The following is a 57,104-nucleotide window of genomic DNA, read 5'->3' on the forward strand; positions in this document are numbered from 1 at the left end:
GCGTCGTCGCATCCAGTTCAAGCTGCGCCAGTAACGCCGCGGGTTGTACCACTACGAAAAGGGCGGAGCATTTCGATGCTTCGCCCTTTTTCGTTGGCTGCCGCTGTCAGTCGCGACCGTGCATTCGCCCGGCGCCCGTGGAAAATTCGGCATCATGCGGAATTTTCCATCGGCACGTCCGGCGCATGCCCCGGGCCTTCGCGGAACATTCATCGGCTTTGCGTCCGGCCATCGGGTAGTCGCCGCTCCTGCGTAGCCTCATGCCGGTCATCCATGACTTTGCCACGGCCGGGCCGTGAGCTTGAAAATTCACGAACGCTCAGCGTCGGTGATGGCGAGCCCGGCTGCGATGGTGTCGGGTGGGGCGGGCTTTCTTCACGGGCAGCGGGTGTTCGACCCCGGCCCAGTCCTCATGCGGCAGGCCGAGCACGCTGTCGAACAACATCGGCACCACGGCGGCGGGCGTCAGTCCGGGCGAGTCGCGCAACATCACCACGCCGAAGCGGTATTTCGGGAAGAACGCGATCAGCGTGCGATAGCTTTCCACGGCGCCGGCATGGAAGATCATGGTCTGCCCGGCGTAGGTGAACACGCGCCAGCCCAGTGCGTAGTTGGCACTGGTGAGGCGGGCACGCCGCCACGGCGTGGAGTGCAGTTCCGAAGGTGTGGCGACGCCGGGCGCGTGCAGCACCTTGAGCAGGGCCGGCGACAGCACGTCCGGGCGTCCACCCATTTGCGCGACCAGCCATTTCTCCATGTCACGCAAGCTGGCGTTGACGCCGGCGGCAGGTGCCACGCGGTAGTAGGCCTCGCGGGGTTCGTAGGGCACCCAGCCATCGCGTCTCTTGCGATGCGGATGGGCCCAGTTCTTGTTGGCTTCCAGTGCGGCGCGCCCGTAGCTGGCCGAATGCATGCCAAGCGGGAAGAACAGGCGCTTGTCGACCTGGTGGTAGTAGAAGTCCCCGGTCTCGGCGTAGATCACGTCGCCGATCAGGCTGAAGGCCACGTTCTGGTAGCCATAGCACTGGCCGACGTCGCAGGTGAGGTCCACTTCGTCCAGCTTGCGCACCAGCTCCTCGTAGGGGACGTTGTCCTCGAGCAGGTTGTCGTAGGTATTGCGTGGCAGGCCGATGCGCTGGCCGAGGATGTCACCCACGGTGGCGGCGCTGGACGCCTGCGCATCCTTGAGCTTGAAGAACGGCAGCACGTCGATCAGCTTGGTGTTCCAGCTGAAGCGGCCATCATCGATCAGCAAGCCGGCCGTCGCGGTGGCGAAGGCCTTGGACAGCGAAGCCAGGCGGAACACGGTGGTCGGTGTCACCTTCGAGCCGGTGGCAGCGTCGGCGTAGCCGCTGGTGTGTTCGTAAATCACCTTGTCGCCGTAGACCACCGCGGTGGCCAGTCCGGCCACTTCGTGACGCTGCTGCAGCGTGTCCAGCCAGCGGGTGTAGTCGGCAAGGGCCGCTTTCACGCGTGCGGGGGACAGTGTGTCGTGCGTGGATTGCGACGTGGGACGCGTGGCGGGTTGCGTGGGTGCAGCAGCGTAGGCGCTGCAGGGCAGGCTGGCCAGGCCGAGCAGGCCGGCGATCAACAGGGACATGGAGCGAAACGGCATGGGGCGGCGGTCTGACTTGGCGTTGGAGCGTGGCCCGGAGGCGGCGAAGATGCGGATGCGTGGAATCATTGCGTGCGTTCGTGGTCCTTCCGATTGTCATGCAGCGTGTCGCCGTTCACAACGGCGCGGCGACGGGCGCGTGCACGTGGGGTTCAGGGCAGGCGGAGATGCTGGAGACGCTACAGTCTGCGACAAGTCTCAGGCCAGTTCGTTCGGATCCGGATGCAGGCATCATCCGGCAACGCCGCAAAACGGCTCGTCGAGGATCCATGCGCTGGCGCGCTCGGCGATCATGATCGTCGGTGCGTTGGTGTTGCCGCTGGGCAGCGTCGGCATCACCGAGGCATCCACTACGCGCAAGCCTTGCACGCCATGCACGCGCAATTCGCTGTCGACCACGGCGGCGTCGTCGCTGCCCATGCGGCAGGTACCCACCGGGTGATAGATGGTCTCGGCCTTGCGTCGGATGAACTCGGCGTATTCGGCGTCGCTCTGCAGCCGGCGTTCGGGGAATACCGGGCCTCCGCGATAGGCGTCGAACGCCGCTTGGTCGAGGATCTCGCGCGACACTCGTGCCGCCACGATCATCCGCTGCAAGTCGAATCCTTCCGCATCGCTCAGGTAATTCGCGTGGATCGCGGCCGGTTGCGCCGGATCGGCCGAATGCAGCCGCAACTGGCCGCGGCTGCGCGGATGCAGCACGCAGGCATGCAAGGTGTAGCCGTCGCCGGGCAAGCGGTGGCGGCCGTGGTCGTCGAGCAGGGCCGGCACGAAATGGAACTGCAGGTCGCAGCGTTCGTCCTCGGCCAGTGCGCTGCGCACGAAACCGCCGGCCTCGGCCACGTTGGAACTGCCGGGCCCATCGCGATGGCGCCACCAGCGCCAGCCGGTGGCGAGTTCGTTGAGGTGGTCGTAACTGACGTGCGGTCGGCAGCCGTCGAGCGTGCAGATATCCAGGTGATCCTGCAGGTTGCCGCCCACGCCCGGCAGGTTCGCGATCGGCGCAATGCCGTGCTCGCGCAAGTGGTCGACCGGGCCGAGGCCGGACAACATCAGCAGTTGCGGCGAGTTGACCGCACCGCCGGCAAGGATCACTTCGCCGGCCTCGATGCGTTCACTGCCATGGCGGCCACGCACTTGCACGCCGACGGCGCGACCCTGCTCGATCAGCACGCGCTCGACCAGCGCATGCGTGCGTACATGCAGGTTGCTGCGCTCGCGCACCGGCTTCAGGAAGGCCGTGGCCGTCGAACAACGTGCGCCGTCGCGCTGGGTGACCTGGTACAGCCCGAAGCCGGCGTGGCTGGCGCCATTGAAGTCGTCGTTGCGGGCGTGGCCGTCGCTGGCCGCCGCATCGACCAGGGCGGTGGAGAGTTCGTTGTGATAACGCAGGTCGGAGACGCCCAGCGGTCCGCCGGTGCCATGCCAGTCGCTGGCACCCCGGCTGTTGTCCTCGCTGCGCAGGAACCACGGCAGCACCTGTGCCCACGACCAGCGCGGATCGCCGGTAGTGGCTGCCCAGCCGTCGTAGTCGCCCGGCACACCGCGTATGTAGCACATGGCATTGATCGAGCTGGAGCCGCCCAGGGTGCGTCCGCGCGGCCACCACAGGCGTCGTCCGAGCAGAGCCGGCTCCGGCTCGGTGACGTAACCCCAGTTCAGCTGGCGATTGTTGGCCAGTCGGGCGATGCCTGCGGGCATGTGGAGCAATGGGTTCCAGTCGGACGGGCCGGCTTCCAGCAGCAAGACGCGGCGCCCCGGCAAAGCGCTGAGCCGGTTGGCCAGCACGCAACCGGCCGAGCCGGCACCCACGATCACATAGTCGTAGTTCATCGGTTCCCCCCGTAGTCTGAACGGAGTCGCGCGCATGCTAGGCTTGCCGCGACCCATGCTGGATACCATCGGTGAGCTCGTCCCCACAAGTCGCTGCGAGCGAACGCTCCACCGCCGTGCTGTCCGCACTCGCGTTTTTCTTCGTGCTGACGTCGTATTACATCATCAGACCGGTGATGAACCAGCTCGGTGGTGCGGTGGGCTCGCAGTCGTTGCCGCTTTTCTACGGCGCAGTATTTGTGGTGATGCTGCTGCTGACGCCAGTCTTCGGCATGCTGGTGGCGCGTTTCCCGCGTCGCCGGCTGCTGGGCTGGAGCTACAGCTTTTTCATCCTGTGCCTGCTGGCCTTCGTGCCGGCTTTTCTCGCGCAGGACCGCATCGGTGCGCGCACCCTGGGGGTGGTGTTTTTCGTGTGGGTCAGCGTGTTCAACCTGTTCGTGGTGTCGCTGTTCTGGAGCTTCATGGCCGACATCTTTTCCAGTGGCGAGGCGCGCAAGGCATTTTCGCTGATCGCGCTGGGCGGCATGGCCGGAGCCATCTTCGGCCCATTGGTGACCAAGTTCCTGGTGCAGCTGATCGGGGTGGCTCCGCTGCTTGTGGTGTCGGCGCTGGCCTTGAGCTTGTCGCTTGCGCTACTGCTGCGCCTTTCGGCGCAGGCGGACCTCCAGCCGCACAGCCGTGGCAACGATGTGATCGGTGGCTCGTTGTGGGCCGGCGTCCGCGCACTGTGGTCGCAGCCGTTCCTGAGGTACATGGCCCTGCTGATGCTGTTTGGCGACGGCATCGGTACGCTGGCTTACGCGCTGGTAGCCGACTATGCCAAAGCGCACTTCACCGGCGAGGTAGCCCGCACCCAGTTCTACAACAACCTCGATTTGGCCACGAATCTGCTTGGCGCGGTGTTGCAGCTAAGCGTGACGCGCTGGTTATTGGTCCGGCATGGTGCCGGCTGGGGGCTTGTGGTGCCATCGTTGGTGAATGTGGGGCTGCTGGCGGCGGTAGCAGTAGTCGGTGCAGGTAGCAGTCTGATCCTGTTCGGTGCGAGCGTGCCGCTGCTGGCCGTACTGATGGTGGTCACGCGCGGCTTTGCCTACGGCATGACCAAGCCGGCGGTGGATGCGCTGTATACCCGCGTGCCGCGCGAGACGCGATACAAGGGCAAGAATTTCGTCGAGACCGCGGTATGGCGCTTCGGCGACCTGGTCGTGACCAGCGGCGTCAGCGCACTGGGCAAGCTGGGCATGGGCGTGGCCGGCATGGCGCTGATCGGCGCAGGGATATCCGGGGTGGCGACCTGGGTGGCGCGGCGTGCCGGACAGTCGCCGGACCTGTTGCCGGAGGACCGCCCGGCGCCGCCGGCCCACGCCGCATCGCGTGCGGGTTGAGCGGCACGTCGCCTCGTTCCTTCTGGTGGGAGCGCACCCTGTGCGCGAAAGGTTTTCGCGATACCTCCCAGGAGCCTTTCGCGCACAGGGTGCGCTCCTACGCGTCCAGCCGGGAAACGCTTCTAGCTGCTGATATAGCGCTGCAACTGCTCGATCTGCTCGGCCTGCGCTTCGATCACTTCCTTGACCAGGTCGCCGATGGAGATCACGCCAACCACGTTCTCGCCCTCCACCACCGGCAGGTGGCGGATGCGGCGGTCGGTGCACAGGCGCATGCAGTCGAACACGTCGGTGGCGGGGCCGACGGTGAGCGGCGGGCTGCTCATGATTTCCGACACGGCGGTGTGGGCTGACGAGTGGCCTTGCAGGATCACCTTGCGGGCGTAGTCGCGCTCGGACACGATGCCGAGCAGCCGTTCGCCGCGCATGACCAGCAACGCGCCGACGCGCTGTTCGGCCATGTGCTTGATCGCGTCGAGCACGGGCGCCTCGGGCGCAATGGCGAAGATGTCGTTGCCTTTCCGTTCCAGCAGATGCCTGACCTGACGCATGTCGAACCTCCCGGCGGCCGCGGGCTGGCCGCGTGGGGTCAGTCTAGCGCGGGCGCGTGCGGCGGGCGTGAAGCCGGCGTGGGGGCGCCGGGCCGGCGTTGTTCCTCGATGAAATACAGCGGGCGTTGCTTGCTCTCGGCGTAGTTGCGGCCCAGGTATTCGCCGATCACGCCGAGTGCCAGCAACTGGATGCCGCCGAGGAACAGGATCACCACCATCAGCGACGGATAGCCGCGAACAGAGTTGCCGTAGAGCAGGGCGCTGGCGAGCACCCACAAACCGTAGACGAAGGCGAACAGCGCCGCTGCCAGGCCGGTCCAGGTGGCTAGTCGCAGCGGTGCGGTGGAGAACGAGGTGATGCCCTCGATGGCCAGCTGGGTCAGGCGCCAGTAATTCCATTTCGTCTGGCCGGCCTGGCGCGGGTCGCGCTGGTAGTAGACGGCGGTCTGGCGGTAGCCGATCCACGCGAACAGGCCTTTCATGAAACGCTGGCGCTCGCGCAACTGGCGCAGCGCGTCGAGCGCACGACGCGAAAGCAGGCGGAAGTCGCCGGTATCGCGCGGCACCGTGGTGTCGGACAGCTTCTCCATCGAGCGATAGAACGCTGCCGCGGTGAAGCGCTTGAAACCGCTCTCGCCGGCACGCGCGCTACGCGTGGCGTAGACCACGTCGTGTCCGGCCTGCCATTGCGCGACCAGTTCGGGAATCAGCTCGGGGGGATCCTGCAGGTCGGCATCGATGACCACGGCGGCATCGGCAACGACATGATCCAGCCCGGCAGTGAGCGCGGCCTCCTTGCCGAAGTTGCGCGACAGCTTCAGCCCGCCGCAGCGTGGATCGCGCGCCGCCAACGCCGTGATGATGGCCCAGGTATCGTCGTCGCTGCCGTCGTCGACATAGAGCACGTCGCAATGCAGCGGCAACGCGTCGAGCACCGCGCCAAGGCGCTGGTGGAACTGTTCCAGCACGGCGGATTCGTTGTAGGCGGGAACGACGACGGTGAGCTGCGACATGCACGGCACCTTGCGAGGAAACATTCGCATGCTAGCGAAGTGCTGCGGCTTTTACTCCATCTCTCCGGCGGAGAGATGAAGCGAACGGCACGGGCGGTTTCGAATCCGGGGAAAAGCTGACGCAGCCGGCATCAACGGGAGAGTTGCTTCAAATAGTCCGTGCCGCCCAACTGGCGCATCTGCTGGCCGATCCAGTCGGTACGGCGCTGCACGTAGGCGCTGGGGCGGTCGACGTGGAAACGTCGCGGGCTGGGCAGTACCGACGCCAGTCGCGCCGCCTGTGCCGGGCTGATGCGCGCGGGCGGTTCGTGGTAGTAGATGTCGCTGGCCGCACCCACACCGTAGATGCCGTTGCCCAGCTCGGCGATGTTCATGTACACCTCGAGGATGCGCTGCTTCGGCCAGGTGATTTCCAGCAGCACGGTGAAATACGCCTCCAGCCCCTTGCGCACGAAGCTGCGGCCATTCCACAGGAACAGGTTCTTCGCGGTCTGCTGGCTGATCGTGCTGGCGCCGCGCAGGCGCTTGCCCTCGTCGGCGGCATCGATCGCCTCGTGGATCGAGTCGAAATCGAAGCCGTGGTGGAACGGGAATTTCTGGTCCTCGCCGGCCATCATCGCCAGCGGCACGTAGGGCGACACTTGCGACCACGGCACCCAGTGGTGGTGCAGGTGGAAATCCTTCTCGCCGTGGACCCACGCGCCGAGCTGGCGCTCGATCATCACCGCCGAGGTCAGCGGCGGCACGAAGCGCATCACCAGCACCGCCAGCCAGGTGAGCGACACCCAGGCCAGCACGAGGATCGCGAGCCAGCGCAGCAGGCGACGCAACAAGGGACGACGGGACATGGCAACCAGGCAGAGTGAGCTCGGGTCAGTATAGGGAATCCGGGGAAATGGCCGTGTGAGCGGCTTCCAGACCTGGCGCCAACCCTGTCTGCGGGTGGGTTCCCGTCGCCCGGGTCGGGGACGTCGTGTATTGTCCCGTGCCATGCCGGCCCCATATCAGGCGGCTTGTATCGATGCGAGGTGAACCGTGGAAACCGTGCTTGTCGATGATGTGCTGCATCGCTTCCTGCTCGAAGGCGCCGGCGTGCGCGGCGTGCTGGTGCGGCTGGGCCCGGCGTGGCGCGAGGTTGCCGGCCGTTCCGACTATCCGGCCCCGCTGCGCGCGCTGCTCGGCGAGGCGCTGGCGGCCAGCGCACTGCTCACCGGCAACATCAAGTTCGAGGGAGCGCTGTCGATCGAGCTGAAAAGCGCCGGTGCACCGCATCTGCTGTTTGCCGAAAGCACCGACCAGGGCCGCTTGCGCGGCCTGGCGCGCTGGCATGGCGAGGTGGCCGATCCGCTGCGGCTGGATGCGCTGGCACAGGCGGTGATGGCGATCACCATCGGCCATGCCGAGCGTGGCCAGCGTTACCAGGGCCTGGTCGAACTGCAGCATGCCGATCTCGCCGGTGCGCTGGAAAACTATTTCCGCCAGTCCGAGCAGTTGCCGGCGAAAATCGTGCTGGCTGCCGACGGTGAGCATGCCGCAGGCCTGATCCTGCAGAAGCTGCCGGGCGAAGGCGGTCACGATGCGGTCGAGGATGACGCTGATGCATGGACGCGCATCGAGCATCTCACGGCCACGCTCGGAGCCGCCGAGCTGCTCGCCACGCCACCGGAACAGCTGTTGTACCGGCTGTATCACGAAGAGTCGGTGCGCCTGTTCGAGCCACGCCCGCTGGCGTTCGGTTGCAGCTGTTCGCGCGAGCGGGTGGAGACGATGCTGCGCTCGCTCGGTCGCGACGAGGTCGAAGCCGCGCTGGCTGCACGCGATGGCGAAATCGAGGTGATCTGCGAATTCTGCGCGCAGCGCTACACCTTCGATCGCATCGATGCCGAGCATTTGCTGGGTGGTGGCGGCACAGCGGCACCGACCGTGCAATAACGCGGGACACAAGCTCGTGCAGGAGCCCGCTCGCGGGCGATGCTTTCCTTCCACGACAGTCCGGCAAAAGCATTGCCCGCGAGCGGGCTCCTGGAAGCGGGCTGGCCGGCGAGTGCTCAGCCGGTCGTGGCCAGCGCGGCGTCGAGCCATTCCTCGGCGGCGCGCGCATGGGAGAACAGGAAACCCTGGCCGAAGCGGCTGCCGATCTGCAGCAGGGCCTGGCGCTGCTGTTCTTCCTCGATGCCTTCGGCGATCACCTGCATGCCCAGCGAGTCGGCCAACACCTGGATGGCGCGGACCACGGCCACGCCGCCGGCGTGTTCCATTTCCACGATGAAGGAACGATCGATCTTCAGGGTCTGGATCGGGTACTGGTGCAGGTAGCTCAGCGAGGAATAGCCGGTGCCGAAATCGTCCAGCGCGATGCCGGCGCCATGGGCGCGCAGGTTGGCGAGGATGCGTTTCACCTGCGCCGGGTTTTCCAGCAGGGTGTGCTCGGTGACTTCCACGCGCAAGCGGCTTGCCGGCACCTGGTAGGCCTGGAACAGGTCGAGCAGGCGCTGGTCGAGGTCGGGGGAACGGAAGTGCCGGGCGGAGACGTTGAAGCTGATGAAGCCGTGGTCGCCGATCAGTGAACGGGCTTGCGCGCAGACCTGTTCGAAAATCTGCCAGTCGATGTTTTCCGCGCTGCCGTTTTCCTCGGCCACGGCAAGGAAGTCGCCGGGCGAGAGCAGGCCGCGTTCCGGATGGCGCCAGCGCAGCAGCGCTTCGTAACCCACGGTGCGACCGTCCTCCAGCGACACGATGGGCTGGTAGAACGGCACAAACTCGCGCCGGTTCAGCGCCCGGCGCAGGTCGCCTTCCATCTCCAATAGCGACAGTGCTTCATAGCGCAGGCGATCATCGAACACCGCCGTGCAGTGACGGCCGGCGTCCTTGGCGCGATACATTGCCGAGTCGGCATCGCGCAGCAGTTCCTCGGGGCGCTGGTAGTGCGGGCCGGCGATGGTGACGCCGATGGAAGCGGAGGTGAACACCTCCTTGGCACCCAAGCGGAATGGCACCTGCAGCTCGCCGATGATGCGTTCGGCAATCTGCACCGCGGTGGCCTGGCTTTCCACGTTGCCCAGCAAGACCGCGAACTCGTCGCCGCCCAGTCGCGCCACGATGTCGCGCGTCTTCAGGCAGGCGCGGATGCGGCCACCCACCTGGAACAGCAGGTCATCGCCGATCAGGTGGCCGACCGAGTCGTTGATCACCTTGAAGCGATCCAGGTCGATGAACAGCACGGCGAACAGCGTGGCGGGATCGTGCTGGTATTTCTGCAGCGAGTGTTCCAGCCGTTGCAACAGGAAGGTGCGGTTGGGCAGGCCGGTGAGCGAGTCGTGCAGGGTCTCGTATTTCAGCCGTCGTTCCACGCGTTCGCGCTCGGCGATCTGTTCACGCAGGTCGCGGTTGGCCAGCGCCAGCGCGCGGGTGCGTTCGGTGACCCGGCGTTCCAGGTTGGCGTAGGCGTGCTTCAGCGATTCGTTGCCGTGCTTGCGTTGCAGCGCATTGGACACGTGGTAGCTGACGAAGGTCAGCAGTTCCTGGTCGCGCGCGTCGTACATGTGCTCGGGCGAATAGCTCTGCACCACCAGCGCGCCCTTCACCTGGTTGTCCCAGCGCAGCGGCACGCCAAGCCAGCACACCGAGCGCGCGCCGGTTTGGGTGCATTCGCCCTGTTCGGCGAGACGGTCGAAGGCGGCACGATCCGCCAGCAGCGGCTGGCCATGGCGCAGCACGTATTCGGTGGCGCCGCAGCCGGGCTCGCGAGCAAGGCGCACGCCGTCGATTTCGTCCACCGAATAGGGGAAGCTGATGCGCTGACCCTGCTCCTCGAGCAGGGCAATGTAGAAGTTGCGCGCATACAACAGGCCACCGATCACGCGATGCATGGCCGCGTAGAAATCATCGCTGCCTTCGGGGGCGCTGGCCAGTTCGGCGATGCGAAACAACGCCGTTTGCAGGCGTTCGCCACGCTGGCGTTCCAGCACCTGCTGGCGCAGTACGCGATTGGCGGCACGCAGCGCCGCGGTGCGGTCGGCCACGCGGTGTTCCAGTTCCGACTGCGCCTCGCGCCGTTCCAGTGCGGTCTGCACGTGCTGCGCCACGTAGCCGAGCAGTTCGCGGTCCTGCGTCGTGTAGTGCGTATCGGTGCGATAGCTCTGGATCACGATGCCGCCGACCACGCGGCCATCGCGCAGCAGCGGCACGGCCAGGAAGTGTTCGCAGGCTGGTCCGACCAGTTCGAAATGACCTTCGAACTGCCGCATCAGCTCCGGCATCGAGCCCATGATCGGCTGGCTGCTCTTGAGCAGGTTCCAGGTCAGGCTGTGGTGGATGTCCTGCAGTGGAATGTCCTGCTCGGGCAACGGCGGCTGCGGATCGGCCGTGTCCACGAAGTAGGGATAGCGCACGGTGCCGGTGCTGGCGTCGTACAGCACGATGAAGAAGTTCTCGGCGTACATCAGGCTGGCGACGATGGCGTGCAGCGAGCGCATCATCTCGGGCATGGAGTGCGTCGATCCGGCCTGCTCGGCGATGGCATACAGCGCGCGCTGCAGGCGTTCGGCCAGGGCCAGGCGTGAAATCGCTTCGTACAGGCGGCTGGTTTCGGCCTGCTGGCGCAAGCGGCTGGTCACCAGTCGGCCCAGCCAGGCCAGTTGATCGCGCAGGACCGGGTCGAGTGCGCCGGGGTCGTCCAGCACCAGCGTGCGCAATCCTTGCGCATCTCGCGCAAGATCCAGTGCCGTCGGGGCCGCGGGTTCACTGGTCGGGCGCCAGTGGACGTGGCCGCGGATGCCGAGCCGATGGATCGCCTCGGTACAGATGTTCAGCACGCTGGCGGCGTCGCTGGCGTCAGACAGCTGTTCCACGCTGTCGTACAGCACCGCCTCGGCCGCCCCTTTGGGCCGAAGGGACAGGGCGGGACTGCTGTCGGGCACTGAACTCATCGGAGGGTGTCGGGTCTATGCAGCTGGATGACGCCGTGACTATATATCCGGATGGCGTGGCTTTGTCGTGAGCAATTGCGGCGATTCCCCGACCCGGACGCCTCTCGTAGCACGTTTTGTGCCGGTTTTCGGGCGAAAAAAGGATCATTTCGTGCCGCAAACCGCAAAAACAGGGTGTTAGAAAGAAGTAAAACGACGTATACTCGGTGCCGTGGAACTTCCTGTCTCCACAGGCTTTATCTGTTAAACGGGGGCTTTAGCCAGATCATCATGCGCCGCTTGCTGCTTACATTGCCGCTGTTGCTGCTGCCGCTTGTCGCGGCAGGCCAGTCGCTGGGCGGCAGTTCATCGCAGACGATCGGAGACAGCCTGTTGCAGGCGCCTCCGGCACAGGCCGGTGTGCGCTCGACGGATGCCTCCGCCGTGCCGCTGTGGCGCGGCGCGAATGGCCATGTGCTGTCAGTGCAGTCGAGTGCCGTCGACGCAAGCGAAGCCGAGCAAGGCTCGCCGCTGTCGTTCCGCGGCGTGGATGCCGGCACGGTGGCTTCGAGCAGCCTGAACTATGGACTGGCGCCCCATCTGACCGCGCATGCCGGGGTCAGCGAGCACTCCTGGGCCAATCGTGCGCCACGCGTCGTGGGCAGCGAAGTGGGCGCCAGCTACAACGCGGGCCGCTACAGCGTGGGCCTGAGCGTGGGCACCAACGGTACGTCCAACAGCCCGACGCTGCCGCGGGTTCTGCCCGGTGCCACACCCAGCGTGAACGGGTTGAGCGACTTCGACAGCAGTACCCAGTTCAATGCCCGCGGTCGCATGTCCTTGGGCAGCGGCAGCGGTATCGACATTGGTGCCAGCGTGGGGCGCATCCGGTTGTTGCCGGGCAATGCGCTGGGCCTCAATACGCTGGACCAGAAGGCGCTGAGCTTCGGCGTCGACCACGGTTCGATCAGCGGCAACATCATCGGTCGCGTGATGCAACCGGAAGCCGGCGTGCCCGGTGCCCTGAGTGGCGACCACCGCTGGAGCAGCATCGATCTTGGCGTCACCTGGCACCTGCCGTGGCAGGGCTCGTTGAGCTTCGGCGCGCAGAACGTGTGGTCGTCCGGCAATGCGGCGAACACCCCGGTCGGCCCCGAGCCGGACCAGTCACGTACGCCATACGTGCAATACCACCAGGATCTCTGATCCCCGACGCGGTATCGGATCGGCGCGTTGCGGTCGCCGACGAATCCGTCTGACCCACTTGTCCCGATAACCTTCCGGCCATGCGGCTTCCCGTGTCGCGGGCCGTGCGCGTGGGCGGCGATCAGCCCTGCTTGCGGATGCGCAGGTCGCCGCTGAAGGTTTCCACCTTGATCGTGCCGCGGCCGTCGCCGACGGTGGTGTCCAGCGCGCTGCCGGGGCCGTGCGCGGATGATGTCGGCGTGCCGAAATCGCTGTGCAGGTCGCCGCTGAACGTGCTGGCGTGGATCGAGCCGGACAGGCCGGAGGGCAGGCGCAGATCGATGTCGCCACTCATGCTGTCAATGTTGATCTGCCCGTTGGTGGCGAGGTTGCCGCTGATCGTTGCATCGCCGGAAACGGTACCGAGCTTGAAGTGCTTCCACGGGCCGCCGCTGACCTGGATATGGCCGGAGACCGTTTGCAGCCTCGCGTCGTCGCCCAGCGATGGCGCGAGGATATCGCCGCTGACGGTCTGCAGGTCGGCGCGATCGGCGTGGCCGGAAAACGCGATGCCGCCGCTGACACTGTCCACGTCCAGACTGGGGGTCTGTGCGTTGACGCGGACCCGGCCGCTGATGGAGTTGAGTTTCAGCGTGCCGCCGCGGGTGCCGTCGATGGCCAGCGGTGCGCTGACCACGTTCACATGCAAGGTGGCGCCGCGCGGTACGCGCACGTCGAGCGTGGTGGCGCCCATGTGGTTGCTGTCGCCCCAGTCGAACCAGCCGCCACCGCCCTGCGGCTGCACCTTGATCGACAGATTGTCGTCGCTGCCGGTAATGGCCAGCGGCTTGGCGCCATCGCCGAGTTGGCCGCCGACCTGCACCTCGTTGCGATCCCATGCGGTGACATGCACTTCGCCGGCGACGTTGCTGATGCTGATGCGGGCAGTGGACGTGGCGACGTGTTGCAACTGGATCGGCGTGTCGGCCAGTGCGTGGCCGAACGGGAGGCAGAGCAGCAGCGGGAGGTAGCGTGCGGTTTTCATGGGAATCCTCGTGGCCTCAGCCGGCCTGGTGTTCGAGCTGGCGCAGGCTGGCCTGCTGTCGTTCGGTGTTCGCCAGCAATTGTTGCAGGGCGGTTGAATTGGGCGCCTGTTGCAATGCCTGGCGCAGTTCGATCTGGGCAGCGGTGAGCTCGATCGCGGCGCCGGCCAGGCGCGGGTCGGCCGGTTTCCATGGTTGCGACGCGGATGCGACGGCCGGGGTCGGTTGCAGTTGCTGCTGCAGGCGGCCGCCGAACCAACCGGCAAGGACCAGCGCCGCGGCGATGCCGATGGCGGGCAGCCAATGCCACGGCCGGCGCACCGGTTTTGCCGCCGTCGTGGCGCTGTCCAGCGCGGCATCGATGCGGTTCCACAGCTCGTGCGGGGGCGCAAGCGGCTGGCGCAATTCGCGCATTTGTCGACGCCATTCGAATTCGTTCATGAGTCTTCTCCGAGTGCCTTGCGCAACAGACCGCGGGCACGATGCAGTTGTGCCTTCGACGATCCCACCGCCATGCCCAGCTCCAGTCCGATGTCCTCGTGCCGCCAGCCTTCCACGTCGTGCAGCACCAGGACGGCGCGGGCGCGTGGCGGCAGGCGTCCGATCGCGTGTTCCAGCTCTTCGCGTTCGGCGGCGCAGAACGGCGTTTCGCAGTGATCGGGCAGGCTGTCCTCATCCATGAAGCCGACCGGATCGGCACCGCGCGCGCGGATGTCCATCAGCGCCACATTCACCGCCAGACGGTACAGCCAGGTGCCGAATGCGCTTTGTCCGCGAAAGCTGTCCAGTTTTTGCCAGGCACGCACGAAGGCTTCCTGGGTGAGATCTTCGGCGCGTGCGTGGTCGTAGCCAGCCAAACGGTAGACCGCGCCGTGGACGCGACCCACGTGTCGCTGGTAGATCCGCTGGAACGCCGCCCGATCACCGCGCACCGCCGCTTCCACGTCGACCGTGTCGGGGTGTCCCTCGGCAGGAGCAGGTGGCATGGAACTTCCGGTGGTGCAGGCGGCGATCATCTTGCCAGCTTGGATGCACGCCCGGGCACAAGCGTTTAAGCGGATTGCCGCAATGTCTTGCTGCAGCCTCTCTTTCCGCGCACAGGGGAAGGGCCGCACGAATCGCAGCGCGGTAGCGACTCCGTATCCTCACCCCAAACTCCTCTCCCGGAGGGGTATGGGCTCAAAAGCGCCGCGAGGCAACGCGTGTGTTCCCTTCTCCCATCGGGAGAAGGTGCCGGCAGGCGGATGAGGGTTCAGGCTAGCTAGTTCTACTGTGTCAATAAAAACACGGCATGATCACGGCATCTTCTAGCAACCTGCGAGGAGGTGGGTCATGGGCATCGGTCTGGAAGCACGGTTTGAACAGTATGGCGAGGCGATGGTTGCCGCCATGGGACACGCGGACCGGGCATTGCCTACGCGCTGGTACCTGCAGGGTTTGATGCTGCCTGGCGGGCGCAAGAGCGTGGAGCCGATGGCAGCACGGGTGCGACCGCAAGACGTGCGCTCGACCCATCAGTCGATGCATCACCTGGTGTCGACGTCGGCATGGAGCGACGACGCCTTGCTGGCCGCTGTGGCCGAGCAGGTGTTGCCTGTACTGACGCACGGCGGCACCGCACCGCGCTTCTGGATCATCGATGACACCGGCTTTCCGAAGAAGGGTAAGCACTCGGTGGGCGTAGCGCGCCAGTATTGCGGGGAGACCGGCAAGACCGACAACTGCCGGGTGGCGGTGAGCTTGTCGCTGGCGACGGACTCAAACAGTCTGCCGTTGGCGTATCAGCTGTACTTGCCGGCCGAATGGATCGACGACCCGCAGCGATGCGCCACTGTTGGGGTGCCCGCTTCAGTCGGCTTTCTGACCAAGAACCAGATCGCTGCGGCACAGATCCGCGCCGCCGTTGCGGCGGGCGTGCCGCGAGGCGTCGTGTTGGGTGATGCCGCCTACGGCGATGACAGCACGCTTCGCGATGAGCTGAGCACGCAAGATCTGATCTACGCGCTGGGCGTCAGGCCGCTCACGGCGGTGTGGTGGGGTAAGCATCAACCGGCCACGCCACCACCACCTGCGACGGGGAGCGGACGTCCCCGCGTGCGGGTATGCCGCGATGCGGCGCACCGACCGATCGGTGTGCGTGCGCTGGCGCAGGCGTTGCCGGCGCGAGCGTATCGCACCATCACCTGGCGGCAGGGTTCCGCCGAACCCTTGTCCGGCCGCTTCGCCCGCGTACGTGTGGTCGCCGCCCACGACGACCGTGATCGTGCGCCCGAATGGCTGGTCATCGAATGGCCTAGCGGCGACGCCGAACCGCTGCGCTACTGGCTTTCGACGTTGCCGGAAGCGACCCCCTTCAAGGCCCTTGTCGGCACCATCAAGGGCCGCTGGCGCATCGAGCGGGACTACCTGGAACTCAAGCAAGAACTCGGCTTGGGTCACTACGAAGGGCGCAACTGGCGCGGCTTTCATCACCACGCCAGCCTGTGTATCGCGGCCTACGGCTTCCTGACGCTGGAGCGCTTGCGCGGCAGTAAAAAAAACCGTGCTCGATTCAAAGCACCTGCCGTACCCGAAGGCTTCCGCCCGCGTGGGGCTGGGACCGATGCAGCGCCATCAACCGCTCTCGATCGCAACCGTGCACTTTCGTCTCGCCCGCCTGATCGCGCGACAGTTGGCGCGATGTCCTTGCTGCGGCAGGGCGCATCCGAGTATTAGACGTATTTATTGACACAGTAGAACTAGGGAAGGTCTGATCAATCGGCTTCTTGCTCGTCATTCCTGCGGAAGCAGGAATCCAGTGCCTTTGCATTCGAAGACCTACAGGCACTGGATCCCAGCTTTCGCTGGGATGACGAGCAAAATCAGACCTTCCCTAGGAGCGTGGGCGGCAGAAATCTTCCGGGCTGCAAAAGCGCCTGCGTGGTCCATATCTCCGTCGCTTCTTGGCCCATAGAACCACTATGGGCCGGCGAATCGTCGAAGCGCTTCATAACAGCGAAGCTGGTCAAATCTGTCCTCACGCAGCCACTTTTTCGCCTCGAAAGTTTCTACCGCCCACGCTCCTAGGCCGTGGCGGTGCGGGGAGAGGTGGCGTCCGCATCCAGCGCATCGGCTACGCGCTGGCGCTCCTGGCGCAGGCGTTCGGGCAGGCGCGGGCTGAAGCTTTCCAGGTATTCGCCGATCGCTTCGATTTCAGTCTGCCAGCCGGCGTTGTCCACCGCGAGCAGCTCGTCGATCTGGCCGGGCTTGAGGGCCAGGCCGTCGAGCTTCAGCTCGTTGCGGGCGGGCAAGGTGCCGATCGGCGTCTGCACGCCGCGTGCGGTGCCCTTCACGCGCTCGATCATCCATTCCAGCACGCGCAGGTTCTCGCCAAAGCCGGGCCACAGGAACTTGCCGTCGGCGCCCTTGCGGAACCAGTTGACGTGGAAGATCTTCGGCAGCTTCGCGCCGGCCTTGTCCAGCGCCAGCCAATGCGCGAAGTAGTCGCCGTAGTGATAGCCGCAGAACGGCTTCATCGCCATCGAGTCGCGGCGCAGCACGCCGACCGCGCCGGTGGCGGCGGCAGTGGTTTCCGAACCCATCGCGGCGCCCATCAGCACGCCATGGGTCCAGTCACAGGCTTCCATCACCAGCGGCAGCAGCGACGGCCGGCGCCCACCGAACACGATGGCGCTGATCGGCACGCCTTGCGGCGCCTCGGCCTTCTCCGACCAGGTCGGACATTGCTTTGCGCTGACCGTGAAGCGCGAGTTGGGATGCGCGGCCGGGCCGTTGGCGGGATCGTACGGGCGCCCCTGCCAGTCGGTGACCGGCTCGCCGGGCAGGCCGTCCCACCACGGCTGGTTGTCGGCTGTGACGGCGACGTTGGTGAAGATGGTGTCGTGCGAGACGCTCTTCAGCGCGTTCGGGTTGGTGCTGTTGCTGGTGCCCGGGGCCACGCCGAAGAAACCGGCCTCGGGATTGATCGCGTACAGGCGGCCATCCTTGCCCGGATGCATCCAGCAGATGTCGTCGCCGACCGTCCACACCTTCCAGCCATCGCGGCGATAGCCTTCCGGCGGAATCAGCATGGCGAGGTTGGTCTTGCCGCAGGCGGACGGAAACGCGGCGGCGATGTAGTGGGTTTCGCCCTGCGGATTCTCGATGCCCACGATCAGCATGTGCTCGGCCAGCCAGCCTTCCTCGCGTGCCTGGTTGCTGGCGATGCGCAGGGCGTGGCACTTCTTGCCCAGCAGCGCATTGCCGCCGTAGCCGGAGCCGTAGGACTTGATCGATTTCTCGGCCGGGAAGTGCATGATCCAGCGCCGTTCGGGATCGAGCTCGCCGGTGGAGTGCAGGCCCTTCACGAAGGCCGCTTCCCGCTCGATGCGCGCCTGCGCGGCCGCGCCCATGCGGGTCATGATCTTCATGTTGGCGACCACGTACGGGCTGTCGGTGATCTCCACGCCGCAGCGCGACAGCGGCGAGTCGATCGGCCCCATGCAATACGGGATCACGTACATGGTGCGCCCTTCCATGCAGCCGTCGAACAGCGCGTCGATCTTGGCGTGGGCGTCGGCCGGAGCCATCCAGTGGTTGTTCGGGCCAGCGTCTTCCTGCTCCGGGTGGCAGACCAGGGTGAGCTGCTCGACCCGGGCCACGTCGGACGGGTTCGAGCGATGCAGGTAGCAGCCCGGATGGGTCTGCTGGTTCAGCTCGATCAGGGTGCCATCGGCCAGCATTTGCCGTACCAGGGACTGGTATTCGGTGTCCGATCCGTCGCACCAGTGGATGTGGGCGGGACGGGTCAGGGCGGCCACGTCGTTGACCCAGTGTTGCAGCGCTTCCAGCTTGCTTGCCATGGTTTCTCCCAAGTTGGTCTTCAAGTTTGGTCTTCAGCCAAATAAGAGCCAAAACACTATGTTGCGAAAACTGGCATTGCAAGGTCAGACGCAGCAAAAAGGGCGCCCCGAAGGCGCCCGTGTGCTCGTGTTCAGGTTTTCGCCGGGATCAGGCGGGGATCAGGGTCGCGATCATGTGTTCGATGTAGGCATCGAACTCGTCGTGGCCCAGGCGCGGCAGGCCCAGCGTGAAGTTCAGCTGCAGGAAGCCGACGTAGGCGGCATAGGTCAGTCGCGCGCGGTTGATGGCGTCTTCCGGCGGCAGCCCGGCTTCGCGATAGGCGGTGTTGAGGAAATCGGTACGGCGCTGCGACACGCGGGCCATCACCGGCACCACCAACGGGTGGTCCAGCGCCTTGAGCAGGGCGGCGTAGACCCGGTGCGGACGCAGTTCGTGGGCCACGCGGCGGAACAGTTCGGGCAGGCGTTCGCGCGGGTCGGCGATGGTCTCGATCTGGCCCAGCACTTCACGCTCGCCGTACTGTTCCCAGCGCTCCAGCGCGGCCAGCAGCAAGGCCTCGCGGGTGCGGAAGTGCCAGTAGAAGCTGCCCTTGGTGACGCCAAGCTGGCGCGCCAGTGCTTCCACGGCCAGCGCGCCCACGCCCTGGTCGGCGATCAGGCCGAGCGCGGCCTCTTCCCAGTCCTCGGCGGAGAGGCGGGTACGTTCCGGTTTGCTGCTTGCATTCATGGCCGTATGGTAGCCCAGACCGGGTAGCACAGGCAGTGGTGGCCCGGATGCACGGTGGGCGGTGAGATTGGCGAGTCTGGGAGGTTGACGGCACTGGGCGTGGCGATCCATACTCAAGCGTATGGAAAAGACCCGCCCTCAGGCAGAGCCCTTTCGGACTGGCGACGGTATCGCGCTGGCCGTGGAGTCGTTGAATCCGGCCGGCTCGCCGACGTTGCTGTTCGCGCACGGCTTTGGCCAGACCCGTGGCGCCTGGGGCGGTTCGGCCGCAGCCTTGGCTCGACAAGGTTGCCATTGCGTCACGTTCGACACGCGCGGGCATGGCGAGAGCGAACGTTCGCCGGATGGCAGCTACCACATGCAGCAGTTCGCTGAGGACCTGCTGCGACTGGCACGCGCGCAGTCCCAGCCGCCGATCCTGATCGGCGCCTCGATGGGCGGCCTGCTCGGTTTGGTGGTGGCCGGGGAAACCCGTCCGGCACCGTTTCGCGCAATGGTGCTGGTGGATATCACGCCACGCTGGGAGACGGCGGGGGTGGAGCGCATCCTGGCCTTCATGCAGGCGCACCCCGATGGTTTTGCGGATTACGCCGAGGCCGCCACGCAGATCGCCACCTACCTGCCGCAGCGCAACGGTCGCAAGAGCGAGCAGCAGCTGCGCCCGTTGATGCGCGAAGCGGCCGATGGCCGGCTGCACTGGCACTGGGACCCGGCCTTGCTGGCGGGCGGGCTGGTGCAGGAGAGCGAACGCTACCAGCCGCGCCTGCTGTCCGCCGCCGCGAAGGTGGATGTGCCCGTATTGCTGCTCTCCGGTGAACGCAGCGACGTGGTTTCGCGCGACACCGTCGACGAATTCCTGCAGCTCGTGCCGCATGCCCGACACGTGGAGGTGGCGGGCGCCACGCACATGGTGGCCGGCGATGCGAACGATGCATTCACGCGCGAGATCGCAGGCTTCATCCATACCCTGGACGACGCGGACGCCCGGCGGGGCGTTCGGGTTTCATAGTCACCACAAGTACGCACCGCAACGAGGAAGTCGAGATGTCCGTGATACTGACCCTGCTGGCGGCGCTCATCGCGACCGGCGCCTGCGCTTACCACCGCACGAGCCTGCGCACCTGGGCCATCGCCACGCTGATCACCACCATCGTGGTGGGCCTGCTGGTGCATGCACCCGTGACCACCGTCATCCTGGTCATCATCGAGCTGGCGATCGCCATCCCGCTGCTGTTGCCGACGTTCCGTCGCAAGCAGATCAGCGCGCCGCTGCTGAAGATGTTCGCCAAGGTCACGCCGAAACTGTCCGCGACCGAGCAGACCGCGCTGGAAGCGGGCACCGTCGGCTTCGAAGGGGAGCTGTTTTCCGGCAAGCCGGAATGGAACGAACTGCTGCGTCAGCCGAAGCCGGAACTGAGCACCGAGGAGCAGGCCTTCCTCGATGGCCCGGTGGAAGAACTCTGCGCGATGATCGACGATTGGCAGATCACCCACGAGCTGGCCGACCTGCCGCCGAACGTGTGGGAGTTCATCAAGAAGAACAAGTTCTTCGGCATGATCATCCCGAAGCAGTACGGCGGCCTGCAGTTCTCCGCGCTGGCGCATTCGGCGGTGCTGCAGAAGCTGTCGACCATGTCGGCCACGGTGTCCTCCACCGTCGCGGTGCCGAACTCGCTGGGGCCGGCCGAATTGCTGCTGCATTACGGCAGCGAGGAGCAGAAGGACTACTACCTGCCGCGCCTGGCGGTGGGCGAGGAAATCCCCTGCTTCGCGCTGACCGGCCCGTATGCGGGCTCCGACGCCACCTCGATTCCGGACTACGGCATCGTCTGCAAGCAGATGGTGGACGGCGTGGAAACGCTGGGCATCAAGCTCACTTTCGACAAGCGCTACATCACGTTGGCGCCGGTCGCCACCGTGGTCGGCCTCGCTTTCCGCATGTACGACCCGGAACACCTGCTGGGCGACAAGGACGACCTGGGCATCACCCTGGCGTTGCTGCCGCGCACGACGCCGGGGCTGCAGATCGGTCGCCGCCACTTCCCGCTCAACATTCCGTTCCAGAACGGCCCGATCCACGGCAAGGACGTGTTCGCGCCGTTGTCGGTGCTGATTGGTGGCCCGCAGATGGCCGGCCACGGCTGGCGCATGCTGGTGGAATGCCTGTCGGTGGGGCGCGCCATTTCACTGCCGTCGAACGCCACCGGCGCGATGCGGGCCTCGGCCGCGGCCACCGGCGCCTACTCGCGCATGCGCAAGCAGTTCGGCCTGGCGATCGCCCGCTTCGAGGGCGTGGAAGAGGCATTGGGCCGCATCGGCGGCCTGACCTATGCCACCACTGCGCTGTCGCGCGCCACTGCGGCCGCGGTGGATCGTGGCGAGAAGCCGGCGGTGCCCTCGGCGATCGCCAAGTACCACGCCACCGAATGGGCCCGTACCGTGGCCGGCGACACCATGGACGTGCACGGCGGCAAGGCGGTGCAGCTCGGTCCGAAGAATTACGCCGGGCGTGGCTGGTCGTCCGTGCCGATCGCGATCACCGTGGAAGGCGCGAACATCATGACGCGCAGCCTGATGATCTTCGGCCAGGGGGCCATCCGCTGCCATCCCTATGTGCTGAAGGAAATGCAGGCGTTGTCCATGGCCGATTACGGCGAGCGCCTGCGCACCTTCGACAAGGCACTGTTCGGCCATATCGGCTTCGGCATCTCCAATGCCGTGCGCAGCTTCGTGATGGGCTTGTCCGGCGGTCGCATGGGCGACGCGGCGGGTGATGCCTACACGCGCCGCTACTACCGCAAGCTCAACCGCTACTCCGCCGCGCTGGCCTTGTGCGCGGACGTGTTCATGGGCGTGCTGGGTGGCAAGCTGAAGTTCAAGGAGAAACTCTCCGCGCGGCTGGGCGACGTGCTCAGCTATCTGTATATCGCCAGCGCCATGCTCAAGCGCTACGAGGATACCGGCCGGCCGGAAGCGGATCGCCCGTTCCTGGCCTGGGGTTTCCACGAGTGCATGTGGCTGATCCAGAACGCGCTGGACGGCGCCATTCGCAACTTCCCGGTGCGTCCGGTGGCGTGGCTGTTGCGCGTGCTGGTGTTTCCGTTCGGTCGTCGCGAAGTGCCGCCGTCGGATCGGCTGGGGCGTCGCGTGGCCGCGCTGCTCACCGCACCGAACGAGGCACGCGGGCGCCTGCTGGAATGGGTCTACCTGACGCCCAGCGCCAACAACACCGTGGGCCGCATGAACGCATTGCTGCCTGACGTGATCGCCGCCGAGCCGGTGGAGCGGAAGTTCCTGAAGGGGCTCAAGGCGGGCCAGTTCAAGGCGCACGACTACGACGGCCAGCTGGCCGAGGCGCTGGCGGCCAACGTGATCAGCCAGGCCGAGCACGATCTGCTCAAGCGCGTGCATGCGGCGGTGTTCGAGTTCATCTCGGTGGACGATTTCGATCCGTCCGAATTGCGTGCGGCCGTGACGCGCGCGGACGAGAAGAAGCTGACCCGCGTGGCTTGACCAACCCGTGAGTGACTGCGGCCCGGGTGTCGAATGCGCCCGGGCCGCGCTGTCAGCTTTCCTGGCTGGACAGCACGCAGCGGTTCTTGCCGCTGCCCTTGGCTTCGTAGAGTGCACGGTCGGCGGCCTGGATCAGCGATTCCTCCGCATCCACGGCGCCGTTCCACAACGCGATGCCGATGCTGGCACTGACGGTGGCCACGAATTCACGCTGGCCGGTTTCCAGCGGATAAGGCAGCGCCAGCATGTCGCACAGATGCTGGCAGCGTTCCATCAGCAGCGGTACGTCGCCCACCTCTTCGAGGATCAGCGCGAATTCGTCGCCGCCGAGGCGCGCCACCGTATCGTTCGCCCGCACATGACTGCCCAGCCGGGCGGCAATCGAGCGCAGCAGCGCATCGCCGGCCGGATGTCCCCAGGTATCGTTGACCGCCTTGAAGCCGTCGATGTCCAGCATCGCCAGTGCAAAGCCGCTGTCATGGCGCGCGCCGCGCTGCATGGCCGCTTGCAGGCGATCATGGAACAACGCCCGGTTCGGCAGGCCGGTCAGCATGTCGTGGGTGGCCTGGTGGCGCACCTTGGCCTCGGCGCGTTCGCGCTCGGCGATCTCGATGTTCAGTTGCGTATTGCGCTCGGCCAGCTCGTCCAGTGCTTGCTGCAATTGCATGCGCGCGGCGTACAACTCCAGGAATACGCGTACCTTCGATTGCAGGATGGCGTCGTTGATCGGCTTGGCGATGTAGTCCACCGCACCGGAACGATAGCCGTGCAGGCGATTGAGGTCGTCGGCGTAGGCGGCGGTGACGAAGATGATCGGCGTGCCCTTGAGCTGGTCGGTTTCGCCGAGCAGGGCCGCCACTTCGAAGCCGTCCATCCCGGGCATGTTGACGTCGAGCAGGATCAGCGCGAATTCGTGGTCGAGGCACAGCGCCAGTGCCTGGTTGCCGCTGTCTGCCTCGACCAGTTCGGCATCGAAGCCGGCCAGCAGTCGGCGCATCGCCACCAGGTTGGCGTGGGTATCGTCGACGACGAGGATCTTGGGGCGGCTTGGGTTCATGCCAGGCACAGGCGGTTGAGCAGCGCCGGAATGGCCTCCAGCGGCACGCAGTGGTCGGCGCCCGCCAGGTCGAGGGCAGCCTGCGGCATGGCCGGCGCCTGTGCGCTGGCGGGTGATTGCACGATGGCGATGCCACCGTAGCGGCGGATCAGGCGCAGGCCTTCGGCGCCATCGGTGTTGGCACCGGTGAGCACCACGCCGACGAGGCCGGCACGCCACGCCTGTGCGGCGGAGCAGAACAGCACATCGATCGACGGCCGTGCGTGTGACACGTGCGGGTCGACCGAGAGCGCAAAGCGATTGTCGCTTTCCATGAGCAAATGGTATCCCGGTGGCGCCAGATGCACCACGCCGCCGCGCGCCGGTTCGCGTTCCGCGGCCTCGACCACCGGCAGCCGCGAGGAGCGGGCCAGCACCCCGGCCAGGTTGGCGGAATCGTCCGCACTGCGGTGGCAGCACACCACGAGGGCTTGCGCCAGGCGGGGATCCAGTCCGCCGAGCAGGGTTTGCAGGGCCGTCACGCCGCCCGCCGAGCACCCCACCACGATGGCGGTCACCGTCATGCCTTGCTTCCTGCGGCCGGATGAATGGATCGCCGGTAGATGCGCTGTGGTTCGTCGAACGGGTCGAAATCCGCCGCGGTGGTGGCGAAGTCGGTGCTTTCGCGCAAGCCGAGGCACAGAAAGCCGCCACGCACCAGGCTGTCGCGGAACAAGGCCAGGGCGTGGCTTTGCAGTGGGTTGGAAAAATAGATCAGCACGTTACGGCACAGCACCAGGTGCGCCTCGCAGAACACCTTGTCGGAAACCAGGTTGTGCTGGGCGAAGGTGACATTCCGGCGCAGGCGCTTGTCGATCTTGAGCAGGTTGTAGCGCACGCTGTAGTAGTCGGCGAACGAGCGCGTGCCGCCGGTGGCGATGTAGTTGCGCGACCACTGCTGCGCCTCGCGTGCCGGGTAGATGCCTTCCTGCGCATGCTGCAGGGCGCGCGTGCTGAGGTCGGTGGCGAAGATGTGGCTGCGTTCATACAGCCCGGCTTCTTCCAGCAGGATGGCCAGCGAATAGACCTCTTCGCCATGCGCGCAGCCGGCCTGCCAGATGTCGATGCGCGGGTACGATGCCAGTATGGGCAAGACCTGCTCGCGCAGCGCGCGAAAGACGCGTGGGTCGCGGAACATGTCCGAGACCGGTACCGACAGTCCTTCCAGCACGCGGGGCAGCAGCTCCGGCTGGTGCAGGGTGCGGCTGGTCAGTCCGCTGATCGTGCCGCATTCGAGGCTGTTGGCCAGCTGGCGCACGCGGCGCAGCAACGAGGCCGGTGCGTACTGGCTGAAGTCGTAGCCGTGGCGGCGCTGCATCGCGCGCACGAACAGTTCCAGCTCGATGTCGGTGAGCGCAGCCTCGCCGATGTCGTCATGGCTTGGGGATTCCGGGTCCATGCGGGCTCAGCGGCGCAACCAGACGCGGATCATCGAGGCGAGCTTGTCGATGTCGATCGGTTTGGACAGGTAATCGTTGGCGCCGGCTTCCAGGCATTTCTCGCGATCGCCGCGCATTGCCTTGGCGGTGAGCGCGATGACCGGCAACTGCGCGAAGCGGGGCTTGGCACGGAGGGTGCGGATCGCCTCGTAGCCGTCCATGCCCGGCATCATGATGTCCATCAGCACCAGTTCCAGTGCGTCGTTCTCGTCGAGCTGGGCCAGCGCCTTGGGTGCGTCTTGCGCCATGCTGACCTGGATGCCCCAGTCGCGCAGCACCTTCGCCAACGCGAACAGGTTGCGCATGTCGTCATCGACGACCAGCACGTGGCGGCCCTTCAGTTCGTCATCCGTGGCTGGACCGGTCGACGCGCCTTCGGGGGCGCGGTGGATGCTGTGCAGGAACAGGCTCACTTCGTCGAGCAGGCGTTCGGGCGAACGCACACCCTTGATCACGATGCTGTCGGTGTACTGGCGCAGTGCGAGGTTTTCCTCGCGGCTGAGCTCGCGCCCGGAGTACACCACCACGGGCGGCACGCTGCCTTCGCGCGCGAGCTGTTGCAGCAGCTCCAGGCCGGACATGCCGGGCAGGCCGAGGTCGAGCACGATGCAGTCATACCCGGTGGCGGCGATTTTCTGCAGGGCTTCCTCGGCCGAGCCGGCCTCGTCGATGCTGACGTCGTCCTGGCGCAGCAGGCTGCGCACGGCGCTGCGCGCATCGGCTTCGTCATCCACCACCAGCAGGCGGCGCGGGCGCCCTTCGGCGAAATGCAGCAGGCGCTCGAAGGCGCCGTCGAGTGCCTCGCGACTGACCGGCTTGGTCAGGAAGCCGACCGCGCCGAGCTCGCGGCTGCGCTCGGTCTCGTCGATGGCGGACAGGAAGTGCACGGGAATGTGCCGGGTGGCCGGCTCGGCCTTCAGCCGTTCGATCACGGTCCAGCCGTCCATGCCAGGCAACATCACGTCGAGCAGGATGCCGAGCGGGCGAAAGCGCCGCGCCAGCTCCAGCGCGCTCTCGCCGTCCGCGGCATGCAGCACGCGATAGTTCTTCTGCCGTGCCATGCCGGCGAGGATGCGCGCATAGGCCAGGTCGTCCTCCACCACCAGGATGATGCTGTCGCCGGGCGCGATGTGTTCGCGATCGTCGCCGATGTTCTGTGCCGGCATCGCGGGGATGGCGACGGGGCGCCGCATGGCTGCAGGTTCCGGCGGTTTCGTCGCCGTGTTCGCGGGCGCGCGTTCGGGCAGCAGCAGGGTGAAGGTGCTGCCTGTGCCGATTTGGCTCTGCAACACCACGTCGCCGCCCAGCAGTTCGGCCATCTGCCGCGAGATCGACAAGCCCAGCCCGGTGCCACCGTAGTGGCGGCTGGTGCTGGCATCCACCTGTTCGAAGGCGTTGAAGATGCGCTGCTGCTTGTCTTCGGGAATGCCGATGCCGCTGTCCTGCACGCTGATGGCCAGCAAGGGCTGGCCGAGCAGTGCCGCAGGTACCGGCAGCTCGGCCGCGGGGCGACCGATGACGGCCCGGACCGTGCCGTGCGACGTGAACTTGAATGCGTTGGAAAGCAGGTTGTTGGCGATCTGTTCCAGTTTGCCCGGATCGGTGTGGATCTGTTCCGGCAGGCCGGCTTGAAGCACGACCTCGTAGGCCACCTGCTTGTCGCGGGCCACGTGGTCGAAATTGCGGCGCAGGCTTTGCGCCAATTGTGCCAGCGGGTAATCGACGGTGGACAGTTCCATCTTGCCGGCCTCGATCTTGGACAGGTCGAGGATGTCGTTGATCAGTCGCAGCAGGCTGGTGCCGGCGTCGTTGATGATGCGTGCCGATTCCACCTGCTCGTCGTCCAGGTTGCCGTCGCGGTTGTCGGCCAGGCTGCGCGAGAGGATCAGCAGGCTGTTCAGCGGCGTGCGCAGTTCGTGCGACATGTTGGCGAGGAATTCGCTCTTGTACTGGCTTGCGCGCGCCAGTTCGGCGGCCTTTTCCTCGGTGTCGCGCTGCAGGGTTTGCAGGGTGCGCTTCTGCTCGCGGAGCGTGTCGGTCTTCAGCCGCAGTTCCTCGTTGGATGCCTGCAGCTCATCGGCCTGCACGCGCAGTTCCTCTTCCGAGGCGAGCAGTCGCTGCGACTGCTCTTCCAGCTCCATGGTCTTGCGCTGCAGCGACTCGTTGCTTTCGGTCAGCGCTTCCTGCTGCTGGCGCAGCGTGATGCCGGAGACGCGCAGGTCGTCGGCCTGCTCGCGGGTCTGCTCCAGCAGCTCCTGGGTGCTGACGGCCCGGTTGAGGTTTTCCAGGGTCAGCGCCATCAGCGGCAGCAGGGCATCCAGCAATTCTCGTTGCAGGCTGGTCAGTGGCGCGAAGCTGGCCAGTTCCAGCACGCCGATCAGTTGTTCGCGCAGCAGCACCGGCAGGATCGTGACGCAGTGCGGCAGCGCGGCTCCGCTGCCCGAGTCGATGCGCAGGTAGTCCTCGGGCACCTGGTCGAGCAGGATCGGCTGGTGGTCCAGCGCGCACTGGCCGACCAGGCCTTCGCCGGGGACGTAACGGACGCCGGCCTGGATATCCATGCGCAGGCCGTAACTGCCGAGCAGGTCCAGACGCTGGCGGTCAGCGTCGTAGCCATAGAAAAGGCTGATGCCGAGCTGCAGCAGGCGCGACAGTTCGGAGGTCAGCCGCTGGCCGAATTCGCGATGGGTCGTGGCTTCCTGCAGCTGCAGGGAGACCTCGCCGATGCGCCCCTTCAGCCAGTTCTGTTCGGCAGTCTCGATCGCCATCTGCTTGAACACCTGCAGCGCGCGGGCAATCTCGCCGATCTCGTCGCGCCGGTCGACGCTGCGGATCTCGATGCCGTAATCGTGCGCGGCCAGCCGGTTCATCTGGTTGGTGATGCGCCGCAACGGATGGGTGACCAGGCGCGAGGTCAGCGAGATCACCATCAGCCCGAGCGCCAGGCTGAGCAGGGCGAAGATGCCGCTCAGCAGCCGGTTGACCAGCAGCATGTGGTGCAGGTGCGTACTGCGCTGGTCGAGCAGGGTCCGCTCGGTGGCATTCATCTGCGCCAGCACGTGGCTGATGTCCTGCATGCTCACGCTACGGTGCGCGAAGTAATCGTCCCCGATGATGTCGCTCTGTTCGGCGGCCTGTTTGGGGTCGACATTCGCCAGTTTGCCCAGCGGCAGGATGACCTTCTCCTCGGCTTCCTTGTGCCATTGCGCCAGCATCGACTCGAAGTGGTCGAGGCGGGATTGCTGCAAGGGGTTGTCGATAGTCAGCTGACGCAGCACGGGAACCTGCGCATCCAGTTGCTGCATGCCCGTGTTGAACTGATCCAGCTCGCTGGGCCGGAGCGAGAGCAGGTATCCGCGCAAGCCCAGTTGGCTGGATTGCAGGTTGCGCTGTTGCCGGGCGATGGCCAGTTGCACGTGATAGCCGTGATCGGTCCAGCGCCGGCTGGTTTCCTGCTGGTTCTGGGTATACAGCGTGATGGAACTGGCGATGAGGAACAGCCCGAGCAGCAGCACGATCCCGAGCAGGATTTTCCGGCTGATCGGCAAGTGGGCCAGCCAGGAGTATTTCCTCACGGATTGCCGGGGTGTCGGAGCGGCGGTCATGCGGATTCCAGTCGATAGGATCGGGCGCAGGCGGATGCGCAACGAGGCCAGATTAGCGAGCTGGATGTGATGGCGGTAGCTTGATCGTCATCTGCCGATGCCCTTGGCCCCGTGCCGCTGCGTCACGCTCCTGGGGCGCTCAGCGGCGTCGCCAGCACGGCGGCACGAACAGGCGCCGGCGCCACGCCACCACCAGCAGTGCCACCGAGCAAAGCGAACACAGGGCCAGCGCCACCACGGAGGCTTCGGCGCCGAACGCGCCGCCACTCAGCCAGTCCGGGCCGCTGCGGCTGGAGACCAGCCAGCCATCAGCGTGGGTGCCGGACACCGGGATACCGTAGATCGTGCCCTGCGCGATATTCCAGGCTGCGTGCAGGCCGATGCAGGTCCACAGCGAGCGCGTGACCAGATAGAGCAGGGCCAGCAGTATCCCGGCCTCGATCGCGATGGCCGCCGAACTCCACAGCGTGGCGCCGGGGTTGGCAATGTGCGCGGCACCGAAGAAAACGGCCGAGATCAGCAGGGCCCAGCCGCTGCCCAGACCTTCCTCGGCCACGCGGAACAGTACGCCGCGCGTGATGATTTCCTCGGCGATGCCGGCGCCGATGCCGGCCACCAGCACTTGCGGCAGCCAGTCGGCATGAGGGTTCGTGCCCAGTACGTGATAGCTGCCCAGCAGCCACAGCAGGCCGACCACCGCACTGAAAAGAATCAGCCCACCCGCGAAACCGCCCAGCCCGAACGTGGGAACATCGCGCAAGGCCAGTTCGCGAAGGCGTCGCCGCTCGATCGCCTTCACCAGAATGGCGTAGGCAATCAGCGCGGGCAGCAATTCCACGGCAAGCAGGGCGAGTGCGAAGTGCAGGGGGCCGGCGGTCTTGGCCGTCCATCCCAACGATGCAACGACGGCATGTGCGGCAAAGCCGAGGATCGCCATCGTGACGGCGAAGAACACGATGCGCGCACCCGGCGAGAACACCAGCCAGCGCTGCCAGCGCGGAGCGTCGGGTGGGGTGGAGAAGGCGATGGCGGCTGCGGACATGGCGGCGCTTCCGTGGAAAACCGGCAGATTATCAGCATGGCAGCCATCGCTCCCGCAGCAGGGTGCCGCCGGAAGAAGGGCGGACTGGTCGCGAGGCTGCTTTGGCCCCTTTCCGACCCGATGCTCCGGACTTTGGCGACACGGCCGAGAACTCGTCATTCCAGCGAATGCCGGAATCCGGCGTCTTCGTGCATGTCAGCGCTCGGAGTCACTGGATCCCGGCATTCGCTCACTGCTGTCCGGAATAATCCTGGGATGTCCTTCGAGAGTGAATACCCGCGCCGCTTGCGCGAGATGCAACAAGGGGGCGATTCCATTTCTGGCAGCGACCCCCTCTCCGGCTCGTCATCCCGGCGCAGGCCGGGATCCAGTAGCGATCACGCCTGTCCTAGCCATACGGCTACTGGATTCCGGCCTGCGCCGGAATGACGGGCAAAAACCGATTTCGGCATATGCCACCGCACGACTGCAGGTATTCGAAATTATTCCGGACAGCAGTGGGCAGTCGCCGGGATGACGATCCTGCAAGGTTCGGAGCAGGGTCTTCGGCCCTCCCCTGCGTGCAGGGAGGGCCGGACATCAAACCTCGATGGCCGCCGCGTGTTCGCGCGTGGCGGCGAAGCGCACCTGTGGCCAGCGCTCCTGCGCCAGTTGCAGGTTGACCCGGGTCGGGGCGATGTAGACCAGTTCGCCGGCCGCATCCAGCGCCAGATTCATCGCGTTCTTCTCGCGGAATTCCTCCAGCTTCTTCTCGTCGTCGCAGTGCACCCAGCGCGCGGTGGTCACGCTGACCGGCTCGAACGTGGCGTCCACGCCGTATTCGTCCTTCAGCCGGTAGGCCACCACGTCGAACTGCAGCACGCCGACGGCGCCCAGGATCAGGTCGTTCGACATCAGCGGACGGAAGAACTGCGTGGCGCCTTCCTCGGACAGCTGGGCCAGACCCTTCTGCAACGCCTTCATCTTCAGCGGGTCGCGCAGGCGTGCGCGACGGAACAGCTCGGGCGCGAAGTTGGGAATGCCGGTGAAGCTCACGGCTTCGCCTTCGGTGAAGGTGTCGCCGATGGAAATGGTGCCGTGGTTGTGCAGGCCGATCACGTCGCCCGGATAGGCGCTTTCCACGATCTCGCGATCAGACGCCATGAAGGTGAGCGCGTTGGCGATGCGCACGTCCTTGCCGGTGCGGGTCTGGATCATCTTCATGCCGGCGGTATAGGTGCCCGAACACACGCGCATGAAGGCCACGCGGTCGCGGTGCGCGGGGTCCATGTTGGCCTGGATCTTGAACACGAAGCCGCTGAGCTTTTCCTCGTCCGGCTGCACTTCGCGCGAGGTGGTGGTGCGGGCGCGTGGCGCGGGGGCATGCTCGACGAAGAAATCCAGCAGCAGCTGCACGCCGAAGTTGTTCACCGCCGAACCGAAGAACACCGGGGTGAGCTTGCCGGCCAGGTATTCGTCCTGGTCGAACGAGGGCGCGGCGCCCTGCACCAGCTCCAGTTCCTCGCGCAGCTCGGCCAGTGCCGCGGCGCCGACGGCCGCTTCCAGTCCCGGTGCATCCAGACCCTTGAAGATGGTCGAATCCTGCCGGGTGAAATTCTTGCCCTGCTCGAACACGTGCACTTCGTCCAGCAGCAGGTGGTAGACGCCTTTCAGGCGCTTGCCCATGCCGATCGGCCAGGTCAGCGGCGCGCAGGCGATGCCGAGCACCGACTCCACTTCGTCCAGCAGTTCGATCGGCGAGCGGCCCTCGCGGTCGAGCTTGTTGATGAAGGTCATGATCGGCGTGTCACGCAGCCGGCAGACTTCCATCAGCTTGATCGTGCGTTCCTCCACGCCCTTGGCGCAGTCGATCACCATCAGCGCCGAATCGACCGCGGTCAGCACGCGGTAGGTGTCTTCGGAGAAGTCCGCGTGTCCCGGCGTGTCGAGCAGATTGACGATCTTGCCCTCGTACGGGAACTGCATCACCGACGAGGTGACCGAGATGCCGCGCTCCTTTTCCAGCGCCATCCAGTCGGACGTGGCGTGGCGTGCCGCCTTGCGCCCCTTCACGCTGCCGGCCATCTGGATCGCGCCACCGAACAGCAGCAGCTTTTCGGTCAGCGTGGTCTTGCCCGCGTCGGGGTGGCTGACGATGGCGAAGGTGCGGCGGCGGCGGGTTTCTTGCAGATGGGAGGGCATGGGATACGGTCAGGCAGCGGTATGCGAACCGCTCATTCTACCGTGAATCGGGCCGTGGCCCTGTGTCGCGTCAAATGGCCGAGGGCCGCGATGCATCGCGGATGGCACGCATGTCGGAGGCGTCGTCGTGGCTGACCAGGGCGTAGTTGTAGCCGTTGCCGGACCAGTACGACGCGACCAGTTGCCCTTCGCGCCGCTGCCCGCGCCGCAGGGTGCCGGTGTTGGGCGATGGCGGCCGGATGTAGAAACTGATGGCATCGCCCTGGCGATCTTCGTACAGCACCATCGCGGCGGGCCCGTTGTCGGTCGCCAGCAGGCGGCCGCCGACGGGGCGAAAGCCGGAGTCCGCCAGGTTGGGCAGTCGCGCCGCGTTGCGGAAGTGCTGGTCCAGCCAGCCTTGCAGCTCGCCGGCATGCTGCTGTGTCACATCGAGGTTGACGTGCCGGTTCAGCGCGAACATGCGGTAGGCCTGCAGTGCATCGGCCATGGGTGCCGCGGCCGTCGGCATCGTCATGCGCCGCGCCTGCCAGCCACTGATCGCGCCCACGCCCAGTGCCAGCACCAGCATCGCGGCCATGGCAAGGCGCGCACGCACGCGGTGTCGGCGTCGTGCCCGGATCGTCGCCGGGTCGAGGGCGGCCTGCCCGGTCGAAGCGGGCAGGCCGCCCAGCATGGCGCGCAACTGCTGGGCATCCTGCTGCCACCCGCGAATCTCTTTGGCGCGTGCCGGGTTGCGCTCCAGCCACGCCTCCATGCGGGCGCTGTCGGCTTCGTCCAGGCGGCCGTCGATGTACGCGTGGATGTCGGCTTCGCCGGGAAACGGGGTTGTCTCGTTCATGTCGTTCACTTGAGTAACCGCAGGGCGGGTGTCTTCAATGTTTCGCCATCGCTCAGTCGGTGCAACGCCGCCCGAGCTCGTGACAGGCGCGACATCACGGTGCCCATGGGCACGTCCAGAAGCTGGGCCACTTCACGGTAGCTGAGGCCTTCCACCGAAACCCACAGCAGCAGGTGCCGCTGTTCGTCGGGCAGGCGTTCCAGCGCCTGCAATGCCGACTGCGCCATCACCTCGCGTTCCACCGACGGCTGTTCGCCTTCGCTGCCATGGTGCAGGAACCTGAGCATGCTGGCGTAGCGCTGCGCGCGGCGTTTGCCATCCAGGAACAGGCGATACGCGATGGTGAACAGCCACGCCCGCAGCGCGGTGTCGTCACGCCGGCTTTCCCAGCGTGAAAGCGCCCGCTCCAGGGTCGACTGGACCAGATCGTCGGCATTGTTGACGTCGCGCGTCAACCAGCGCGCAAAGCGGCGCAGGCGCGGCAACAACTCGCGCAATTGATCGTCGATGTCGTGTTCGAGCATGGCCGGAGAGGCCTCCCGCGGCGTGGCAGATGCAGGGCAGACGCTATCGCGCGGGAATTATTCCCGGTGCCGGGGAATAAATGTCGACGCGGGGCGTCTGCCTTGTGCAACCCGGACCGTCGAAGGCCCGGGTACGGTTCACGGCGAACATCCATGACCGCCGCGAACGAATGCAAACAGATCCTCCCACATGACAGGAATTGGCATGAGTTTGAGCAATAACCTTACGACAGGCGGCCTGCGCCGCACGCTGGCCTGCTGCGCCGTGACGCTGGTGCTTGGCGGCGGTATCGCTGGCGCCCGTGCGGCCGAACCGGAAAGCCTGTTTCCCGCACCGGTCTACGTGACCTTGCAGGCGGGCAACGCCGTCGAGAACATGCCGTCGGGCAAGACGTGGGGCGACGTGGCCAGTGCCCACTACGACGCCATCAGCCGGGATGGCAAATATCTGCTGGCCAGCAGCAAGGATCGCCCGGAAGCCTATATGCTGGACGCGCACAGCGGCAAGAAGCTGGCCACTTACGACATCGGTCCGACGCCGCAAGGTGTGGCGATCAGCCCGGATGGACGCTGGGGCATGGCAGTCAGCGCGGGTAATGGCACGGTGGCGGTCATCGACATGGCGACTCGCAAACTGGTCAAGTCGATTGCGGTCGGCAAGGTGCCGCACAACATCCGCTTCATCGCGGACAGCAAGCTCGCCTACGTGACCCTGCAAGGCGGCACCGGCGTGGCCGTGGTGGACATGCAGTCGCTGAAGAAGATCGACGAAATCCCGGTGCCGGGCATCCACGGTCCGCACAACCTCGATCTTTCCGCCGACGAAAAGACCCTGTGGGTACGCGACCTGGTCGGCAAGGTCGCCGTCGTCGACATTCCGTCGCGCAAGGAGCTGGCAGTGATCCCGGTGGGTCTGGGCCACGCCGGCATCGACGTCATTCCCGGTGGCCGCTACGTGTTCACCGGGGCGATTGCCGACCACGTGGTGGACGTGATCGACCCGACCACGTTCAAGGTGGTCAAGCGCATCGATGTCGGCCAGGGGCCGCATGGCGTGCGCGCCAGCCGCGATGGCCGCTGGGTCTACGTGGGCGTCACCGGCACCGACAAGGTAGCGGTGATCGATTCCCGCAGCCTCGATGTGGTGAAGCAGATATCCACCGATGGCAAGTTGCCGTTCTGGCTCACCGTCGTCGGCAACGACTGAGCCGAGCCGGTTTCCATGGCGCAGGCAGCCGGCTTCGCGCGGGCTGCCGCGCCCATCACTTTTCCATGAACACGAGAACCCAGGTCATGACCGACTCATTCAACCCCGTCATTTCGCGCCGCCTGATGCTGCGGCACATCGCGGTGGCCGCAGGTGCGGTCGCCAGCTTGCCGCTGCTCGCCCGACCCGCCCTGGCGCGTGCGGACGCGGCTCCCGCCTCCGGCACGGCGGCCAAATCGGCGTTGCAATACCAGGATCACCCGAAGGGCACGTCGGCGTGTGCGAACTGCGCCAACTACATCCCGGGCAAGGACCCCAAGGCCGACGGTCGCTGCATCATCGTGGCCGGCGATATCAGTCCGAAGGGCTGGTGTCTGGCCTACGCCGGCAACGGTTGAGGCCGCCGTTGCCCTGGCTTCGGCGCGGCGGAACAGGGAAAGCCCGTCGCCGCGGGAATAAACCGGATGGCCCGGGCGTCTCTCTCCTGACCACGCGGCCATGCGATGGCCGCTGAAAAGCCCCGCAAGGGATACCCGTACCCGGATCAGGACACGCTGATGAAACCCGTCATTCCCGCTTTGCTTGCCGCCGTGCTGCCGTGGGCACTCTGCCTTTCGGCAACGGCGCACGAGATACCCGACCCGACGATCGTGCACAACGCCAGGGACGGCGTGGTGCGGTTGTACGGCGCCGGCGGACCCGACACGGCTTTCCGCAAGGTGGCCGCGGCATACCAGAAGAAAACCGGCGTGCAGGTGGTCATCACCGCCGGCCCCGAACCCACCTGGACGAAGAACGCCCAGGCCAACGCCGACATCCTCTGGGGCACCGCCGAGCAGGACATCACGGCTTTTCTGGAAACCTACAAGACGTTTTCTTCCCGCGATGTCATGCCGATCTATATCCGTCCCGCGATCATCGCGGTGCAGAAGGGCAACCCCAAAGGCATCCGCGGCTTCGACGACCTGCTGAAGAATGGCATGAAGATCGTCGTCACCGAAGGTTCCGGCGTGGCGAATACGTCCGGGACAGGCGTGTGGGAAGACGTCGCCGGCCGCCTGGGCAGCCTCGATGACGTCAAGCGCTTCCGCACGAATATCGTTGCCTTCGGCAAGGGCAGCGGTGCGTCCTACAAGGCCTTCGTCAGCATGCATGCCGATGCCTGGATCACCTGGCCGGACTGGCCGATCACCCATCCGGAGCAGGCGGACCTAGTGCCGCTGTCCAAGGCGCGAACCATCTGGCGCGACGTCAATGTCGTGCTGGCTCCGGATGCCGACCCCGAGGCCCGGAAGTTCGTGGGTTTCCTGACCAGTGAAGAGGGCGCCCGCATCATGAAAACCGAGGGCTGGGTGCGCTGATCCGACAACCCTCGTGGTCGTGGCACATGCGGCACGTCCCTATGGCTCTGGGGGCGAGTGTGTCATCGGCCCTTCGGCCCCGATGAATGGGTGCCTCGCCCTGCAGTGCCATCTGGCGTGCACTGCAGGGCGACTTTTTGCCTGCTTCATCCCGCCGGCACCGCGTGCCATCGCGGATGAAGGAACACGACCTACTTGGTCTCTTTTTCCATCAGCTTCTCGACCATGTGCGAAGGCACTTCCTCGTAGTGGTCGAAGATCATCGTGAAGGTGCCGCGACCCGACGTGGCCGAACGCAGGAAGTTGATGTAGCCGAACATTTCCGACAGCGGCACGTGGCCGTCGACGTAGGCCTGCGTGCCGCGCTGGCCCTGGTCGTTGATGGTGCCGCGGCGGCGGTTGATGTCGCCGATGACGTCACCGAGATAAGTGGCCTCGGTGACCACCTCCAGGCTCATGATCGGTTCCAGCAGTTTCGGGTTCGACAGTCGCTGCGCCTCGCGGAAGCAGGAACGGCCGGCGATCTCGAAGGCCAGTGCCGAGGAGTCGACATCGTGGTACTTGCCGTCGATCAGGCGGGCCTTGAAGTCCAGCACTTCATAGCCGGCCACCTGGCCCTGCAAGGCCTCGGTGCGGATCGCATGCTCCACCGCCGGAATGTATTCGCGCGGCACGCGGCCACCGACCACCTCGTCGGAGAACACCACGCCCGAACCGGTCTCGCCCGGCTCGAAAATCATCTTCACCTCGGCGAACTGGCCCGAGCCGCCGGACTGTTTCTTGTGCGTGTAGGTGTGCTCGACGCTCTTGCCGAAGGCCTCGCGGAAGCTGACCTTGGGCTTGCCCATGTTGGCTTCCACGCCCAGTTCGGTGCGCATGCGGTCGATGGTGATTTCCAGGTGCAGCTCGCCCATGCCCTTGAGCACGGTCTCGCCGGTTTCCTTGTCCACTTCCATCTTCAGCGAGGGGTCGGCCTTGACCATCTTGTAGAGCGCGGTGGACATCTTGTCGACGTCGTTGCGGCTCTTCGGCTCCACCGACACGCTGATCACCGGATCGGGGAAGCGCATGCGCTCCAGCAGCACCGGATGGCCCGGATCGGTCAGCGAGTCGCCGGTCTCGGTTTCCTTCAGCGAAACGAAGGCACAGATGTCGCCGGCGCGGACTTCGTCGATCTCCCTGGTGTGATCGGCCTGCACTTCGACGATGCGGCCGATGCGCTCCTTCTTGTCGCGGGTGACGTTGTACAGCGCGTCGCCCTTCCTGATCACGCCGGAATAGATGCGGGTGAAGGTAAGGGTGCCGAACGGGTCGTTGATGACCTTGAACGCCAGTGCGCGCACCGGGGCATCGTCGGTCACCGCCTGCTCGCCGACGACGTTGCCGTCCTCGTCGACCACCGAAATGCCACCGTTCTCGCCGGGGTAGGGCATGTAGTCGATCACCGCATCCAGCAATTGCTGCACGCCCTTGTTCTTGTACGACGAGCCGCACAGCACCGGGATCAGCGTGCCGGCCACGCAACCCTTGCGGATGCACTTCTTCAGTGTTTCCAGCGAGGGCGTTTCACCGCTGGTGAGGTAGGTATCCATCACCGCGTCGTCGGCTTCGACTGCGCTTTCGATGCTCTGCTCGCGCAGCTTGGCCAGGTCAGCCACCCATTGCTTGTCGGCGCCGTTGGTCAGCGCCTGCACGCGCGGATGCGCGGCGAGCTCGTCCAGCGGAACGGTTTCCCACTTGCTGTCCTTGTCGTCGCCCAGCCAGATATAGCCGACGCCCGCGATCAGGTCGGCCATGCCCATGAAGTCGTCATGGCTGCCCAGCGGCACCTGGCACAGCACGGCGTTGGCACCCAGGCGCTCGCGGATGCCCTTCACGCAGTGCGCGAAGTTGGCGCCGATGCGATCCATCTTGTTGATGTAGCACAGGCGCGGCACCTTGTACTGGTCGGCCAGGCGCCAGTTGGTCTCGGTCTGCGGCTCCACCCCGGCCACGCCGTCGAACACCACCACGGCGCCATCCAGCACGCGCAGCGAACGGTTCACCTCGATGGTGAAGTCCACGTGTCCCGGGGTGTCGATCACGTTGATGCGGTGGTTCTTCCACTCGGTGGACACCGCCGCCGACTGGATGGTGATGCCGCGCTTGCGCTCCTGCTCCATGTAGTCGGTGGTGGTGGAGCCCTTGCCGTCCTTGGTGTCGTGTACGTCGATGATCTGGTGCTTCCTGCCCGTGTAATACAGCACGCGCTCGGTCGTCGTCGTCTTGCCGGCGTCGATGTGCGCGATGATGCCGATGTTGCGGTACAGGTTGAGCGGTTTCTGGCGGGCCATGAGCGGGGTTCCGGGTAGAGACGGAGTGTGTGGGACAGGACTGTCACATGCCGTTGGGCAGGCGGTTTTTCAACGGTGCCGCGGTGGTCGTGGCCCGACCGGGGCCAGCGTCACGCTTCGAGCAGGTCTTCGTAGAATGCGCCGAATGGCTCGCTGGGATGCGCAATCTGGATTTCCAGCACCCACAGCCCGCTGGACGGGGTGTGCTCAAGATCACCCAGGTTGCCGCCCTTGTGCACCGAATGCGGGAAGTCGCCGAGGCGGTGACCCTTGATCGCGTGGTTGAAGCGCCAGCCCATGGCCTGTGCGCGCTGTTCGGCGAATGCGTACAAGGCTTCGCCGCTCAGTCCCTGCGTACGCCAGGCATCGGCGACGTCATGGAACAGCGTGCGGGCGGCGTCGGCGCAAGCCTGTCGTTCCGGCGCCTCACCGACCACGAAAGTGTCGCCGACATCGCCCTCGTGACTGTCGAAGACCAGGCCGAGGTCGATGAAGCAGATGTCGTTCTCACCCAGTCGCACGCCCGGGTCAGAGCGCTGGCGATAGGTTTTGGTGGTGTTCGGTCCGAAGCGGATGTACGGCGGATGCCACAGCCGTTCGACGCCCAGTTCGCGAAACACTTCGGCGGCGGCGACCTGCGCCTCGTCTTCGCTGATGCCGGGATGGATGCGTGCCTGGATGCCGCGCAGTGCCAGCCAGGTCTGCTCGCGGGCGCGCCGCATCAGGGTCGGGTCGAAGCGGGTGCCCACGGCTTCGCGTGATATGGGTGACATGGATTTTATCGATTCCGTTGCTGCCGACTGCATATCGGTAAAGCGGTTAAAAAACGAGAAGCAGGCATCGCACGCCGCAAAGCGTGATGAGTCCTATGATCAGCCAATAGGTTTTCGGATTCTTGTCCCGAGTCATCACCACATTGGTGATGCCTACGATGGCGCGCCTGTTGTAGACATATTCGCCAGCGACCGAGAAGCACCAAAGCGCGCCGAACGCCAACTCAGCACCCGAGATTCTTTGTGAGTGATCGTGCCCGATAATCAACCACACCACCAAGCCAGCCGATAAAATTCCATTGGCGATGAGCCATAGCTTGGACTTCGGGGTCTGTACCGTGGTTTGGTTTCTTTCGGAGCCCGGCTTGTAGGGTTCGACTACTTGCTGGTCTGAATGGTCGGTCATGGGGCGCTCCCTGAATCCATTGGAGACTACGCCAACAGCAGCACCAGGCCGATCGCGGCCGGCAGCGCCTGGATCCACAGCACCCGGCGCGAGGTGGTGAGGCCGCCGTAGAGGCCGGCGATCAGCACGCAGCCCAGGAAGAACAGTTTCACCGGCAGCCCGGCGTGGCCGAGGCTCAAGCCCCAGATCAGGCCGGCGGCGAGGAAGCCGTTGTACAGGCCCATGTTGGCGGCGAGCGCCTTGGACTGGGTGGCGAAGGCCTGCGTGATGCCGAACGCGCGCAGGCCGGTGGGCTTGTCCCACAGGAACATTTCCAGCACCAGGAACCACGCGTGCAGCAGCGCGATGATCGCGATGACGATGTCGGCGGTGAGTGCCATGCAGAGATTTCCGGCGAGTGGGTGCGGCTCAGCCCAGCGCGTGGCCGAACTGCTCTTGATACTCGGCAGCGAACTGCGCGTAGTCGAAGTGCTGGTTCTGCGTGCCGGGGTGTTCCACTTTCAGTGCGCCCATCAGCGAGGCCATGCGGCCCACGGTGGGCCAGTCGTAGCCGCGCATGATGCCGAAGATCAGGCCGGCGCGGTAGGCGTCGCCGCAACCGGTGGGGTCGATGATCTCGCGTTCGCGCGCCGGCGGAATGTCGTAGACGGTGCCATCAGCATGGATGCACGAGCCGCGCGGCCCCAGCGTGACGATGTAGGCCGTCACGTGCGAGGCGATCTCGTCCGCGCTCCAGCCGGTGCGGGCCTGCAGCAGCTGCGACTCGTAGTCGTTGACGATGACATAGGTGGACTTTTCGATCATCGCGCGGAATTCGTCACCGCTGAACAGCGGCATCGCCTGGCCCGGATCGAAGATGAACGGCACGCCGCGCGCGGCGAACTCGTCCACGTGCTGCAGCATCGCTTCGCGGCCATCCGGCGCCACGATCGCGAAATCGATCTGCGGGATGTCGCGCACGTGGTTTTCCTGCGCGCTGGACATGGCCCCGGGGTGGAAGGCGGTGATCTGGTTGTTGTCCAGGTCGGTGGTGATGAAGCACTGCGGGGTGAACTGCTCGTCGAACACGCGCACGCCGTCGAGCCGGATGCCGCACTTTTCCATGTGCGCGCGGTAGGGCGCGAAATCCTGGCCCACGGCCGCCACCGGCAACGGGTCACCGCCCAGCAGCTTGAGGTTGTAGGCGATGTTGCCGGCGCAGCCACCGAATTCGCGACGCATCCGCGGCACCAGGAACGACACATTCAGGATGTGCATCTGGTCGGGCAGGATGTGGTTCTTGAACTGGTCCTGGAACACCATGATGGTGTCGTAGGCAAGCGATCCGCAGATGACGGCAGACATGATGGTGACGTGGCCCCGGTGTTGGTGTGATGGCTGCGCGGACTGGACTGGACGCAGCCGGGCGGTCGGCCCGCACCTTGCGCGGGTTCCGCCCAAAGTACGCCATCGTACCGTCATCGCGGCGTGCTGGCGACTTTCTGCCCATCGCTGAAGTTCGCCGTGGATGACAGGAAACGTGCATATCATCCTGCCGCGCAAGGATTTCTTAACGTTGGCGTCCTTGCGGATCGGGTCGGCGCTGACTAGACTGGCGCGCTTACTTTTTAGCCAGGTCGACGCGCGGCGAATCCCATGTTCAAGAAGTTTCGCGGAATCTTTTCCAACGACATCTCCATCGACCTCGGCACAGCCAACACGCTGATTTACGTGCGTGGCCAGGGCATCGTGCTGAACGAGCCTTCGGTGGTGGCGATTCGCCAGGATCGCGGCCCGGGTGGCCCGCGCACGGTGGCGGCGGTGGGCGGCGACGCCAAGCGCATGCTCGGTCGCACCCCCGGCAACATCGCCACGGTGCGGCCGATGAAGGATGGCGTGATCGCCGACTTCACCATGACCGAGGCGATGCTGCAGCATTTCATCAAGCAGGTGCACAAGTCGCGCATGCTGCGGCCCAGCCCGCGCGTGCTGGTCTGCGTGCCGTGCGGCTCGACCCAGGTCGAACGCCGTGCCATCAAGGAATCGGCCGAAGGCGCCGGTGCCCGCGACGTGTTCCTGATCGAGGAGCCGATGGCCGCTGCGATCGGTGCCGGTATCCCCGTGCACGAGGCGCGCGGCTCGATGGTGCTGGACATCGGCGGCGGCACCTCCGAAGTGGCGGTGATCTCGCTCAACGGCATCGTCTACTCGCAGTCGGTGCGCGTCGGTGGCGACCGCTTCGACGAGGCGATCATCAACTACGTGCGGCGCAACCACGGCACCCTGATCGGCGAATCCACCGCCGAACGGATCAAGCTGCAGATCGGCTGCGCCTTCCCGCAGTCCGACGTGAAGGAGATCGAGATCTCCGGCCGCAACCTCGCCGAAGGCGTGCCGCGCATGTTCACGATGAACTCCAACGAGGTGCTGGAAGCGCTGCACGAGCCGTTGTCGGGTATCGTGGCCGCGGTCAAGTCGGCGCTGGAGCAGACACCGCCGGAACTGTGCTCCGACGTGGCCGAGCGCGGCATCGTGCTCACCGGCGGCGGCGCGCTGCTGCGCGACCTGGATCGCCTGATCTCCGAGGAAACCGGCCTGCATGTGCAAGTGGCCGACGATCCGCTCACCTGCGTGGCACGTGGCGGCGGCAAGGCGCTGGAACTGATCGACCAGCACGGCAGCGACTTCTTCGCCCCCGAATGAAGCGCGCCCGCAAGGGCACAGTATCTCCCTCTCCCCGGCGGGGAGAGGGTTGGGGTGAGGGGCGGGTGCTCGCGATAGCGCCGATCGAAACGCGCTTTTCCCTGCCTCTTCCCGACAAGGTGAGGCAAACGCGCGGCGTCACTCGGACCCGCATCGTTATGCATCCGGGTACTCTTGGCTGTCGCCGTCTTCTTTCTGGGTTTGCTTGATGGGTCCGGAGTCGTCTTCACCCCTGTTCACCGGCTCCGTTGCCGGTACGCTGCGGCTGATCTTCTATCTCGCGCTGGCCATGGTGCTGATGGTGCTCGACCATCGCAACGGCTGGCTGTGGCGCGTGCGTTACAACGCGGCGGTGGTGGTGGAGCCGTTGTACAAGCTGGCCGGCATGCCGTCGGCAGGCATGCACGCGCTGGGCGTGGCCTTCGCCGATCGCAAGCTGCTCACCGAGCAGAACCAGCATCTGCGCGAAGACCTGCTGCTGGCCAATGCCAAGCTCAACCGCATGGCTGCCGTGGCCGAACAGAACCAGCGCCTGAAGGAATTGCTCGATACCCGCCACAACCTCACGCTCAAGGTGCAACTGGCGCGGGTGGTCGGGGTCGACCTGGGGGCCTATCGGCACCGCCTGATGCTTGACGCGGGCGCGCGCCAGGGCGTGAAGACCGGGCAGCCGGTCATCGATGCGCATGGCGTGATGGGCCAGATCGTGCATGTGTTGCCGTCCACCTCGGAGATGATGCTGGTCACCGACCCGGACAGCGCGATCCCGGTGGTGATCGAGCGTACCGGCCTGCGCACCGTGGCCTACGGTTCGCGCGAGGGCGACCAATTGACCCTGCCGACGATTCCCCGCGCCGCCGACGTGAAAGCGGGCGACCACCTGCTTACGTCCGGCATCGGCGGACGATTCCCGCCGGGCTTCCCGGTGGGCGAGGTGGTGTCGGTGGCGCCTGCGGCGACCGGAACCTTCCTGGAAGCCCACGCCGAGCCCAGCGCGGACCTCGACCGCAGCCAGGACGTGTTGCTGCTGCATGACCTGGCCGCGCCGGCCGGACCGCCCGCGCCGGCGCCCGAGGCCGGGCCGCCGGCATCGCTGGCGCCGGCCGTCTCGTCGGCCGCGCCGGCGCCCGCCACGCCCGCCACGGGAGCTGCCCGATGAATCGCACCCGCCTGGCCCGCTGGTGGTTTGCCGGTACTTTGCTGGTCTCGCTGCTGGCGATGCTGCTGCCGTTGCCGACCGTGCTGGAACCGTTCAAGCCGTACTGGCCGGCGCTGGTGCTGTTGTACTGGACGCTGGAAGCGGGCGACCGGATGACCCTGGGGATGGCGTTCGCGCTGGGGTTGGGTGCCGATCTGCTCGACGGGGTATTGCTCGGCGAACAGGCGTTGCGCCTGACCGCGCTGGTCTTCATCGCCTTGCGCTTCCGCTCGCGGCTGCGCTTCTTCCCGATGTGGCAGCAGACCCTGGCGGTGCTGGCGTTGCTGGTCAACGATCGCATCCTGCTGCTGATCGTGCGCGCGTTCGCCGGCGAGGCACTGCCGCCGCTGGCGTGGTGGGTTTCACCGTTCGTCGGCGCGGCGTTGTGGCCGTTCCTGTTCCTGCTGATGGACGACCTGCGCATGCGCTTGCGCATCCAATGAGCCGGCGCGGGAGCATGATGATGGCCGACATGCGCGAGGCGGGCTGATGCAGCAGCGGCGTTCGATCAAGGACCACCGCAGCGAGGGCGCGCTGTTCCGGCGGCGTGCGCTGGTCGGGTTTGCGCTGATCCTGCTGGGGCTGTGTGCGCTGGTCTCGCGTTACGTTTATCTGCAGGTGGCGCGACATGACGAGTTCGTCACCCGCTCGGTGAACAACCGGGTCAAGCCGCGCGTGCTGCCGCCGCCGCGCGGGCTCATCTACGACCGCAACGGCGTGCTGCTGGCGGACAACGTGCCCGCGTTCCGGCTCGAGGTGGTGCCCGAGCAGGTCAAGGACATGAAGGCGATGCTGGCGCAGCTCGGCATGGTGGTGCCGCTGAGCCAGGACGACATCGACAGCTTCCTCAAGCAGGTCAAGCAAAGCCGTCGTTTCGACAGCGTGCCGTTGAAACTGCACTTGACCGAGGACGAGATCGACCGTTTCGCGGTGAACCGCTGGCGTTTCCCCGGCGTGGACGTGGTGCCGTACCTCACGCGCAACTACCCGCTGGGCAGCCTGTTCGCGCATGTGGTGGGGTACGTGGGCCGGATCGACGCCGACGACATGAAAAAGCTGGACGAGGCCAGTTACAAGGGCACCACCCATGTCGGCCGCATCGGCATCGAGCGTTCCTACGAAAGCGTGCTGCACGGCACGCCGGGCTATGAGCTGGACGAGGTGAACGCCAACGGTCGCGTGCAGCGCGTGCTGGAAACCCATCCGCCGTCGCCCGGCAAGAATCTTTACCTGAGCATCGATGCGCGCATCCAGAAGGCCGCCGAAAAGGCCTTCGACGGGCGCCCCGGCGCGGCGGTGGCGATCGACCCGCGCAACGGCCAGGTGCTGGCGATGGTCAGCGTGCCCACCTTCGATCCGAACCTGTTCGTCGACGGCATCAGTGCGGCCGATTACCACGCCTTGCTGTACGGGCCGGACAAGCCGTTGTTCAACCGCGCGATCAGCGGCGTGTACCCGCCCGGTTCCACGGTGAAGCCGCTGCTGGCGCTGGGCGGGCTGGAGCTGGGCCTGCGCACGCCCGAGGACACCGTGCTCTCCACCGGCGTGTTCTATATCCCGGGGCAGAAGCGCGGCTACCGCGACGACCGCCGCGGCGGCTTCGGCACGGTGAACATGAAGCTGGCGATCATGTGGTCGGTGAACACCTACTTCTACAAGCTGGCACTGGACATGGGCATCGACCGCTTCAGCAAGTGGATGGGCCGGTTCGGTTTCGGCAAGCCCACCGGCATCGACCTGGACAACGAGGCCGCCGGCGTGCTGCCGTCGCGGGCGTGGAAATCGAAGCACTTCCGCCAGCCGTGGTATCCGGGCGAAACCGTGATCGCCGGCATCGGCCAGGGCTACTGGGCGGTGACGCCGTTGCAACTGGCGCATGCCATCGCCACCCTGGCCGGGCACGGCGTGCCGTATGCGCCGCGACTGGTGATGTCCGAGCAGAGCGGCGAGAACAACCCGCCCGTGCCATTGGTCAATCCGCCGACCGGGCCGTCGCTGGTGACCAGTGAGGCAAACTGGAACACGGTGGAGCAGGGCATGCAGATGGTGGTGAACGATCCGCGCGGCACCGGCTACGGCCTGGGCAAGGGTTTTCCCTATACCGTCGCCGGCAAGAGCGGCACCGCCGAGCGCTACTCGCGCACCACCGACGCCTACAACACCAACAAGAGCACCGCCTACCTGGCCAGCCGCCATCGCGCCTGGTTCGAGATGTTCGCGCCGGCGGAGCATCCGCGCATCGCCGTGGCGGTGGTGCTGGAATCCGGAGCCTGGGGCGCGGCGGATGCGGGCCCGATCGCACGCAAGATCCTCGACGCCTGGCTGTCCACGCAGAAAGACCCACCGCCGGACACGCCGCTGCCGGAGTCGCGCACCAAGGCACCGCCGCCGTCGACTGCACCGGCACCGGCGCCGACGGGAGCGACGCCATGATCGAACTGATGCGAGTACGCATGAACCGCTTCCTGCGCCGGATCCTGACCCGGCCGCGAATCGATCTGCCGTTGGCTGCAGGTCTGTTCCTGCTCGGTGCGGTGGGTCTGGCCACGCTGTACAGCGCCGACGGCGGCAACATGTCGATGGTCGGCGGCCAGGCCGCTCGTTTCGTGCTGGGCGGCGTGCTGTTGTTGCTGGTCTCACGCATTCCGCCGGCAACGTTGCGCACCTGGACGCCTTGGCTTTACATCGGCAGTACGGCCTTGCTGGTGGTGGTGGCGGTCCTGGGTGAAGGCCGCGGCGCGGATCGCTGGCTCGATCTTGGCGTGATGCGCTTCCAGCCGTCCGAACTGCTCAAGCTGACCATGCCGATGATGGTGGCGTGGTATCTGCACGCGCGGCCACTGCCCCCGAGCTGGAAGGACATGGCCGTGGTCGGCTTGCTGATCGTGGTGCCTGCCGCATTGATCGCCAAGCAGCCAGACCTCGGCACCGCGCTGCTGGTGACCGCCGCCGGCGCGTTCGCGCTGTTCCTCGCCGGCATGGGCTGGTGGCGCATCGTGGCCTTGCTGGCGGCGGTGGTCGGCATGATTCCGGTGGCTTGGCATTTCCTGCATCAGTACCAGCGCGATCGCGTGCTGACCATGCTGAACCCCGAATCCGATCCGCTCGGCAACGGCTGGCACATCATCCAGTCGCAGATCGCGGTGGGTTCCGGCGGCATCTTCGGCAAGGGCTTCGGACACAGCTCGCAGTCGCGGCTGGATTTCCTGCCCGAGCACACTACCGATTTCATCTTCGCGGTGTTCTCCGAGGAATTCGGCCTGATCGGCGTGTGCCTGCTGCTGGCGCTGTACGCCTTCATCATCGGCCGCTGCCTGTGGATCGCGATGCAGGCGCGCGACACCTATTCGCGGCTGCTCGCCGGGGCAATCGGCATGAGCTTCTTCGTCTACGTGTTCGTCAACGGCGGCATGGTTGCCGGCATGCTGCCGGTGGTCGGCGTGCCGATGCCGATGATCAGCTATGGCGGCACCTCGGCGGTGTCGCTGCTGGTGGGTTTCGGCGTGCTGATGTCGATCCACGCGCATCGCAAGATGCACGACTGAACGCCTGCCATGCGAATGCCTGCAAGCCGCCGCGGATTGCGCCGGGGTGCATGTTAGGCTTGCCGTGATGCCATTCACGAAAGCAAGGCCGTCCATGCCATCGAGCTTCATGCCGCGTCGCCGGCTGACTTCCCTGTTCGTCCTGACCCTGGTCGCGATCGGCGCACTGCCGACGATGGCCCTCGCCGGCACGCATCCCGGCCAGGCCGAACTGGTGCGCGAAGTGGCACGCGATACCGGACAGAGCCCCGCTGCGCTGAATGCCTTGCTGGACAAGGCGCACAAGCAGCAGAGCATCCTCGATGCGATCAGCCGCCCGGCCGAGAGCAAGCCGTGGAGCGCGTACCGGCCGATCTTCCTCACCGGCAAGCGCATCGATGCCGGCGTGGCGTTCTACCGCGAACACCGGGCCATGCTGGAACGCGTGGCGAAGCAGTACGGCGTGTCGCCCGAAATCATCGTGGCGATCCTTGGCGTGGAGACGTCCTACGGTGGCAACACCGGGCATTACAAGGTGCTCGACGCGCTGGTCACGCTGGGCCTGTACTACCCGCCGCGCGCGAAATTCTTCCGTTCCGAGCTGAAGACCTTGCTGGAATTGCCGTCGAACAAGCTGGCAGGTCCGATCGACACGCTTACCGGCTCCTATGCCGGGGCACAGGGCTGGGGCCAGTTCATGCCCGACAGCATCCGCGACTACGCGGTGGATGCCGATGGGGACGGTCGCATCGACCTGCACGATTCGTTGCCGGACATCCTCGCCAGCGTGGCCAACTATTTCGCCAAACATGGCTGGGTGCGCGGCGGCCCGGTGGCCGCGCAGGCGCAGCCGGACGCGGCGGCGAAGAAGCTCGACTGGCAGGCCGCGCCGCAGTGGTCGCTGGAGCAACTGGAAGCCTGGGGCTATGCGCCGCTGCAACGGCTCAATCCGGGCCAGTCGACCAGCCTGCTGACCCTGGATGGCGCGCGCGGCCCCGAATACTGGTTCACTTTCCAGAATTTCCAGGTAATCACCCGCTACAACCGCAGCCCGCTGTACGCGATGGCGGTGTACCAGTTGTCGCAGGCGATTGCCGCGGGCGTGCACGCTGACGACATGGCCGGGACCGCCACGCGATGAGGGCGGCGTGGCGCTGGCCGGGACTGCTGGCGATCATGCTGGTGCTGGCCGCCTGCGGTGGCCGGCATGCGACCCGGCCGTCTGCCGGCGGGGCGGCTGGCAAGGCACACCACGGCTGGTTCCATCACGACGGCGTGAGCGACGACACCAGCCTGCCGCAAAGCCGTCGTTACCGCGACAACGACGACAGCACGCCGGCCGGTGCGCCACCGGCCTTCATCGCCACACTGCCCGAGCCGGTGCCGAAGGTGGAGCCGCGTGCGCTGTACGGCAACAAGTCGCCGTACTCGGTGCGCGGGCAGAGTTATCGCGTGCTGCCCAGCGCGCGTGGCTACGACGAGCGCGGCATCGCCTCGTACTACGGCAACAAGTTCAACGGCTACAAGACATCGAGCCTGGAGAACTACGACATGTACAAGTTCTCCGCCGCCAGCAAGGTGTTGCCGCTGCCCAGTTACGCGCGGGTGACCAACCTGGCCAACGGCAAGAGCGTGATCGTGCGGGTCAACGACCGCGGTCCGTTCCACGAGAACCGCATCATCGACCTGTCCTACGCCGCGGCGGTACGCATCGGCATCTGGCCCAAGGGCACCGGACTGGTGGAAGTGCAGGGCATCGATCCTTCGACGCCGGCTCGGGAACTGCCGCCGCCGCCCGTGGTCACAGGCGGGTCCGCGCACCCCGGCATCTACCTGCAGGTGGGCGCGTTCGCCGATCCGGCCAACGCCGACCGTGTGGCTCAGCGCTTGCGCCAGGCCAGGCTGGCGCCGGTGCAGGTGGTCGATGCGATAGTCGGTGGCCGGCACGTGCGCCGCGTGCGGCTGGGACCACTGGCCGACGCGGATGCCGCCGACCGGGTCAGCGACCAGATCGTGCGCATGGGGCTGCCGCACCCCGAGGTCGCGGTAGACTGACGTTTTCCACAGATCGTGACGGCGCCCAGGCGTCGATGATTCATAGACCGGATAGATAATCGTGATGAGCCTGTTTCGCCGTTCCCTCACCGCTTTTGCCGCCCTTGCATTGACGGTGGGTGCCGCCTCTGCCCAGCAGATGCCACCCCGCCCCGCGGCAATTCCCAAGCCGACCGTGCCGCAGGTGCCGGTGCCGCCGCCGCCGGATGTGGATGCGCAGAGCTACGTGTTGATGGATTACGCCACCGGCCAGATCCTGGCTTCGCGCAATCCGGACGAGCGCCGCGAGCCGGCCTCGCTGACCAAGGTGATGACCGAATACGTGGTGTCCGCCGAAATCGCGGCCGGCCGCATCCATCTCACCGACCCGGTCACCATCAGCGAACACGCATGGAAGGCCGGCGGCGCCGGCACCGACGGTTCCACCAGCTTCCTCAAGCTGGGCAGCACGGTGAAGCTGGAGGATCTGCTGCGCGGCATGATCATCCAGTCCGGCAACGATTCGGCCATCGCACTGGCCGAGCACACCGCCGGCTCCGAAGATGCCTTCGTGGGCCTGATGAACGCCTACGCCAAGCAGTTGGGCATGACCGGCACGCATTTCTCCGACGCCTCCGGCTATCCGGTGGCCGACCATTACTCCACCGCCCGCGACATCGCGATCCTGTCGCGCGCACTGATCCACAACTTCCCCGACGACTACGCGATCTCCAAGATCAAGGAGTTCGAGTGGAACGGCATCAAGCAGCAGAACCGCAACGAATTGCTGTGGCGTGACCCGGCCGTGGACGGCATCAAGACCGGCCATACCGCCGCCGCCGGCTTCTGCCTGGATGCGTCGGCCAAGCATGGCGACGAGCGCATGATCGCGGTGGTGATGGGTGCCAGCACCAATCGCGCCCGTGCCGACTCGGCGATGGCCCTGCTCAACTACGGCTTCCGCTTCTACGAGACCCACAAGCTGTACGAGAGTGGCAAGCCGCTGGCTACGCCGAAATTGTGGAAGGGCGAGGCCGACCAGTTGCCGCTGGGCGTGGCGCATGACGTGCTGGTGACCGTGAAGACGGGCGAGTACGACAAGCTCAAGGCCAGCATGGACATCCCCTCCACCCTGATCGCGCCGTTCAAGAAGGGCCAGCAGGTGGGCACGCTGAACGTCACGCTGGACGGCAAGCCGCTGCAGAGCGTGCCGTTGATCGCGCTGGACGATGCGCCGCAGGGCGGTTTCTTCAAGCGCCTGTGGGATTCGATCCTGCTGTGGTTCCACCACGACGACAAGAAGCCCGACGCCGCCCCGGCGGCCAAGGCTGCGGACGCCAAGTGATGCAGGAGATCGACTTCAGCCAGGCCAGGCGGGAGGGCAAGGGCTTTGTCTTTCCCGGTGAATTCGAGGTCACTGCGATGGGTGATGCCCAGGCCGACCTGAAGGCCCGGGTACCGCAGATCCTGGCGGATCTGGGCCTGCAGGTGCTGCACGAAACGGTGCGGCACAAGCATTCGCGCGAAGGCAAGTTTCTTTCCGTGACGGTGAGCTTCCGCTGCGATACCCGGGAGCAATACGACGCCGCGCATGCGGCGTTGCGTGCTGATCCGGATATCCGCTTCACGCTGTAAATCCATGGCAGGTGGTGGCCGGAGGCGTATCCTTGGCCACCGGCGAGTGTCCCGGTAGCCGCTTTCGCTGCCATGGCCTTGCATCGGCGTCATCCGGCTCCAGATTTCCCCCTTTCCCCGAGGTTGTTCCAGTCATGTCCCTGCCACTCAAGATTCGCCGCCTGGGTCGTCAGCCTTACGACGTGACCTGGAAGGCGATGAGTGCGTTCACCGACAACCGCTCCGCCGACACGGCCGATGAATTCTGGCTGTTGGAGCACGATCCGGTGTTTACCCTGGGCCAGGCCGGCAAGATGGAGCACGTGCTGGCGCCCGGCGACATTCCGGTAATCCCGGTGGATCGCGGGGGGCAGGTGACCTACCACGGCCCGGGCCAGATCGTCGGCTACCCGATGATCGACCTGCGCCGCGCCGAGGTGGGCGTACGCGAGATGGTCAACAAGATCGAGCAGTCGCTGATCGATACGCTGGCGCACTGGGACATCCACGCTGAACGTCGCGAAGGCGCGCCTGGCGTATACGTGGGCGGCGCCAAGGTGGCCGCCCTTGGCCTGCGCGTGCGGCGTGGTTGCAGTTTCCACGGATTGGCCTTCAACGTGAACATGAACATGGAACCCTTCCACCGCATCAATCCTTGCGGCTACAAGGGTTTGGAGGTCACTCAGGTGCTAGACTTGGGTGGTCCGTCGCGGTTGGCGGACGTGGAAGACGCGCTGGTGGAAGAGTTCTGCCGCCAGTTCGGTTTCACGGCCGAACCGGCTGCCCCCATCATCCCCGAACTCCCCGCTCGTGTAGCGGTTTGAGCAGGCCTGCATGAGTGACGTTTCCCCTTCCGTTTCCAAGACCATTCCGATCAGCGTCGTCGCCGGAGCCCCGGCCGTCGACAAGCAGCTGGGCAACGACAAGATCGGGCTGAACCGCGCCGGCTTCGACACCGCCGTGCCGACGTTGCGCAAACCCAGCTGGATCCGCGTGCGGTTGCCGCAGGGCAATGCCGTGCAACAGCTCAAGGCACGCCTGCGCGACAACTCGCTGGTGACGGTGTGCGAAGAGGCCAGTTGCCCGAACATCCACGAGTGCTTCAGCAAGGGCACCGCCACCTTCATGATCCTCGGCGAGGTATGTACGCGGCGCTGCTCGTTCTGCGATGTGGCGCATGGCCGTCCGCAGCCGCCCGATCCGCTGGAGCCGGCACGCCTGGCCGAAACCATCGCCGACATGCGGCTGAAGTACGTGGTGATCACCTCGGTCGATCGCGACGACCTGCGTGATGGCGGCGCCGAGCATTTCGCCAGCTGCATCCGCGCGGTGCGCCACGCCAGCCCGAACATCAAGATCGAGATCCTCACCCCCGATTTCCGCGGCAAGGGCCGCATGGAGCGGGCGCTGGAAGTGCTGAAGGACTTCCCGCCGGACGTGTTCAACCACAACCTGGAAACCGTGCCGCACCTCTACCGCGAAGTGCGTCCGGGCGCCGATTACCAGTGGTCGCTGGACCTGCTGAAGCGTTTCAAGGCGCAGCACCCGGAGGTGCCGACCAAGTCCGGCATCATGCTGGGCCTGGGCGAGACCCATGAGCAGGTGCTCGAGACGTTGCGCGATTTACGCGCCCATGACGTCGAGATGATCACCATTGGCCAGTACCTGCAGCCCACGCCGCACCATCATCCGGTGGTGCGGTACTGGACTCCCGAAGAATTCGACGTGCTGCGCAGGGAAGGCGAGGCGATGGGTTTCCATCACGTCGCTTCCGGCCCGCTGGTGCGATCGTCCTACCACGCCGACCTGCAGGCCCATGCAGCCGGTGTCACCGAGCAAGTCTGACCGAGACCTCCATGACCTTTCGTCCCGCGCTCGCCCTGCTGTTCGCCTTCATCGTTGTCGCTCCCGTCTGCGCCGCCCAATCGGCCGCCGACCTGGGTGCCGGCGCCAAGCCGCGCAAAGAGTCCACCCTGCCGCTCAAGCCGACGGCTGACGAAGCCCAGGCCGCGCAGCTTTCCGCGCGCTTCCTGACCCGCTTCCACTATGACGCGTTGCCGCTCGACGACGCGATGTCGGCGAAGATCTACAAGGCCTACTTCAAGCTGCTGGACAGCGAGAAGGTGTTCTTCACCCAGCAGGACATGGCGAAGTTCGCCAAGTACAAGGACCAGCTCGACGATGCGATCTGGAACGAGGACCTGTCCGCGCCGTTCGACATCTTCAACCAGTACGTGATGAGCGCGGTCGCCCGCATGGAGTACGCGCGCAGCCTGCTGAAGAAGGGTTTCGACTTCAACACCAACGAGACCTACGACTTCGACCGCAAGCATGCCGACTGGCCGAAGGACGAGGCGGCGCTGAACGACTTGTGGCGCAAGCGCACCATGAACGACTGGTTGCGCCTGAAGCTGGCCGGCAAGAGCGACGACGAGATCCGCAAGATGCTGGACAAGCGCTACAGCGGCTACATCGACCGCGTGAAGCAGCTTGATGGCGAGGACGCGTTCCAGACCTTCATGACCGCCTATGCCGAGTCCACCGACCCGCATACCGACTACCTCGGCCCACGCGAGGCGCAGAACTTCGACATCGCGATGAAGCTCTCGCTGGAAGGCATCGGCGCGGTGTTGCAGGCGCGCGACGACTACACCCAGATCCGCGAACTGGTGCCGGCCGGCCCGGCCGCCAAGTCCGGCAAGATCCACGTGGGCGATCGCATCGTCGGCGTGGGCCAGGGCGAGAAAGGCCCCATCGTCGACGTGATCGGCTGGCGCCTGGACGACGTGGTGAACCTGATCCGCGGCAAGAAGGACACCGTGGTGCGGCTGGAGATCCTGCCGGCCAGCACCGGCCTGGACGGCAAGCACCAGCTGGTCACGCTGGTGCGCAAGAAAGTCACCATTGCCGAGCAGGCGGCCAAGAAGAAAGTCGTCACGATCACCGACGGCGGCGTTACGCGCAAGATCGGCGTGATCGAGCTGCCCACCTTCTACTCCGACTTCGGTGCGCGTCGCGAAGGCGACAAGAACTTCAAGAGCGCCACCCGCGACGTGGCCAAGCTGCTCGGCGAGCTGAAGGCCGAGGGCGTGCAGGGTGTCATCGTCGATCTGCGCAACAACGGCGGCGGCTCGCTGTACGAGGCGAACGAGCTCACCGGCCTGTTCATCGACAAGGGTCCGGTGGTGCAGGTGCGCGATGCGCGTGGCCAGGTGGAGGTGCAGGGTTCTGACGAGCCGAAGATGACATGGAGCGGCCCGCTGGCGGTGTTGGTCAACCGTGGTACGGCGTCGGCTTCGGAAATCTTCTCCGCCGCGATCCAGGATTACGGCCGCGGTCTGATCATCGGTACGCCGACCTTCGGCAAGGGCACCGTGCAGAACCTGGTCGACCTGGATCGTTTCGGCAGCGCGGACGGCAAGAGCAAGCCGCAGTTCGGCGAGCTGAAGATGACCATCGCCGAGTTCTTCCGCATCAATGGCGGTTCCACCCAACTGAAGGGCGTGACGCCGGACATCGAGTACCCGCAGAACGGCGACGACAAGGACTTCGGCGAGTCGACCTACGACAACGCGCTGCCGTGGACGCACATCGCGCCGGCCGACTACAAGCCGGTGGCCAACATGAAGGCGTGGTTGCCGCAGCTCAGGCAGATGCATGACGAGCGCGTGGCCAAGTCTCCGGCCTGGAAACTGATGCTCGACGAACTGGCGCAGTACAAGAAGATGCGTGCCCGCACCACGGTGTCGCTGAACTTCGCCAACCGCGAGGCCGAGCGCAAGGAGCTCGACGCCGTGCAGACCGGCTTCCGCAACCGGCACAAGGCGATCGACGGCAGCGATGCCGCGCTGGTCGACGAACAGTCCAGCCTCGATGACGGCCTCACCCCGGGCGAGCGTAGCCTGAAGCAGGAGCTGAAGGAAGAGAAGGACGCCAAGAAAGCGCCGGATCCCGTGCTGGACGAGACCGCGCACGTCCTGTTCGACGCCGTCGGCCTGATCAAGGCCGAGCCGAAGCTCGCCGTCGAGGTGGAGCCCTATGGCGGCAAGCTGGATACCGCCGTGGTCAGCGCCCAGCCCGCGACGGCAACTCCCGAGGCGTTGCCAAAGCAGCATTGAGCTGTTCGTGCCCGGAAAGGTGGCGATCCACGCCGCCTTTCCAGCACGCGGATTCTTACAGCGGGTAGCCGAGGCGTTCGATCCACGGCTTCAACACCGGCAGCACCGGTTCGAACTGCTTCCGGTAGTTCTGCCAACGGCCGACCGCCTGGCGATGAACGCCTTCGGTGACTTGCGCGTAGCTCGGCGTGCTGATGTAGCGCTTGCGTCTGGCGTGCTCGGCGAAGCGCGTCAGGGGGGATGCATCCGCGATGTCGAGAAACTGCCCCAGCCGTGCCACTTGTTGGTCGAACTGGTCGACCACGGACTCGTAGCGCCACGCCAGCACATGCGGCGCCAGCGCCTCGATATCGTGATGCCATTGCGTGAAGGCATGCACATAGCCCCGTGCCAATCGCTCCAGCGACGAACACAGCACCATGAAGGCCGGTGAGCGAAACGGCTGCATGCTGCAGCTGAGCAGCACGTCGCACGGATGGCGCAGGCACAGGATGATGCGCGCTTGCGGGAACAGCCGCATGATCATCGGCAGGCACAGCATGTTGAGCGGATTCTTGTCGACCAGGCGTCGGCCGGCCAGGTCAGGCAGTACGTGTTCGACCTGGCGCCAGTAGATGGCACGCAGTTGGTCGGCGTCGCGCTGCGTCAGGTCGGTCAGGGCTGCGGGATAGCGCTGGCCCGCCAATGCCATGGCTTCGATCAGGTCATGGATGTAGGAACGCTCGTCCATGGAGCGGAAATCCGGGTGGGCATCCAGCATCTGCTCCAGCAAGGTGGTGCCGGAACGGGGGAAGCCGACCACGAAAACCGGGCTGTGCCGGCTGTCGGGCGAGTGCAGCGGTTTCCAGTGGGTACGGGCATCGCGTTCGATGACGTCCGGCGCCACCTGCAATGGCTGGCTGTCGGGTGCCAGCAGCTCAGGGACGATATTCCCGGCTGTCTCCAGTTGCGTCGCATGCGCCGTGAGCAACGCCTGCCAAGCCTGCGCAGGCCGTCCCTGGCGGTCGCGTGCCGAAGCCAGCCCGAACGCGGCGCTGGCCCGGCTTTCGTGGTCGTCGGCAAAGTCGAGCGCCCGCTGGTATGCCGCCTCGGCGGCATCGCAGTCACCCGTGCGCAGCGCCAACACCGCATGCGCGCGCCAGCCGTCGGCCCGGGCATGTCGTGCGTGCGCCGGCAGCGCGTCGAGCACGGTCGGCGGAAGCTGCCGCAGTTCGCATTGTGCCGCGTCGAGCCGATTGTTCCTTTCGTACAGCAGGGTTCGCAGCGCGGCGATGCGCACACGCATGATTCCGGCGGCGGGTTCGGCGGGCAGTCGGGCCTGGTCCAGCGTGTGCAGCGCGGCGTCCAGGTCGCCCTGGACCGATAGCATGGCGGCGAGGACCAGCGCCTGTTCGGCCGGCTGCGGCGGCCAGTCGATGGCTCCGCACAGCATGGCTTGCTGGCCGGTATTGTCGCCGCAGACATGGCAGGCCCATGCCGCCTGCAGGCGAGCCTCGATGAACGCGGGAGCCCGTTGCGTTGCGTCCAGCAAGCTTTGCCGGGCCAGTAGCCAGCGTTGTTGCTGGATGTAGAGCAGGCCGAGGTTGTAGTGCACCTCGGCGTCGTCCGGGGCCAGCGCGAGTGCCGTGTGCAATGCCTGTTCGCCGGCCGGCAGGTCGCCGGCCTGTCGACAGGCCAGCGCGAGGTTGTTCCAGTAGGCCGACACGCCGGGATGCCGTTGCGCCAATCGGCGGAATGTCGACACGGATTGTGGATGCTGACCGGCAGCCTGCTGTGCCAGTCCGAGGAACATCAAAACCCCTTCGTTTTCCATGTCGGTTGGCGTGGCGTGCTCGGCGAGTGCGATGACCTGGTCCGCTTCGCCGGCGTTCCAGGCCATGGCCATCGCTCTGGCCAGGTCCATGGTGGGAATGGGCATGCCTTGCTCCGGCAGTCGTCTTTCGAATGACCATTATGCAAGAGGGTCGCGAACGCGTTCGCGACCCTCTTGCCGGCTCCGGAATGTCCGGAGATTGCGGGTGGATCAGTACCTCAGAACTTGACCGTGGCACGGGCCCAGTAATAACGCCCGAGCACGTCGTAGGTCGCGGTATCCACGTTGTAGTTCGCGCCGTTCTGGTAGATCAGCGGCGGCAGTTTGTTGCTGAGGTTGTCCACGCCGACATCGAACCGGGTGTGGATCGATGGCACGGCGTAGCCAAGCTGCAGCGAGTGGTAGGTCACCGATGCCATCGGGATGTTCACCCCGGAGATGGCTGCATCGGCATTCAGGGCGGTCAGCTTGTTGATGTAACGCGACTGCCATTGGGCGTTCCAGTTGCCCTTGTTCCAGTTCAGCGTGACCGTGCCGCGCCAGCGCGAGATGTTGCCGAATTGCTGGCTGTAGGTGCCGGCGTAGTTGATCGTCCTGGCGCCGGGCTCGCCCGGTGTCGCGCTGTTCTTGTAGGTGGAGGTGTAACTGCTGCTGAGGCTGGCCTTGAAGTTGCCCGGATCCATGTCGCCCAGGTTGAAGTGCG

The 57,104-nt window shown here is 65.9% G+C and carries 48 protein-coding genes (2 of these 48 cut by a window edge); 22 read left to right on the plus strand and 26 right to left on the minus strand.

Annotated features, from left to right (window positions below; all coding sequences use genetic code 11):
• Positions 1-34: the end of an energy transducer TonB gene (locus BMY90_RS10320; RefSeq protein WP_037098390.1), read on the plus strand. Its footprint begins 992 nt before the window's first position; only the last 34 of its 1,026 coding nucleotides appear in the window; its start codon lies off the left edge, out of view; it ends in the stop codon at positions 32-34.
• Positions 35-319: 285 nt separating this feature from the next.
• Here the strand turns inward: BMY90_RS10320 and BMY90_RS10325 are convergent, their stop codons facing one another.
• Complete coding sequence (locus tag BMY90_RS10325; RefSeq protein ID WP_483880035.1) at positions 320-1,600, minus strand: serine hydrolase domain-containing protein; 1,281 nt, start codon at positions 1,598-1,600, stop codon at positions 320-322.
• Positions 1,601-1,846: 246 nt separating this feature from the next.
• A complete protein-coding gene (locus BMY90_RS10330; protein WP_092703768.1) occupies positions 1,847-3,448 on the minus strand; it encodes a GMC family oxidoreductase in 1,602 nt (533 codons plus the stop codon).
• A 71-nt stretch (positions 3,449-3,519) separates the two neighbouring features.
• On the opposite strand from BMY90_RS10330, the gene BMY90_RS10335 reads away from it, so the two are divergent.
• Entirely contained in the window at positions 3,520-4,833 is a 1,314-nt protein-coding gene (locus BMY90_RS10335) for an NTP/NDP exchange transporter (RefSeq protein ID WP_425438655.1), read from the plus strand.
• 122 nt (positions 4,834-4,955) lie between these two features.
• Here the strand turns inward: BMY90_RS10335 and BMY90_RS10340 are convergent, their stop codons facing one another.
• The 3 genes from BMY90_RS10340 to mtgA all read right to left on the minus strand — a co-directional run bounded on the left by BMY90_RS10340 (position 4,956) and on the right by mtgA (position 7,245).
• Positions 4,956-5,384, minus strand: coding sequence for a CBS domain-containing protein (locus tag BMY90_RS10340; RefSeq protein WP_008208517.1), 429 nt, complete (start codon positions 5,382-5,384; stop codon positions 4,956-4,958).
• Positions 5,385-5,422: 38 nt separating this feature from the next.
• On the minus strand, positions 5,423-6,397 hold the full coding sequence (locus tag BMY90_RS10345) for a glycosyltransferase family 2 protein (RefSeq protein WP_092703770.1): 975 nt from the start codon (positions 6,395-6,397) through the stop codon (positions 5,423-5,425).
• 131 nt (positions 6,398-6,528) lie between these two features.
• Complete coding sequence (gene mtgA / locus BMY90_RS10350) at positions 6,529-7,245, minus strand: monofunctional biosynthetic peptidoglycan transglycosylase (RefSeq protein WP_008212041.1); 717 nt, start codon at positions 7,243-7,245, stop codon at positions 6,529-6,531.
• 187 nt (positions 7,246-7,432) lie between these two features.
• Between mtgA and hslO the strand changes: the two genes are divergently transcribed.
• Positions 7,433-8,329 (plus strand): Hsp33 family molecular chaperone HslO, encoded by an 897-nt coding sequence (gene hslO / locus BMY90_RS10355; protein WP_092703772.1) that lies wholly within the window; start codon positions 7,433-7,435, stop codon positions 8,327-8,329.
• Positions 8,330-8,445: 116 nt separating this feature from the next.
• Here the strand turns inward: hslO and BMY90_RS10360 are convergent, their stop codons facing one another.
• Positions 8,446-11,325, minus strand: coding sequence for a bifunctional diguanylate cyclase/phosphodiesterase (locus BMY90_RS10360; RefSeq protein WP_092703774.1), 2,880 nt, complete (start codon positions 11,323-11,325; stop codon positions 8,446-8,448).
• Between the two features lie 270 nt (positions 11,326-11,595).
• On the opposite strand from BMY90_RS10360, the gene BMY90_RS10365 reads away from it, so the two are divergent.
• Complete coding sequence (locus tag BMY90_RS10365; RefSeq protein WP_092703776.1) at positions 11,596-12,510, plus strand: hypothetical protein; 915 nt, start codon at positions 11,596-11,598, stop codon at positions 12,508-12,510.
• Positions 12,511-12,631: 121 nt separating this feature from the next.
• On the opposite strand, the gene BMY90_RS10370 is transcribed toward BMY90_RS10365, so the two are convergent.
• The 3 genes from BMY90_RS10370 to BMY90_RS10380 are packed head-to-tail and all read right to left on the minus strand — an operon-like array spanning position 12,632 to position 14,518.
• Positions 12,632-13,534, minus strand: coding sequence for a DUF4097 family beta strand repeat-containing protein (locus BMY90_RS10370; protein ID WP_092703778.1), 903 nt, complete (start codon positions 13,532-13,534; stop codon positions 12,632-12,634).
• A 16-nt stretch (positions 13,535-13,550) separates the two neighbouring features.
• Positions 13,551-13,973, minus strand: coding sequence for a hypothetical protein (locus tag BMY90_RS10375; protein WP_092703780.1), 423 nt, complete (start codon positions 13,971-13,973; stop codon positions 13,551-13,553).
• A complete protein-coding gene (locus tag BMY90_RS10380; protein ID WP_092703855.1) occupies positions 13,970-14,518 on the minus strand; it encodes an RNA polymerase sigma factor in 549 nt (182 codons plus the stop codon). The genes BMY90_RS10375 and BMY90_RS10380 overlap by 4 nt, the downstream gene beginning before the upstream one ends.
• A 346-nt stretch (positions 14,519-14,864) precedes the next feature.
• Between BMY90_RS10380 and BMY90_RS10385 the strand changes: the two genes are divergently transcribed.
• Positions 14,865-16,247: an IS701 family transposase gene (locus tag BMY90_RS10385; RefSeq protein ID WP_092703782.1), complete on the plus strand. Its 1,383-nt coding sequence runs from the start codon at positions 14,865-14,867 to the stop codon at positions 16,245-16,247.
• Between the two features lie 347 nt (positions 16,248-16,594).
• Here BMY90_RS10385 and BMY90_RS10390 read toward each other — a convergent pair whose 3' ends face one another.
• Entirely contained in the window at positions 16,595-18,373 is a 1,779-nt protein-coding gene (locus BMY90_RS10390) for a phosphoenolpyruvate carboxykinase (GTP) (RefSeq protein WP_092703784.1), read from the minus strand.
• Between the two features lie 148 nt (positions 18,374-18,521).
• A complete protein-coding gene (locus tag BMY90_RS10395; RefSeq protein WP_008209476.1) occupies positions 18,522-19,100 on the minus strand; it encodes a TetR/AcrR family transcriptional regulator in 579 nt (192 codons plus the stop codon).
• A gap of 121 nt (positions 19,101-19,221) precedes the next feature.
• Here BMY90_RS10395 and BMY90_RS10400 point away from each other — a divergent pair, with 121 nt between their 5' ends.
• Together BMY90_RS10400 and BMY90_RS10405 are read left to right on the plus strand one after the other, a co-directional pair.
• A complete protein-coding gene (locus BMY90_RS10400; RefSeq protein ID WP_008209478.1) occupies positions 19,222-20,109 on the plus strand; it encodes an alpha/beta fold hydrolase in 888 nt (295 codons plus the stop codon).
• 35 nt (positions 20,110-20,144) lie between these two features.
• Positions 20,145-22,613 (plus strand): acyl-CoA dehydrogenase, encoded by a 2,469-nt coding sequence (locus tag BMY90_RS10405; RefSeq protein ID WP_092703786.1) that lies wholly within the window; start codon positions 20,145-20,147, stop codon positions 22,611-22,613.
• 52 nt (positions 22,614-22,665) lie between these two features.
• Here the strand turns inward: BMY90_RS10405 and BMY90_RS10410 are convergent, their stop codons facing one another.
• The 8 genes from BMY90_RS10410 to BMY90_RS10445 all read right to left on the minus strand — a co-directional run bounded on the left by BMY90_RS10410 (position 22,666) and on the right by BMY90_RS10445 (position 33,338).
• Entirely contained in the window at positions 22,666-23,670 is a 1,005-nt protein-coding gene (locus BMY90_RS10410) for a diguanylate cyclase domain-containing protein (protein WP_092703788.1), read from the minus strand.
• A complete protein-coding gene (locus BMY90_RS10415; protein WP_092703790.1) occupies positions 23,667-24,233 on the minus strand; it encodes a chemotaxis protein CheB in 567 nt (188 codons plus the stop codon). The genes BMY90_RS10410 and BMY90_RS10415 overlap by 4 nt, the downstream gene beginning before the upstream one ends.
• On the minus strand, positions 24,230-25,108 hold the full coding sequence (locus BMY90_RS10420) for a CheR family methyltransferase (RefSeq protein WP_092703792.1): 879 nt from the start codon (positions 25,106-25,108) through the stop codon (positions 24,230-24,232). Before BMY90_RS10420 ends, BMY90_RS10415 begins: the two co-directional genes overlap by 4 nt.
• Before the next feature lie 6 nt (positions 25,109-25,114).
• A complete protein-coding gene (locus BMY90_RS10425; protein ID WP_245735014.1) occupies positions 25,115-28,753 on the minus strand; it encodes a response regulator in 3,639 nt (1,212 codons plus the stop codon).
• Positions 28,754-28,892: 139 nt separating this feature from the next.
• On the minus strand, positions 28,893-29,795 hold the full coding sequence (locus tag BMY90_RS10430; RefSeq protein ID WP_092703794.1) for a CPBP family intramembrane glutamic endopeptidase: 903 nt from the start codon (positions 29,793-29,795) through the stop codon (positions 28,893-28,895).
• Between the two features lie 579 nt (positions 29,796-30,374).
• Positions 30,375-31,976 carry a peptide chain release factor 3 gene (locus BMY90_RS10435; protein WP_092703796.1) on the minus strand — a complete coding sequence of 534 codons (1,602 nt, stop codon included), beginning with the start codon at positions 31,974-31,976 and terminating at the stop codon, positions 30,375-30,377.
• A 70-nt stretch (positions 31,977-32,046) separates the two neighbouring features.
• The gene (locus BMY90_RS10440) at positions 32,047-32,814 is read right to left on the minus strand and encodes an anti-sigma factor family protein (protein ID WP_092703859.1); all 768 of its coding nucleotides are present in this window, start codon (positions 32,812-32,814) and stop codon (positions 32,047-32,049) included.
• Positions 32,815-32,819: 5 nt separating this feature from the next.
• Positions 32,820-33,338: an RNA polymerase sigma factor gene (locus BMY90_RS10445; RefSeq protein WP_092703798.1), complete on the minus strand. Its 519-nt coding sequence runs from the start codon at positions 33,336-33,338 to the stop codon at positions 32,820-32,822.
• Between the two features lie 205 nt (positions 33,339-33,543).
• Between BMY90_RS10445 and BMY90_RS10450 the strand changes: the two genes are divergently transcribed.
• The 3 genes from BMY90_RS10450 to BMY90_RS10460 all read left to right on the plus strand — a co-directional run bounded on the left by BMY90_RS10450 (position 33,544) and on the right by BMY90_RS10460 (position 35,906).
• The gene (locus BMY90_RS10450; RefSeq protein ID WP_245735015.1) at positions 33,544-34,545 is read left to right on the plus strand and encodes a cytochrome D1 domain-containing protein; all 1,002 of its coding nucleotides are present in this window, start codon (positions 33,544-33,546) and stop codon (positions 34,543-34,545) included.
• Positions 34,546-34,631: 86 nt separating this feature from the next.
• Positions 34,632-34,943, plus strand: coding sequence for a high-potential iron-sulfur protein (locus tag BMY90_RS10455; protein WP_092703800.1), 312 nt, complete (start codon positions 34,632-34,634; stop codon positions 34,941-34,943).
• Positions 34,944-35,102: 159 nt separating this feature from the next.
• The gene (locus tag BMY90_RS10460; RefSeq protein ID WP_092703862.1) at positions 35,103-35,906 is read left to right on the plus strand and encodes an extracellular solute-binding protein; all 804 of its coding nucleotides are present in this window, start codon (positions 35,103-35,105) and stop codon (positions 35,904-35,906) included.
• Between the two features lie 191 nt (positions 35,907-36,097).
• Here the strand turns inward: BMY90_RS10460 and fusA are convergent, their stop codons facing one another.
• From fusA to BMY90_RS10485, 5 genes are all read right to left on the minus strand, one after another.
• Positions 36,098-38,239 carry an elongation factor G gene (gene fusA, locus BMY90_RS10465; RefSeq protein WP_092703802.1) on the minus strand — a complete coding sequence of 714 codons (2,142 nt, stop codon included), beginning with the start codon at positions 38,237-38,239 and terminating at the stop codon, positions 36,098-36,100.
• A gap of 110 nt (positions 38,240-38,349) precedes the next feature.
• Positions 38,350-39,012, minus strand: a complete 663-nt coding sequence (locus BMY90_RS10470) for a M24 family metallopeptidase (protein ID WP_092703804.1) — start codon at positions 39,010-39,012, stop codon at positions 38,350-38,352.
• A gap of 46 nt (positions 39,013-39,058) precedes the next feature.
• Complete coding sequence (locus BMY90_RS10475) at positions 39,059-39,418, minus strand: hypothetical protein (protein WP_092703806.1); 360 nt, start codon at positions 39,416-39,418, stop codon at positions 39,059-39,061.
• Between the two features lie 26 nt (positions 39,419-39,444).
• Entirely contained in the window at positions 39,445-39,798 is a 354-nt protein-coding gene (locus BMY90_RS10480; RefSeq protein WP_092703808.1) for a DUF1304 domain-containing protein, read from the minus strand.
• A 28-nt stretch (positions 39,799-39,826) separates the two neighbouring features.
• Positions 39,827-40,762, minus strand: a complete 936-nt coding sequence (locus tag BMY90_RS10485) for a carbohydrate kinase family protein (RefSeq protein WP_092703810.1) — start codon at positions 40,760-40,762, stop codon at positions 39,827-39,829.
• A gap of 291 nt (positions 40,763-41,053) precedes the next feature.
• Between BMY90_RS10485 and BMY90_RS10490 the strand changes: the two genes are divergently transcribed.
• From BMY90_RS10490 to BMY90_RS10545, 12 genes are all read left to right on the plus strand, one after another.
• Positions 41,054-42,100, plus strand: a complete 1,047-nt coding sequence (locus BMY90_RS10490; protein WP_008209579.1) for a rod shape-determining protein — start codon at positions 41,054-41,056, stop codon at positions 42,098-42,100.
• A 208-nt stretch (positions 42,101-42,308) separates the two neighbouring features.
• On the plus strand, positions 42,309-43,259 hold the full coding sequence (gene mreC / locus BMY90_RS10495; protein WP_092703812.1) for a rod shape-determining protein MreC: 951 nt from the start codon (positions 42,309-42,311) through the stop codon (positions 43,257-43,259).
• Positions 43,256-43,741 (plus strand): rod shape-determining protein MreD, encoded by a 486-nt coding sequence (mreD, locus tag BMY90_RS10500; RefSeq protein WP_008214818.1) that lies wholly within the window; start codon positions 43,256-43,258, stop codon positions 43,739-43,741. The genes mreC and mreD overlap by 4 nt, the downstream gene beginning before the upstream one ends.
• A 46-nt stretch (positions 43,742-43,787) precedes the next feature.
• Positions 43,788-45,731 carry a penicillin-binding protein 2 gene (gene mrdA / locus BMY90_RS10505; protein ID WP_092703814.1) on the plus strand — a complete coding sequence of 648 codons (1,944 nt, stop codon included), beginning with the start codon at positions 43,788-43,790 and terminating at the stop codon, positions 45,729-45,731.
• Positions 45,728-46,843 carry a rod shape-determining protein RodA gene (gene rodA, locus BMY90_RS10510; RefSeq protein ID WP_092703816.1) on the plus strand — a complete coding sequence of 372 codons (1,116 nt, stop codon included), beginning with the start codon at positions 45,728-45,730 and terminating at the stop codon, positions 46,841-46,843. The genes mrdA and rodA overlap by 4 nt, the downstream gene beginning before the upstream one ends.
• Positions 46,844-46,937: 94 nt before the next feature.
• The gene (gene mltB / locus BMY90_RS10515) at positions 46,938-47,963 is read left to right on the plus strand and encodes a lytic murein transglycosylase B (protein ID WP_245735016.1); all 1,026 of its coding nucleotides are present in this window, start codon (positions 46,938-46,940) and stop codon (positions 47,961-47,963) included.
• A complete protein-coding gene (locus BMY90_RS10520; RefSeq protein ID WP_092703818.1) occupies positions 47,960-48,877 on the plus strand; it encodes a septal ring lytic transglycosylase RlpA family protein in 918 nt (305 codons plus the stop codon). The genes mltB and BMY90_RS10520 overlap by 4 nt, the downstream gene beginning before the upstream one ends.
• Before the next feature lie 64 nt (positions 48,878-48,941).
• On the plus strand, positions 48,942-50,201 hold the full coding sequence (locus tag BMY90_RS10525) for a D-alanyl-D-alanine carboxypeptidase family protein (RefSeq protein ID WP_092703820.1): 1,260 nt from the start codon (positions 48,942-48,944) through the stop codon (positions 50,199-50,201).
• Positions 50,201-50,491, plus strand: a complete 291-nt coding sequence (locus BMY90_RS10530) for a DUF493 family protein (RefSeq protein ID WP_008210127.1) — start codon at positions 50,201-50,203, stop codon at positions 50,489-50,491. The genes BMY90_RS10525 and BMY90_RS10530 overlap by 1 nt, the downstream gene beginning before the upstream one ends.
• Positions 50,492-50,625: 134 nt before the next feature.
• Positions 50,626-51,294 carry a lipoyl(octanoyl) transferase LipB gene (gene lipB, locus BMY90_RS10535; RefSeq protein WP_008214830.1) on the plus strand — a complete coding sequence of 223 codons (669 nt, stop codon included), beginning with the start codon at positions 50,626-50,628 and terminating at the stop codon, positions 51,292-51,294.
• Positions 51,295-51,304: 10 nt separating this feature from the next.
• Positions 51,305-52,315, plus strand: a complete 1,011-nt coding sequence (lipA, locus tag BMY90_RS10540) for a lipoyl synthase (RefSeq protein ID WP_008214832.1) — start codon at positions 51,305-51,307, stop codon at positions 52,313-52,315.
• An 11-nt stretch (positions 52,316-52,326) separates the two neighbouring features.
• Complete coding sequence (locus BMY90_RS10545; protein WP_092703822.1) at positions 52,327-54,588, plus strand: carboxy terminal-processing peptidase; 2,262 nt, start codon at positions 52,327-52,329, stop codon at positions 54,586-54,588.
• A 55-nt stretch (positions 54,589-54,643) separates the two neighbouring features.
• Here the strand turns inward: BMY90_RS10545 and BMY90_RS10550 are convergent, their stop codons facing one another.
• Both BMY90_RS10550 and BMY90_RS10555 read right to left on the minus strand, forming a co-directional pair.
• Positions 54,644-56,506, minus strand: a complete 1,863-nt coding sequence (locus tag BMY90_RS10550; protein ID WP_092703824.1) for a tetratricopeptide repeat-containing sulfotransferase family protein — start codon at positions 56,504-56,506, stop codon at positions 54,644-54,646.
• A gap of 113 nt (positions 56,507-56,619) precedes the next feature.
• Positions 56,620-57,104, minus strand: partial view of a TonB-dependent receptor plug domain-containing protein gene (locus BMY90_RS10555; protein ID WP_175481553.1) — the end only. 2,395 nt of this gene lie beyond the right edge of the window; 485 of the gene's 2,880 nt are visible here — the last part of the coding sequence; its start codon lies off the right edge, out of view; it ends in the stop codon at positions 56,620-56,622.

The sequence above is a fragment of the Rhodanobacter glycinis genome, assembly GCF_900114325.1.
GTDB classification, from domain to species: Bacteria; Pseudomonadota; Gammaproteobacteria; order Xanthomonadales; family Rhodanobacteraceae; genus Rhodanobacter_A; species Rhodanobacter_A glycinis.

Excerpts from the sequence above, each read along its gene's own strand:
- BMY90_RS10365 (WP_092703776.1), top strand. The coding sequence starts at position 11,596 with ATGCGCCGCTTGCTGCTTACATTGCCGCTGTTGCTGCTGCCGCTTGTC.
- BMY90_RS10325 (WP_483880035.1), bottom strand. The coding sequence starts at position 1,600 with ATGTCCCTGTTGATCGCCGGCCTGCTCGGCCTGGCCAGCCTGCCCTGC.
- BMY90_RS10470 (WP_092703804.1), bottom strand. The coding sequence starts at position 39,012 with ATGTCACCCATATCACGCGAAGCCGTGGGCACCCGCTTCGACCCGACC.
- BMY90_RS10430 (WP_092703794.1), bottom strand. The coding sequence starts at position 29,795 with ATGTCCGCAGCCGCCATCGCCTTCTCCACCCCACCCGACGCTCCGCGC.
- BMY90_RS10360 (WP_092703774.1), bottom strand. The coding sequence starts at position 11,325 with ATGAGTTCAGTGCCCGACAGCAGTCCCGCCCTGTCCCTTCGGCCCAAA.
- lipB (WP_008214830.1), top strand. The coding sequence starts at position 50,626 with ATGTCCCTGCCACTCAAGATTCGCCGCCTGGGTCGTCAGCCTTACGAC.
- BMY90_RS10485 (WP_092703810.1), bottom strand. The coding sequence starts at position 40,762 with ATGTCTGCCGTCATCTGCGGATCGCTTGCCTACGACACCATCATGGTG.
- BMY90_RS10475 (WP_092703806.1), bottom strand. The coding sequence starts at position 39,418 with ATGACCGACCATTCAGACCAGCAAGTAGTCGAACCCTACAAGCCGGGC.
- BMY90_RS10405 (WP_092703786.1), top strand. The coding sequence starts at position 20,145 with ATGTCCGTGATACTGACCCTGCTGGCGGCGCTCATCGCGACCGGCGCC.
- BMY90_RS10425 (WP_245735014.1), bottom strand. The coding sequence starts at position 28,753 with ATGACCGCCGCTCCGACACCCCGGCAATCCGTGAGGAAATACTCCTGG.
- lipA (WP_008214832.1), top strand. The coding sequence starts at position 51,305 with ATGAGTGACGTTTCCCCTTCCGTTTCCAAGACCATTCCGATCAGCGTC.
- BMY90_RS10330 (WP_092703768.1), bottom strand. The coding sequence starts at position 3,448 with ATGAACTACGACTATGTGATCGTGGGTGCCGGCTCGGCCGGTTGCGTG.
- BMY90_RS10385 (WP_092703782.1), top strand. The coding sequence starts at position 14,865 with ATGGGCATCGGTCTGGAAGCACGGTTTGAACAGTATGGCGAGGCGATG.
- mreC (WP_092703812.1), top strand. The coding sequence starts at position 42,309 with ATGGGTCCGGAGTCGTCTTCACCCCTGTTCACCGGCTCCGTTGCCGGT.
- BMY90_RS10525 (WP_092703820.1), top strand. The coding sequence starts at position 48,942 with ATGAGCCTGTTTCGCCGTTCCCTCACCGCTTTTGCCGCCCTTGCATTG.
- BMY90_RS10420 (WP_092703792.1), bottom strand. The coding sequence starts at position 25,108 with ATGGACCCGGAATCCCCAAGCCATGACGACATCGGCGAGGCTGCGCTC.
- BMY90_RS10455 (WP_092703800.1), top strand. The coding sequence starts at position 34,632 with ATGACCGACTCATTCAACCCCGTCATTTCGCGCCGCCTGATGCTGCGG.
- BMY90_RS10450 (WP_245735015.1), top strand. The coding sequence starts at position 33,544 with ATGAGTTTGAGCAATAACCTTACGACAGGCGGCCTGCGCCGCACGCTG.
- BMY90_RS10480 (WP_092703808.1), bottom strand. The coding sequence starts at position 39,798 with ATGGCACTCACCGCCGACATCGTCATCGCGATCATCGCGCTGCTGCAC.
- BMY90_RS10395 (WP_008209476.1), bottom strand. The coding sequence starts at position 19,100 with ATGAATGCAAGCAGCAAACCGGAACGTACCCGCCTCTCCGCCGAGGAC.
- BMY90_RS10340 (WP_008208517.1), bottom strand. The coding sequence starts at position 5,384 with ATGCGTCAGGTCAGGCATCTGCTGGAACGGAAAGGCAACGACATCTTC.
- BMY90_RS10545 (WP_092703822.1), top strand. The coding sequence starts at position 52,327 with ATGACCTTTCGTCCCGCGCTCGCCCTGCTGTTCGCCTTCATCGTTGTC.
- BMY90_RS10460 (WP_092703862.1), top strand. The coding sequence starts at position 35,103 with ATGAAACCCGTCATTCCCGCTTTGCTTGCCGCCGTGCTGCCGTGGGCA.
- BMY90_RS10440 (WP_092703859.1), bottom strand. The coding sequence starts at position 32,814 with ATGAACGAGACAACCCCGTTTCCCGGCGAAGCCGACATCCACGCGTAC.
- BMY90_RS10415 (WP_092703790.1), bottom strand. The coding sequence starts at position 24,233 with ATGACGGTGACCGCCATCGTGGTGGGGTGCTCGGCGGGCGGCGTGACG.
- BMY90_RS10375 (WP_092703780.1), bottom strand. The coding sequence starts at position 13,973 with ATGAACGAATTCGAATGGCGTCGACAAATGCGCGAATTGCGCCAGCCG.
- BMY90_RS10520 (WP_092703818.1), top strand. The coding sequence starts at position 47,960 with ATGAGGGCGGCGTGGCGCTGGCCGGGACTGCTGGCGATCATGCTGGTG.
- BMY90_RS10370 (WP_092703778.1), bottom strand. The coding sequence starts at position 13,534 with ATGAAAACCGCACGCTACCTCCCGCTGCTGCTCTGCCTCCCGTTCGGC.
- mtgA (WP_008212041.1), bottom strand. The coding sequence starts at position 7,245 with ATGTCCCGTCGTCCCTTGTTGCGTCGCCTGCTGCGCTGGCTCGCGATC.
- BMY90_RS10410 (WP_092703788.1), bottom strand. The coding sequence starts at position 23,670 with ATGAACCCAAGCCGCCCCAAGATCCTCGTCGTCGACGATACCCACGCC.
- BMY90_RS10550 (WP_092703824.1), bottom strand. The coding sequence starts at position 56,506 with ATGCCCATTCCCACCATGGACCTGGCCAGAGCGATGGCCATGGCCTGG.
- BMY90_RS10530 (WP_008210127.1), top strand. The coding sequence starts at position 50,201 with ATGCAGGAGATCGACTTCAGCCAGGCCAGGCGGGAGGGCAAGGGCTTT.
- mrdA (WP_092703814.1), top strand. The coding sequence starts at position 43,788 with ATGCAGCAGCGGCGTTCGATCAAGGACCACCGCAGCGAGGGCGCGCTG.
- BMY90_RS10390 (WP_092703784.1), bottom strand. The coding sequence starts at position 18,373 with ATGGCAAGCAAGCTGGAAGCGCTGCAACACTGGGTCAACGACGTGGCC.
- BMY90_RS10435 (WP_092703796.1), bottom strand. The coding sequence starts at position 31,976 with ATGCCCTCCCATCTGCAAGAAACCCGCCGCCGCCGCACCTTCGCCATC.
- mreD (WP_008214818.1), top strand. The coding sequence starts at position 43,256 with ATGAATCGCACCCGCCTGGCCCGCTGGTGGTTTGCCGGTACTTTGCTG.
- BMY90_RS10380 (WP_092703855.1), bottom strand. The coding sequence starts at position 14,518 with ATGCCACCTGCTCCTGCCGAGGGACACCCCGACACGGTCGACGTGGAA.
- BMY90_RS10400 (WP_008209478.1), top strand. The coding sequence starts at position 19,222 with ATGGAAAAGACCCGCCCTCAGGCAGAGCCCTTTCGGACTGGCGACGGT.
- BMY90_RS10445 (WP_092703798.1), bottom strand. The coding sequence starts at position 33,338 with ATGCTCGAACACGACATCGACGATCAATTGCGCGAGTTGTTGCCGCGC.
- BMY90_RS10490 (WP_008209579.1), top strand. The coding sequence starts at position 41,054 with ATGTTCAAGAAGTTTCGCGGAATCTTTTCCAACGACATCTCCATCGAC.
- BMY90_RS10345 (WP_092703770.1), bottom strand. The coding sequence starts at position 6,397 with ATGTCGCAGCTCACCGTCGTCGTTCCCGCCTACAACGAATCCGCCGTG.
- mltB (WP_245735016.1), top strand. The coding sequence starts at position 46,938 with ATGCCATCGAGCTTCATGCCGCGTCGCCGGCTGACTTCCCTGTTCGTC.
- fusA (WP_092703802.1), bottom strand. The coding sequence starts at position 38,239 with ATGGCCCGCCAGAAACCGCTCAACCTGTACCGCAACATCGGCATCATC.
- rodA (WP_092703816.1), top strand. The coding sequence starts at position 45,728 with ATGATCGAACTGATGCGAGTACGCATGAACCGCTTCCTGCGCCGGATC.